Consider the following 57,215-nt stretch of genomic DNA (forward strand, 5'->3'; position numbering starts at 1 on the left):
CGCTGTTTCCCCGCTTACAGCAGGCTCTCCGCACGCTTCGCAAGCAGTCTGATAATATTTCCCCAATAACGGGTCCAAGCCATAATTTGCGATAATTTTCCTGTCATCTTGTCCCTTTAATGCAAGAGCAAATTCAGTAAAATCAGCTGACTGCACATATAGTTCATTATATTCTCTGCCGATTTTCCCCAACGAATGCGCATCAGAATTTGTTAAAAAAGGATACGGATTCAATTCAGATACCTGTGATGCCATGTCTGTATCACAGCTTAATCCAAGCTCCACCGCGTCTATCATAGATGGATCAAAAACCTCAGTTAAGCTTGATTTAACCCCTTTTCCATATAAGCTTTTATGCGGCGTAAAGATATGGGCGGGGATAAACAAGCCGCCCATATTCTGCACTTTTTTTTGCAGGTTTAAGCCCGTTTCATAAATCCGCTGCGAGCTTAAATGAATATTTTTCAGCCGGGCTGACAGCCAGTTTGAAAACTGTTTCATATCAGCCAGCGTCGGCATAAATACGAGCACATGGATCGGTCCGCTACAGGCTTCATCATAAATCTCCAGCTCGCTCCCCAATAAAAGAGTCGTGCTGCGATAACGGATTCCTCCCCCGTCAAGCTCGCGATATTTTCCAGATGAAATGCCTTCCTCAAGCTCTAGAATGACTTCCGGAGAATGACAGTCGATAATGCCGAGGAGTTCAATTCCTTTATGTTCACTGGCTTCAACCAAAATTCTGTCCAGCGTTAGTGTTTTGGCGCCTGTTATTTTGACAGCCCTTCCTGTAAAGGTCCGGCCGATATGAATGTGCAAATCCGCGTAAATCTTTTTCATTTTTGTGCTTGGAGCGCTTCTTTCAGTTGAAGATACTGAATCGCGTAGGCTGTTTTAGCATCATATACTTCACGCGATTCAACCAGCTTTAGCGCATCTTCAAGCGTCACCTCCATCACTTCAACAAACTCGTCCTCATCAAGCTCCCGTTTTTCTTCAAGCACAGAAAGCTCCTCAGCAAGAAAAACGTGAACGATCTCATCTGCAAATCCGGGTGATGTATAAAACGCAGTTATTTTTGTCAGTTTTTTTGCTGTATAACCGGTTTCCTCTTCAAGTTCCCGAAGTGCCGTATACTCCGGCTCCTCACCTTTTTCAAGCTTACCGGCCGGAATTTCAACGATCGTCCGCTCAAGCGGCTTACGGAATTGTTTGACCATGATGATTTTCCCTTCATCTGTGACGGCTAGTACCGCTACAGCTCCAGGGTGTTTCACAATTTCACGTTTACTGGCTTTGCCGTTTGGCAGCTCTACATCCTCGACATAAAGATCAATGACTTTACCCGAAAAGATCTGTTCTTTGGCAATTGTTTTTTCTTCTAATGATTTCATTTCTTCATCTCCCGTTCTGTCTCTATATGATGCCCCATACATTTTATCATACTAGAGCAAAAGGGGGCTTCTCCGTGAAAGTGCACCGCATGCCAAAAGGTGTTGTCTTAGTCGGAAAAGCATGGGAAATTCGGGCGAAGTTAAAAGAGTATGGACGCACATTTCAATATGTGAAAGATTGGATCTCAAAGCCATAAAAGTTGAAACTTTAGCTCCTTTATATTACGGTCAATACAAAGCCTAAAAAAGGAGTGTGCACATGAAAAAGCGCAAATTGGGTACATCTGATTTAGACATTAGTGAAGTCGGACTCGGCTGTATGTCTCTTGGAACTGAAAAAAACAAAGCATTGTCCATTCTGGATGAAGCGATCGAGCTTGGCATCAACTATTTGGACACAGCGGATTTGTATGACCGAGGCCGCAATGAAGAAATTGTCGGTGATGCGATCCAAAACAGACGCCAGGATATTATACTGGCAACAAAAGCGGGAAACCGTTGGGATGACGGAAGCGAGGGCTGGTATTGGGACCCTTCAAAAGCTTACATAAAAGAGGCAGTAAAAAAGAGCCTTACACGTCTGAAAACAGATTATATCGACCTTTATCAGCTTCACGGCGGCACGATAGAGGACAACATTGATGAAACGATCGAAGCGTTTGAGGAATTAAAACAAGAAGGTGTCATCCGCTACTACGGCATTTCTTCCATCCGCCCGAATGTGATTAAAGAATATGTAAAAAAATCAAACATCGTCAGCATTATGATGCAATTCAGCCTGTTTGACAGACGCCCTGAGGAATGGCTCCCGCTTTTAGAGGAACATCAAATCAGCGTAGTCGCCAGAGGTCCTGTTGCCAAAGGGCTCTTAACTGAAAAACCGCTTGATCAAGCTTCAGACAGCATGAAACAAAACGGGTACTTGTCCTATTCATTCGAGGAACTGACAAACGCCCGCAAGGCAATGGAGGAAGTGGCTCCCGATCTTTCCATGACAGAAAAGTCGCTGCAGTATCTGCTAGCACAGCCGGCTGTCGCTTCAGTGATTACAGGCGCCAGTAAGATTGAGCAGTTACGGGAAAATATTCAGGCAGCAAATGCACGGCGTTTAACCGAAGAAGAAATCAAAGCGCTCCAATCTCATGCGAAACAAGACATTTACAAAGCTCATCGCTCATAGCAGAAAAACCAGCACCCGTACGGGTGCTGGTTTATTTATATTGATGCCAATCCATTTGGCTTTCATTTAGGAGTTCTTCAAAGCTCTTATTTTTTTCGATCTCTTTTTTCTTTCTGATCTGTTCTGCTTTTTCTCTTTCCTGCCTCTTTTCATCCTCTTCCTTCAATTGGCTCTTCATCTCCATAAGCTTTGCTTTGATATCGGATTGAAGGCCGTCTTTTAGCTGGTGCTTATCAGCGGATTTTTGTTTTTTCATTCAGACTTCCCCCAAGTTTTGTTTTGAAGACAGTTTATCACGGAGCATATACACTGAACAAGCAGACTCTCTTCTGATTACTTTCTCAGCGAAGCAGTGTTTAGGTATAATGATTTTAAACACGAATTACCTATATTTAGTTGAAAGGTGCTGTGACTTGTTGAAGAAAATCTTTTTGGCCATTGGCGCTCTCGTAACAGCTGTCATCGCAATCGGAATTGTTTTTTCGAATATGATTCTATACATCAAGAAAAAAACGGATGAAGACATTATCAAAAGAGAGACAGACGACGGACATGATGTGTTTGAATCATTTGAACAAATGGAGAAAACCGCTTTTGTGATACCATCCGCTTACGGGTACGACATAAAAGGATACCATGTCGCACCGCATGACACACCAAATACCATCATCATCTGCCACGGGGTAACCATGAATGTGCTGAATTCTCTTAAGTATATGCATTTATTTCTTGGTCTCGGCTGGAATGTGCTCATTTATGACCATCGCCGGCATGGCCAAAGCGGCGGAAAGACGACCAGCTACGGGTTTTACGAAAAGGATGATCTCAATAAGGTTGTCAGCTGGCTCAAAAACAAAACAAATCATCGCGGATTGATCGGAATTCACGGTGAGTCGATGGGAGCTGTGACCGCCCTGCTTTATGCTGGTGCACACTGCAGCGATGGCGCTGATTTTTATATTGCCGATTGTCCGTTCGCATGTTTTGATGAACAGCTTGCCTACCGGCTGAGAGCGGAATACAGGCTCCCGTCTTGGCCCCTGCTTCCTATCGCCGACTTCTTTTTGAAGCTGAGAGGCGGCTATCGCGCACGTGAAGTATCTCCGCTTGCTGTCATTGATAAAATCGAAAAGCCGGTCCTCTTTATTCACAGTAAGGATGATGACTACATTCCTGTTTCTTCAACCAAGCGGCTTTATGAAAAGAAACGCGGGCCGAAAGCGCTGTACATTGCCGAGAACGGTGAACACGCCATGTCATATACCAAAAATCGGGATACGTACCGAAAAACAGTGCAGGAGTTTTTAGACAACATGAATGATTCAACAGAATAAAAAAGCGAAAGGCCTCTTCGGCTCTTTCGCTTTTTTATGTTACAGAACGTCGGTAATGCCATCCATATTTTCTCTGATCCATTCAATCGCAAGATCTATCGTTGTAAACTCCTGCGTCTCGAAGGTCATTTCATCCTGCAATAGCCAGACATCTTTCTTGATGGACTCTGCTCCTCCAATTGACCAGTGAAGCAAGGTATAGGGATGGTTTTGAGTCAGGAAGGATACCCACGTTTTATTTTGTGCTGTGTTCTTCATTGCCTTCAGCTTTTGTTCCACGTTTCGCGTCTCCTACTTTACTAATATGCTCATTCTGGGGCTGAGCATTTCAGCCGGGCTTTTCAGCGCCAATGTTTTGGCTTTTTCATTGTAATCGATCGTCATTTGATCGTCAAAAAACACTTTTTGTGACGATTGGATATACAGCGGAATGCCGTTCGTTTCCAGCTGCTCGCACTGTCCCGTTAATTCTTCTGCCAGCCAGATTGTCGGGACACCGCTTACCGCGCAGCCGCATCCTTCTGCATCGTAACGAAGCTGGGCTTTTTTCCCCGGGTTGGCGTCAAACGCCTGCTGCAGTGCCTGTTTTGCTGCATCTGTCACATGTATGTTCATAAGGTGAAACCCCCGTTTTCATCATTTTCGCTATTGTAGCATACAACACTGCCATTCGCATTGTTTCTGCCTTTTTTCCACCGCTTCGCATTTTCTTCTGCAGTCTTGATCCACTCATCTTTCCCTTGTATGTACTGATTGATGCTGTCAGGATGCTGGGCCGCCAGCCGTTTTTTGAGAATGGCGTATTCTTTCGCTATGCTTGGATGAGCTCTGAGATAATCTCTGAATAACAGATGCCTTTCAATAGCAGGGTTTCCCTGTTCGTACATATGGACATGATGAGTGCGTTTATTTCCGCCCTTTTGGAAATAACGCCTGCCCGCTATGCCGTTCTCACCTTTTGGTGTATAGCCGTTAGCCTTCATTTGTTCATCAAATTGGCTCACGGCTTCAATGCTTCTGACTTCAATTAACATATCAATGATTGGCTTCGCTGCCATGTTCGGTATTGATGTGCTTCCGATGTGATGAACAGCGATAATCTCCGGCCCGAACACAAGTTTCAGCCGTTCTTTTTCTTCATCGAAACATTCTGCCCATTTTTCGTTGTAGAGAACGACCTCAACTTTTCTTTTCGGATACAAATGAAAGACCGACAGCAATAGACCCTGCGCTGCTTTGACGGTTTCTGCCTTTTGGAATCCAGCCTGTGTATAGAGTGACACGGCCGGGGTATTGTTCTCGGCTGTGACTACTTCGATTTTCTCAGCGTCTTCATTATGATCAATGACAAATTGCAGAAGTGCTCGTCCAATTCCTTTTCTGAAACCGTCAGGATGCACAACAAGCCTGCAAATGGTGAGATGATGCATGTTTTTCTCATATGAAATGACACCGATCAGCTTGCCGTTTTTCCGATATCCCGCAAACCGTTCATGGGATGCTTGAATATCCTTCACCTTCTCTTGTAAAGCGGGAATACCGTCAAAACCGATAATCTCTGTTTCCTTTATGTAGGCGGGGATCTGTACGGCTAAAATCTCACGCGCTATCGTGGCTTCCTTATGCTGGAGAAATTCAATCATTCGTGTTCTCCTGAAACAGCCGCTGTCTCTCGACTTTTGCGACGCGGACTGCATACGACTCGTACCAAACGCTTTTTCCTTTTTCTTTTGCTGCTTGATGTTCAGTGTGATGCCTCCAATGGTTAATTGCGTCCATACTGTCCCAATAGGAAACTGTGATGCCCCTTCCATCCGCTTCACGTACGCTTTCCACGCCTAAAAATCCAGGCTGATCCGCCGCAAGCGATACCATCCGCTCCGCTGTTTCTCCATATCCTGTGTCATTTTCGCTTTTGACAGAAGAAAAAATGACTGCATAGTAAGGAGGCTCAGGTGTTTTTGATAAAAAATTCATCATATTTCCCCCTCATATGTTTTTGACAAACAGTACCCTGTCTTGGCCTGGGCCATCATAGTTTGCAAACACTGAGATGCCATTTACCGTCTTGGTGCCCTTTTCAATATCAAACCCCAATTTTGTGTGATATGCGATTGATACCTTATTCACAGGTGAAGTGACGCACTTTACCCGGGTGCAGCCTCTTTGTTTTACTGTTTCGATAAATACATCATACAATTGTTTCCCAATTTGCATTTTTCTGAAATCCGGATGCACACCGGAAAAATGAATGTACGCCGTTTCAGGATCCGATTGCGATTGAAATCCGATTAAAAATCCCGTCATGCTGTTATGTTCGGATGTAATAAAGCTTGTGTCCTGAAAATGCTCAAAAAATAGTCTCGGCAATTTTTCTTTCAGCTGTCTGCCGCCCCACCATTCATTCAGTACAGACGTTACCATTTCATAATCTGAAGACATGATTGTTCGAATATCCATTACGATTTGATCTCCCTCCGTCTGGCAAAACGAATGTCAGCTCTTTTTCTCACAATATAAAAATTATATTTTGCCTGGCTGGAATTGTAAATGCCTTCTTTCCTGTATTATACGTTTCCAGACTGCCTAGGGAACAATGTTTGATCATTTTAAACCTATTTCTCCCCCAAGCAGGAGGAGAGACTTTACAGCACAATATCAAGCACTTGATCAAGTTTCAGCTTATAAAGCTGATCCTCGTCTCCTTTTATCCATACTGCTTTTTCAAACTCTTCATACCGGCAGATCTTCCCGGTGCAGCGGACAATCTCACCGTCCTGAAAGCAGCTCACAGTGATATCCTGAGCGAACTCCATCGCGGCACAAAGCGTTTGATTCATCTCTTCCAGCTTATCGGGGTCAAGGATCGGCTTCTGCAGCTTCTGTTTAAGCCGCTTTCTCTCCAGCAGGCTTTGCTTATGTTCCGGCAGAAACATCCTGCTCCCTTCCCACAGCAGGTTGCCCCTTTTTAAATGATCGTTCATTTATAATGCCCCCCTATTTTAGCCGCACGTTCAAATGCCTGGCCTGCCGCTGTCAGTGACGCCGCCCTGATGATTGCTGTGTCGCCGAATCGATTTTTAATGCCGTCCATCACATAGCCTAGGCTCATTTTCTTTGCATAATCCTGAAATAAATTGAGCTGCCATATGTCATCAGATGAGAGCTGAGACAGATTGACACCGAGACGGCGGACAGGTTTCCCGTCCCAAAATGTAAGAAACAGCCGGCGTACAGCCTCATATACATCCTGCGTAGAATTAGTCGGCTCTGCCAGCTTCACTTGCCGGTTGAAGCCCGTCGGCCAATCAAAATCAGCACCCCGGCAGCTCACTGACACCGTCTGCCCCATGACCCCGGCGTTTCGGCTTCGCCTGCACACTTCTTCACTCAGCTCAAGCAATACGACCTTGATTTCTTTGTCAAAGTGTTCGTAGTCTCTCGGGAGAGTCATTCCATGGCCTATCGCCTTTTGCCCGTCCAGAGACGAAGTTGACACAGGGGAATAGTCGATTCCGTTTGCCGTCATCCACAGCACGTGGCCGTTAATGCCCCATTTCTTTTTTAAAAGATCGAGCGGAAAAGCCGCGAGCCCGCCGATCGTGCTGATGCCCATTCGATTTAAATGATGCTTCATGCGGCTCCCGACGCCAAACATGCTGCCCACCGGGAGCGGCCACATTTCGGTTTTCATATTTTCTTTCGTTAAGGTAAAAATGCCGTTCGTATTCTTTTTGGCAAAATTGTCACACGCAATTTTGGCCAGCGCTTTGTTAGGGCCGATTCCGACCCGTGCATAAACGCCGATCTCCCGCATGATTCTGCCCTGAATGCTTTTCGCGATCTCCATCGGCGTCCCAAACAGCTTCTGGCTGCCTGTAATGTCCATGAACTGTTCATCGATAGAATAAGGCTCCACAAGGTCTGTATACTCCTCGAGAATGGCCGTAATTTGCAGTGATACATCAATATACCGCTGCATACGCGGCCGGAGCACAACAGCCTCAGGACACTTTTCCTGCGCCTCCCACAGCCGTGAAGCATTCACCACACCCTTTTGTTTCGCCAGCGGGCAGGCAGCCAGTACGACTCCGCCCCTTTTTTCAGGGTCACCCGAAACAATGACGGGCTTATTTTTCAAATATGGATTTTCCGCTTTCTCTACAGATGCATAAAACGATTGCATGTCAACGAGAAAAATCACTTTTTCTTTCATCATACACACCTCTAAAAAGAACTTATGTTCGTTTTTCATTATATGCGAAAGTATGTTCGTTTTATACTGGTAAATGATTCTTGTCTGACAGAAAATATGATCCAAGGGTTTGAGAGAAGAAAAACATTTAGTAGAATAAAAGCGAAGCATAAGGATAGGAGAGTCATGATGGAGAAATTTGTCGAAAAAATGATGGAACAGGCATTGCGGCAATACGGCAGAAACGTTGCTATAGATCCGTTAAGCCCGTATGAAAAACAAAGCCTGAAAGCGGCTCTACAAGAGAGACGGATTGAAGAACCAGATGAGGATTTGCATGCGCATATAGAAGATATCATTTATGACTATGTCACAAACCAAGGCCTGTTCTCTTAAACGCATGACTGTCAGTTCTTTCAGCCGCTGATGCGGCTTCCCTTTGAAAACACCGCCTGAAACAAATAAACAGTCTCAGGCTTACAGAAAAAGCAGGATTTTCTCACGCTCCATAGATTCATATGGCCTGGCGTAAAATTCCCCCTCAGAACTCGCGCAAAACGGAATAAGCTGTCCATGATCACGCGTATACACTTTTTCGAAGAGATGTGCTCTCTTGTTCTGTCATGCGGCCCATGCCGGTTTTCAGCGTACATCTTGATCTCATATCCGGTTTCACTGCCGATATGATCCACGTTCTGGCGGCTTAAACTAACACACTCTCACTGACCAATCGCTTTGCTTTTCATCGGACATCCCGTCATTTTCCTTCTTCAATTTCAAGATGTCAACCCCGTCAGCCACACGCATCCTCAACGCATAGTATATTGCCATCCATACAATCAGGCATACTACATGTCAAAAACGAAATATTTTGAACGATCTATTGGAGAAGGAAATTTTTTCATATATGATAGAGAAAGATCATACATACAGGAGAGAATATAATTCATGAAGAAATGGAAAGACATCCACCCGATCAGCTGGACAATTATAATCGGAACCATTTTCGGCAGAATGGCAACATCGATGAGCATTCCTTTTTTAGCGATTTATTTGACAGCCGTCCAAGGCGCATCAGCTTCCTATGCAGGGCTGGTCATCGCCGCGAGCTCATCAGTCGGCATCCTCGCAAGCTTTTACGGCGGATATATCTCAGATAAATTCGGCAGAAAAAACATGATGCTTGTATCGATTTTCGGATGGATGCTGGTATTTGCAGGCTTTGCGGCAGCATCTCATCTCTGGGTGTTTTTTGTAGTAAACGCATTAAACGGTCTTTGCAAATCACTGTTTGAGCCCGCTTCAAAGGCCTTGCTTTCTGATATGACAGAAGAAAAAACGAGACTGCTAGTTTTTAATTTACGCTATGCGGCTATTAATATCGGCGTTGTCTTCGGACCTGTGCTTGGCCTATATTTCGGCTCATCGCAATCGACTACGCCCTTTTTGGTGCCTGCAGTCATTTACGGACTATACGGAATTGTGCTTGCCCTCCAATTTAAAAAACATCCATCCTTATCAGCACCAGCCCAGTCCCGAAATATGAGCGTGCGGGAAGCGTTTATGGTCACGCAAAAGGATTATCTTTTTACCATTGCTTTGGTCGGCATTACGCTATGCACCTTCGGCTACTCACAATTCAGTTCCACATTCCCTCAGTATATGGCGCAGAACCCCTTGATCGGCAATGGAACGAAGCTGTATGGGCTGATGCTGACATTAAACGCAATCGTTGTGTTGGCGACGCAATTTCCCATTGTCCATTTTGCAAAACGGTTTTCGCCGCTTTGTTCTCTGATGCTCGGTAATGTGATGGTTAGCATCAGCATGGCCATTTTCACCGTATCACACGGTGTTCCATCAATTGTGATGATTGTCATCACATTTACAATCGGCGAAGTGCTTTTATTCTCTATGATGGATTTGTATGTAGACCAGATTGCAAAACCAGGATTAAAAGGCACTTATTTCGGGGCAATCGGTTTTTCACAGCTCGGAAACGTCATCGGCCCTTGGGTCGGGGGGATATGTATAGACCTGTTTGGCGCTGGCCGGCCGATTTATATTTTTTCTGTCCTGAGCGGCATTACCCTGCTCGGCCTGCCATTTTTAGCGTTCGCCTATCGGCAAATGAAAATGGAGACCACAAAACACCGTTCCCGTCTGGAAAAGCCGCTTTAAATAAAAAACGGAAGAGAATGAATCTCTCCCGCAAACATGAGGTGAAGAACATGAATATAGGTGATGTGATGTTTCAGCTGTTTGTATTTATTATATTTGCCGCTGTCGTCTTTGCGGCTGTTACAGGCTTCAAGTATGCGAAAAACCGAAAAGCGCAGCTGGATCGCATTGAGAAAAAGCTGAACAGCCTGTCCGAAGATCACGATTAACAGCTTGGGGCAACGAGCTCTACCTTAATCCGGTCTGGATCCTCACAAAAGACTGCATAATGCCCGTCTCCTCCGGCAAAAGGATGCCTGTCTCGGTACAACACACGATAGCCTTTTGCCGTCAATTTTTCAGTCATCTGATCGACTTGAAGCTTGGATTCAGCATGAAATGCGATATGGTTCAGACCGACTCGGCATCTATGGTATTCCGGCTCTAGAAATGGCTCTTTCGCCTGCACAATCACTAGGTAAAAACGATCTTTCTTCCAGCTGATGCCTGAGCTCCATTTTTGATACTCTTTATAGCAAAGTTCTTTTAAGAACCAGCCCCAAAACCGCCTAGACGCCTCCAAATCAGAGACATACAGTTCAATATGATGCACAATTTCATACCCTCCTTACCAGCACTTCCTCGACCTTATGCCCGTCTCCCTTACGCAAAATGAGATCTGACCTGAATTTAGTCGGCAAAATATTTTCATATAAATTCGGCCGGTTGACACTCTCCCAAATCGAGGCTGCCATCTCGTCAGCCTCCTGATCGGACAAGTCTTTAAATTTATGAAAATATGAATCAGGATTTTGAAAAGCAGTTTCCCGAAGAAGGCGAAAACGCTCTAAATACCAAGTGAAAATCCAGCTTTCCTCCGCATCCACATAAATCGAAAAATCAAAGAAATCGGAAACAAAAATACGCGGGTTTTCCCGGTCATCCTCCAAGGTGGGCGACTGAAGAACATTAATGCCTTCAATAATCACAATATCCGCCTGTTCTACAACCTCAAACACACCTTCCTCGCGGTCATAGGTTAGATGGGAATACACCGGGGCCTTTACGCTGTCCTTTCCTGATTTTAAGTCATTCAAAAACTCAAGCAGCGCCTTTACATCATAGCTTTCAGGAAACCCTTTTCTAGACATCATATTTTTCTTTTTCAGCTCGGCAGTAGGAAATAAAAAACCATCTGTCGTGATAAGGCTCACTTTTGGACGGTCAGGCAAACGCGAAAGCAGCTTCTGCAAGATCCGCGCCGTCGTGCTTTTTCCGACTGCGACACTGCCGGCAATGCCGATAATAAACGGAATTTTGGCTGAATGTGGGTGCTTCAAAAAAACATTGACATGCTTATTGCGTTCAGCCGCAGACTTGACATGCAAATGAAGCAAGCGAACAAGCGGAATATAGATCGTTTCCACTTCTTCAACAGATAGATAATCATTCAATCCTTCCACAGCTTTTGCCTCTTCTTCAGATACAGCAATCGACAAATGCCCCCCAAAACCAGACCAAGACTCCCGATTGTGCTGTGTATATAAAGTATGTAAGTTAAGTTCTTTATTTTTCACTGTTTACACCTGACTCTCTGTAGGTTAAAACCCTTACAAAGATTGTAACGGAAAACCTTTTTACTGTCTGCTTATTTTTCATTTCGTTTTTTTAGCAAATCAGCACCGATTCGGTTATACGCAGCCATTTCATCTTTTGGAACCATGCTTCCTCCCGTTCCCCAGACGACATGTACGGCATGTTCCATCTTATATTTCTGAGCATAGTGCCTTCCCTCTTCTGTCGTAAAAAGCTGAACCGGCCCGAACATGCCGGCAAGAGCAGAGGGCTCTAAATATTTATCTTCAGATACAGCCAACATATGAAGCAAAGTATAAAGCGTATTGTCCTCTACCGTATAACAGCCGCTCAGAAGCGGTTCAATCAGCTTGCCGACAAATCCTGACGGCCTCCCTACGGCAAGTCCGTCAGCAGCCGTCTGATTATCCAGGCCGATATCCTGGACGGAGATCTTCTCGTGAAGTCCTGAATAAAGCCCTAACAGCATACAAGGTGAATGAGTTGGTTCTGCGAAAAACACATGAACATGATCTCCGTATAAAAGCTTCAGCCCAAATGCTACACCGCCCGGTCCTCCGCCGACTCCGCACGGCAGATACACAAACAAGGGCGTCTCAAGACTTGGCTTTATATTCATACAGTCAAGCTGTGTTTTTAATCGGCTTGCGGCAACAGCATATCCTAAAAACAGCTGTCGAGAATATTCATCATCAATAAAATAACAGAATGGATCTTGTTCCGCCTGCCGTCTCCCTTCGTTCACTGCTTCGCTGTAATCTGTTTCGTACTCCATAACAGTGACTCCCTTTTGGCGGAGGAGATCCTTTTTCCACTGCTTAGCATCGGCGGACATATGCACTGTCACACGAAACCCGAGTGCCGCGCCGATGATGCCGATGCTTAAACCTAGATTTCCTGTCGAACCGACAGCAATCGAATAGCGGGAGAAAAACCCGGCAAACCGCTCTTCCTGTAAGATGCGGTAATCATCGGTTTCCTGAAGCATCCCTTCTTGAAGCGCGAGATTTTCAGCATGCTTTAACACTTCATAAATCCCGCCCCTCGCTTTAATCGATCCTGAAATCGGAAGCTCATGGTCGCACTTTAAAAGCCATCTTCCCGGAAATGGCTGCTGATATGTTGCTTCCAGCTTTTCCTTCATATGCTGCACCTCAAAAAGCGGAGACTCGATGATTCCTTTAGCGCCTTTCGTCTCAGGAAACACCTCGGCAATGTAAGGTGCAAACCGCCGCATTCTTTTTTCCGCTTCCGCTATCTCGGTTGCCCACTCATCTGCACGGGGTATTGGCCCCTCTTTCTTGCCCGAATTTTCCCAGAATACAGGCTCTGCATCAATCAGTTTCTGAATAAACAGATCTTTAAGCAGAGCATGAAGGACTTCTGAATGAAATGACATTCAACAATCTCTCCCTTCCACTATCAAAAACTGCCTCGTGAGAAACAAGCCACTCCACCACAGGCAGTTCTATCATTATTTTTTCATGAGCGCGCGTCCTGCCAGCTTTTCTACAAGAGCTGGAAACAGCTGATACAGCTTAGTGCCGGCATTCATTAAACGCGGAAGATTGATCTCCCGCTTTTTCGTAAAAATTGCAGCTGTAATTTGAGCTGCCACGTCATCAGGATCAAGCATCCAGCGGCCGACATTTTTGGCGTAGTCCCCGCCTTTATCAGCAATGGAAAAAAAGTCCGTCTGAATCGGTCCCGGGTTGACTGTTGTCACATAAATGCCGGTTCCCGAAAGCTCCATCCGCAAAGCGTTTGAGTAACCTAACACGGCATGTTTGGTCGCGGAATACAGGCTCGACTTCGGTGTTGCGATTTTCCCCGCTTGAGAGGCGATATTGATGATATGGCCCTTTTTTTGCTCAAGCATTTGCGGAAGCACCGCTTTTGTACAGGCGATCAGGCCGAAGACATTCACATCAAACATCGCTTTCATGTCATCCAATGTAGAGTCTAAAACCGTTTCAAATATACCGAAGCCTGCATTGTTAATCAGTACATCAACCGAGCCGATCTGATCGCGGACCCGGATGATATCCTCTAGGCGGCCGACATCCAGAGGAAAAATCTCACACTGTCCGCTCCATTCCTCGGTTATTTTCCTTTTGATTTCTATCAAACGATCCTCGCGTCTAGCCGACAGCAGGACATGGGCTCCTTCAGCCGCGCATAAGTATGCGATTCTTTCACCAAGCCCTCCTGAAGCGCCGGTTATCCAAATCCTTTTTCCCGCTATATGTTTCACCCATTTCACCTCTTCATTGTTTTAAAGTATGCGGTATTTCCTTCCCAATATGACGTGATGGCTTCTTCAGCCTCTAACACATCAAGATGACCTGCCGTTTCTGACATCGTTAAAAACAATTCTTTTTCATATACAGCAGGAAAAAGCTGCTGACAGACCTGAAAAGCGGTCATCGGCTTTTCATCCAGCATGCGACGGACATCCTCCGTCCTGTTCCTCTGCTTGTCAAAACGCTTCTCAATCAGCGCTTGTACACCGGTGATAGGCTCGCCATGACCAGGAAATACGATTGTTGGATCAAGTTGAGACAGCCTTCGCAATGACCGCTGATAATCCACTAAAGGCTTTGACCTGACGTCTCCCGCTTTCGGCGCTTCCAAAATCGGATTAGATGAGCTGTTTGCCAGCAGTAGATCGCCGCCAAGCATCCTTCCGCTTTTTTCATGGAACAGAACGATATGCGATTCAGCATGTCCAGGCATCTCCAACACAGACCAGCCCTCAAGCCCATCTATGCCCATACCTTCTCTGATTGATTTTGTCAGAGATCTCGTACAGGAAAATGCGTACGCTGACCGAATCAGCTTTTCCGCCTTCCCCGTATCAAACGGAACGCCTAATTCAGGCAGCAGCTTTTGAAAAAAACGTTTTTGCCAATCCATAAAGGCTTGATTTCGGCTGATATAAGGTTCGTTGAATGTATGCCCAATCACTTCGATTTCATCTGAAAAGACATCAAGCAAGCCTGCATGGTCAGCATGATGGTGAGTCAGTACAACCTGCTCGATATCTGATATTTTCACATTTACAGCGGCAAGCTGCTCTTGTAGGGCTCTGGCAGCCTCTTTTGTATTCGGCCCGGCATCGATAAGTGTCAGCGCATCACCTTTTACGAGGTAAACGATAACATCGCCGACAGCAAACGGCGTCGGGACGCGGATCGCAATTACATCTTCAGTTGTCATCCTTTCGCTCCTTGTCTTCATTCATTATTCATATTTTAGCTTTTTCTCGGTCTTGTGTCATTATTGCTGAATGAGAACAAACCTTTTTGAAAAAGCTATTGACATCAGCTTGTCTGCCATTGCATAATGAACAACAAACTAAAACGAGAACCATTGGAACGCTATGACGAGGAATAGTATACAAGGCAATGGCCTAAGAGAGCGATACCCCCGGCTGAAAGGTGTTGCGGCCCGCTTGTTTGTAGAACCTGCCCTCAAGTCGCGGTTAGGAAAACCTAAACGTTTCCCGCGTTACGGGATTTGAGCTGAGCACAATTTGTGCTAATGAGGGTGGTACCGCGAACCTTTTCGTCCTTTACGTGATGAAAAGGTTTTTTTGTTGTTCTGATAGAAGGAGGATATCAATGAAAAAGATAGGATTTGTCGGCGCCGGGTCAATGGCAGAAGCAATGATCAACGGCATTTTGCAAAGCGGCATCACAAAACCAGAACATATCTATATTACAAATCGCTCAAATGACGAGCGTCTGATTGAATTAAAGGAAACGTACGGCGTGCGTCCATGCAGAGATAAAAATGAGTTTTTCACTCACACCGATATCATTATCCTCGCTTTCAAACCGAAAGACGCGGCGGAAAGCATCGACAGCATCCGGCCGTATATCAAGGACCAGCTTGTCATTTCAGTACTTGCAGGCCTTACCATCGAAACCATTCAGCATTATTTTGGCAGAAAGCTCGCGGTCATTCGCGTCATGCCTAATACATCAGCGGCAATCAGAAAATCAGCAACCGGATTTTCCGTAAGCGCGGAAGCAAGCAAGAATGATATAATTGTCGCAAAAGCTCTATTGGAAACAATCGGTGATGCAACACTGGTTGAGGAGCGGCATCTTGACGCTGTCACTGCAATTGCAGGCAGCGGCCCGGCCTACGTGTATCGTTATATTGAGGCGATGGAAAAAGCAGCACAAAAAGTAGGATTAGATAAAGAAACGGCAAAAGCACTCATTTTGCAGACAATGGCAGGGGCAACAGATATGCTCCTCCAAAGCGGCAAACAGCCGGAAAAGCTGCGTAAAGAAATCACCAGTCCTGGGGGCACTACAGAGGCAGGTCTTCGCGCTTTACAGGACTCCCGCTTTGAAGAAGCAATTATTCACTGTATTGAAGAAACAGCTAAACGGAGCGCAGAAATCAAAGAACAGTTTGCCGGTGCCGCCTTAGAGAGACATTCTTAGATGTAAGGACAAAAACAGAAGGCACAGTGCCTTCTGTTTTTTATTTTTCCCGCAGCAGCTGGCCGGCAGATTCTGATTGCTTTAATAGCGCGGAGATCGTAAATGAAAGCAAATCGGGAAGCACTTCAAAGGAATAAGGCATATACAATCTTTCCGTCCATTTATGCGGGTCTTTACCAGCCGGACCGACATTTAAAACTGGGACATATAAAGCCTGATTTTTACCGCTTGGCAATGAATACCCTCTGTTGAAGAGCGGCATATTGCTTGAGTATGCATCAACCTCCTGCTTTTCCAGCTGAAGATAACTCAAGTCCGAAAGTCCGGGGAAGTACTGAACCTCCCTTAATGCAATGCCGTATCGCTCAGCCGCATAATGCTTTAACTGATCTGCTGTATTTCTGATCAATTGATCATCCTTTGAAGAAACAGCTGGATAAAGCGGCGGACTATAAAACAGAACGATGAGCGGCGCATCCTCCTTACAAAGCGAAGCAAGCTCAGAAACAATTTTCGTCGAAAAATCCCTGTCTCCAAGCTCGCCCCTGTTAGCAAAGGCATAATTTAGAGCCCGCTCTGTTTCCGAGATCCCCGCACGCTTTTTTGCACGCGAGACCAGCTCATCAAATGTCAAAACAGTGACATCCCGCTCAATCGGCTGAAATGGCTCAAATTGTTGAAAATCCTGTGTTTTCTTCCGAACGTTCGACATGATTTCCTCCGCCGCCTGTTCTGCTGTTTTAAGCAGCATCTGATGCAGCTCACTAGCTGAGCGTTTCATTGACAGCACATTAAATAATGTGACAGCTGTATGCGGTGTCTGGACTGAATATGCCTCTTTCAAGTCCTTTTGCATTAAGTTTACCGGCGGCGGAGTGACCTCGCCATCAACCTTTTCGCAATAATCAGCATTCAGTTCAAGCAAACTGTTAATCTCAGATACCATTAAATTTGCGTTTAGGCCTGAAAACGGCTCTCCAACATGTGTCTCAATCCCCTTGCAGAAAAAACCCGCAAGCACCTTTCCAATGCTTCCTGTATAAAAATATTGCTGTTGATCGCCGGGAAATTTTTCAAACATCGGTTCGGCATTCAGGCAAGCGGTTAATGTGATATCATGCTTTTTCTCCATTTCCTTCAAGGCAGGAACCGCTTCAATCATGCCTCTTGAATTCACTTCCTCGTCCGGAACCGTTATCAACAGCAGATTGCCCTCAAAATGTCCGTTCATTGCCCTCTCCAGCATCGACAGTTGAACACAAAGCCCCGCTTTCATATCCATCGTCCCTCTTCCGAACAGCCAGTCTCCGCTTTCGGCATCTCTTCTCACACGTTCCGGGAGCAGCTCTTTTTTCTCTAAAAAGGAGCTCAAAAGCTCAGCAGGCTTGCAAGCCATATGTTTAAATTCGCCGTAATCTTCTATGTCAACGACATCAAAATGACTCAGCAGAAGCACTGTCTTTTTGACATTCTTCTTTTTGACTAGAGCCGTAAGAAAAGATCTGCCATCGTCCATCGGATGAAGTGTTACATCATCAGGGTGCTTTTGAAAATAGGGCTTGTCCTTCAAAATAAAATAAAGATACTCTGCAAGCGCTGCCTCGCCCTTTGAACCGGTGATGCTTTCGTATTGCACAAGAGAAGTTAAAAGTGCCAGCAATTCGTCCTTCGTCTGCCAATTCATTGATTCCGCCCCTCCTATGAATAAAAATGCTTCAATACTGAAAAATAAACTGATTTCTCGTCTATTATACAGAAATGTTTGACAAAAGCGGTTCTTTTGAGCAGTTTATATGACGGGAAAGAAATGACTTGATATAATCAATCTCTAAAAACCTTACGGGAGGCGAAAGAAATGGCCAGAAAATTATTTACACCTATTACAATTAAAGATATGACGTTAAAAAACCGCATTGTCATGTCGCCAATGTGCATGTATTCTTCTCATGAAAAGGACGGAAAATTAACACCGTTCCACATGGCACATTACATATCGCGCGCAATCGGCCAGGTCGGACTGATTATTGTAGAGGCGTCAGCGGTTAACCCTCAAGGACGAATCACTGACCAAGACTTAGGCATTTGGAGCGACGAGCATATTGAAGGCTTTGCCAAACTGACTGAGCAGGTCAAAGAACAAGGTTCAAAAATCGGCATTCAGCTTGCCCATGCCGGACGTAAAGCTGAGCTTGAAGGAGATATCTTCGCTCCATCGGCGATTGCGTTTGATGAACAATCAGCAACACCTGTAGAAATGTCAGCAGAAAAAGTAAAAGAAACAGTTCAGGAGTTCAAGCAAGCGGCTGCCCGCGCAAAAGAAGCCGGCTTTGATGTGATTGAAATTCATGCGGCGCACGGATATTTAATTCATGAATTTTTGTCTCCGCTTTCCAACCATCGCACAGATGAATACGGCGGCTCACCTGAAAACCGCTATCGTTTCTTGAGAGAGATCATTGATGAAGTCAAACAAGTATGGGACGGTCCTTTATTTGTCCGTGTATCTGCTTCTGACTACACTGACAAAGGCTTAGACATTGCCGATCACATCGGTTTTGCAAAATGGATGAAGGAGCAGGGAGTTGACTTAATTGACTGCAGCTCAGGCGCCCTTGTTCACGCAGACATTAACGTATTCCCTGGCTATCAGGTCAGCTTCGCTGAGAAAATCCGTGAACAGGCGGACATGGCTACTGGTGCCGTCGGCATGATTACAGACGGTTCAATGGCTGAAGAAATTCTGCAAAACGGACGTGCCGACCTCATCTTTATCGGCAGAGAGCTTTTGCGGGATCCATTCTTTGCAAGAACTGCTGCGAAACAGCTCAATACAGAGATTCCGGCCCCTGTTCAATACGAAAGAGGCTGGTAATGCCCATAAGAGATATCCTGTAGAGGATATCTCTTTTTTTATTTTTAGAGAAACGATCGGCTAAGGTTCTCCGTCTCCCTAGTAGAACCAATTAGAGGAGATGACTCCAATGAAATCAGCTTGGATGGAAAAGACATATACAATTGACGGATGTGCGTTTCATACACAACACCGGAAAGGATCAAGCGGTGTAACGATTGTCTTTGAGGCCGGCTATGGTACTTCTTCTGAGACGTGGAAACCATTAATGGCGGACATTGATGATGAATTTGGCATTTTCACATATGATCGGGCAGGCATAGGAAAAAGCGGGCAAAGCAGAGCTAAACGAACAGCTGATCAACAAGTGAAAGAATTGGAGAGTTTGCTTAAAGCAGCTGATGTAAAACCTCCTTATTTGGCTGTTTCACACTCATACGGAGCTGTCATCACCGGTTTATGGGCCTGCAAAAACAAGTATGATATTATCGGCATGGTCCTTCTTGACCCAGCTTTAGGCGATTGCGCCAGCTTTACCTTTATACCCGAAGAAATGCACAAATCACATACGAGAAAGATGATGCTTGAGGGCACACATGCAGAGTTTTCAAAAAGTCTGCAGGAGCTCAAAAAGCGGCAAGTCCACTTAGGAAACATGCCTCTTCTTGTGTTGTCATCAGGAGAACGGACTGAGAAATTCGCTGCTGAACAGGAGTGGCAAAACTTGCACAGCAGCATATTGTCTCTATCTAACCAAAGCGGCTGGATTCAAGCTAAAAACAGCTCCCACAACATCCATCATGATGAACCTCATATCGTTCACTTGGCTATTTATGACGTATGGTGCGCAGCGTGCCAGCAGGCCGCTCCTCTTTACCAGGCAGTCAATTAACGTAAAAAAAGACCGGGCCGTAAGGGATTCCCGGTCTTTTATATTATTTTGTTTCACGGTGAAGGGTATATTTCTTTAAACGCGGTGAATATTTTTTCAGCTCCAAACGGTCTGGATTGGTGCGTTTATTTTTTGTTGTGATGTAATTTCGGTCTCCCGTTTCAGTGCAGGCTAAAGTAACATTTACTCTCATAATTAACATCTCCTTATAAAGCGTAATGATTACGTTTTATTATACAACGTCATCACAAATTGTCAAATAAGAGCTCCGCCTTCAGCCTCGCGGGACGTTTACCTCTAAGAAATCATATGCCGCCACGCTATTGGGGAAAACGTCAACCGCTTCTTTTTGAAGCTCCAAAGAAGCATCTCCCTGATATCTTGCGCTGATATGGGTTAAAATGAGCTGCTTCGCTCTTGCTTCTTTCGCTGTTACAGCCGCTTGTTCCGTTGTACTGTGATAATAATCATAAGCAAGTTTACGGTCTTCCTTAGCAAAGGTTGCTTCATGAACAAGCACATCACAATCCCTCGCAAGCTCTTTTAGTTTGTCACTTACTCTCGTATCACCGGAGAACACAACAGATCTTCCCTTTTTAGGAGGCTCCAGAAAATCATTCCCATTGATGATTCGTCCGTCTTCAAGCGTTACCGTTTCGCCTTTTTTGATTTTCTGATATACAGGTCCGGGCGGGATGTTCATTTCTTTTAATACATCAGCCTTCAAGGAACCCGGTACGTCTTTTTCCTGCACACGGTACCCGAAGGCTTCCACTCCATGAATAACAGATACCGCTGTGACAATAAACTGATCGTCCTCAAACACGATTCCTTCTTCAATTTCCTGGACCGCAAGCGGATATGTCAAATGGGTCTTCGTGACGGCAAGGCTTGTTTCAATAAACGCCTTGATCCCTTTAGGTCCGTACACTGTCAGCTCGTCCTCTCCGCCTTGAAAGGAACGGCTCCCCAGAAGCCCCGGAAGTCCGTATACATGATCGCCGTGCATGTGTGTAATAAAGATTTTCTCTATTTTACGAGGTTTAATCGTTGTATGTAAAATTTGATGCTGTGTGGCTTCCCCGCAGTCAAAAAGCCATACCGAACGCCTTTCTTCAAGCAATTTTAATGCCACCGACGTTACATTTCTCGCCTTGGCGGGAATGCCGGCTCCCGTCCCTAAAAAAAGTAATTCCACGTTTCCTTCCTCCTACTAGAACCAGATACCTACAAGAATACAGGATCAAGCTCAAAATGTGAATCTTGCCTCTGAAAAGAACAATCCTTTCGTGCTAGAAACATTTTTTCAGCATTCTGCTTAAAAAAGGGCTTAAATGTTTGCTTTCGTTGAATTTTAGATTTAAAATGAAGGAAATATACGGGGTGTACTAAAATAAAGCTTCGAATAAAGTGAGGTACTTTTAGTGAAAACAAACCAACAACCAAAAGCAGTAATTGTCATATTCGGTGCAACTGGAGATTTAGCAAAACGAAAATTGTATCCGTCTATTCACCGTTTATATCAAAACGGACAAATCGGAGAAGAGTTTGCAGTGGTAGGAGTTGGAAGAAGACCTTGGTCTAATGAGGATCTTCGCCAAACTGTTAAAACATCCATTTCCTCATCTGCAGATAAGCATATAGATGATTTCACGTCTCATTTTTACTATCACCCGTTTGACGTGACAAACCCTGGTTCTTATCAAGAGCTAAACGTATTGCTTAACCAGCTGGAAGATACATATCAAATTCCTAACAACAGAATGTTCTACTTGGCAATGGCTCCTGAATTCTTCGGAACGATTGCAAAAACATTAAAATCAGAGGGTGTAACAGCTACAACCGGCTGGTCCCGCCTTGTCATCGAAAAACCGTTCGGCCATGATCTGCCAAGCGCACAGGCATTGAATAAAGAAATCCGCGAAGCATTTACGGAAGATCAAATTTACAGAATCGACCATTATCTAGGCAAACAAATGGTTCAGAACATTGAAGTGATTCGATTTGCCAATGCGATTTTCGAACCGCTTTGGACAAACCGCTACATTTCAAACATTCAAATCACATCTAGCGAATCACTAGGCGTTGAAGACCGCGCAAGATATTACGAAAAATCAGGCGCCCTTCGCGACATGGTGCAAAACCATATTATGCAGATGGTTGCCCTTCTTGCAATGGAGCCGCCTATCAAATTGAACACAGAAGAAATCCGCAGCGAAAAAGTGAAGGTGCTGAGAGCACTGCGTCCTATTGCAAAAGACGAAGTGGATGAATACTTTGTGCGCGGACAATATCAAGCTGGTGAAATTGACGGTGTACCGGTTCCTGCTTATACAGATGAAGATAATGTCGCTCCTGACTCCAATACAGAAACCTTTGTTGCAGGCAAGCTCTTGATCGACAACTTCAGATGGGCTGGTGTTCCATTCTACATCAGAACCGGAAAACGAATGAAAGAAAAGTCCACAAAAATTGTCGTTCAATTTAAGGACATTCCGATGAATCTGTACTACGGTAATGAAAACAACATGAATCCGAACTTGCTTGTCATTCATATCCAGCCTGACGAAGGCATTACGCTTTACTTAAATGCTAAAAAGCTTGGCGGAGCAGCACACGCACAGCCAATCAAACTCGATTATTGCAGCAATTGCAATGACGAGTTGAACACCCCTGAAGCATATGAAAAACTAATTCACGACTGTCTTCTTGGCGATGCAACAAACTTTGCACACTGGGATGAAGTTGCCCTTTCTTGGAGCTTTGTCGACTCTATTTCTGAAACATGGGCAGCAAACAAAACCTTATCTCCTAACTATGAATCAGGCTCAATGGGACCGAAAGAATCTGATGATCTTTTGGCGAAAGACAGCTTACACTGGTGGAATATATAATAAGAAGAAAAAAGCCGAAAATGTTTACAAGCATTTTCGGCTTTTTTACGCTGAACAAAGGTATAACAATCTCTTTAATAACAAAACCCCCAAAGCTTAAGAGCTTCGGGGGTTTCTATTGATTACTTCATCCATTCAGTATGGAAGATGCCTTCTTTGTCAGTACGCTCATACGTATGAGCGCCAAAGTAGTCGCGCTGTGCTTGGATTAAGTTTGCAGGCAGTACGGCTGTGCGGTAGCTGTCATAGTAGGCTAATGCGCTTGAGAATGATGGCACCGGCACACCTTGGGCAACTGCAAGTGAAATCACTTGGCGAAGCGCTCCTTGGTAGCTTTCTACAATATTCTTGAAATAGCTGTCAAGAAGCAGGTTGTCAAGCTCAGGCTCGCGATCGTAAGCTTCTTTGATCTTCTGAAGGAATGCCGCGCGAATGATGCAGCCACCGCGGAAGATCATAGCGATTTCACCATATTTCAGATCCCAGTTGTATTCTTCAGAAGCAGCTTTCATTTGGGCAAATCCTTGCGCGTACGAGCAGATTTTACTCATGAACAACGCTTTTCTGACCGCTTCAATCAGCTCTTCTTTATTTTCTGTAACAGGCTTCACTTCTGGTCCTGAAAGAAGGCCGCTCGCTTTCACACGCTCTTCCTTCATAGCTGAGATAAAGCGCGCGAATACAGATTCAGTAATAATCGGAAGCGGAACACCTAAGTCAAGTGCGCTTTGGCTTGTCCATTTTCCTGTTCCTTTTTGGCCTGCTTTATCAAGAATCACATCAACAAGCGGTTTGCCTGTTTCTTCGTCTTTTTTCGTAAAGATGTCAGCTGTAATCTCAATCAAGTAGCTGTCAAGCTCACCTTTATTCCATTCAGCGAAAACTTCGTGAAGCTCATCAGCAGAAAGGCCCAGCACCTGTTTCAGAATGAAATATGATTCAGAGATCAGCTGCATATCTCCGTATTCAATTCCGTTGTGCACCATTTTTACGTAATGGCCGGCGCCGTCCGGACCGATATATGTCGTACAAGGTTCTCCGTCAACTTTTGCAGAAATGGCTTCAAGAATCGGTTTTACAAGCTCATGTGCTTCTTTTTGTCCGCCAGGCATGATAGAAGGTCCTTTAAGCGCCCCTTCTTCTCCGCCGGAAACGCCTGTTCCGATAAAATGAATGCCGCTTTCAGCGAGTTCTTTGTTACGGCGCTGTGTATCTTTATAGTATGTATTACCGCCGTCAATTAAAATATCATCCTTCTCTAGATGAGGAAGAAGAGATTGAATTGTCGCATCTGTTGCAGTTCCCGCTTTAACCATTAATAAGATTTTGCGCGGTGTTTCCAAGGATTGGACAAATTCTTCAATGCTGTAAGTGCCAACAACATTTTTTCCTTTTGCCTCCTGTAAAAACTCCTCAGTTTTACTGCTTGATCTGTTGTAAACAGAAACAGAAAATCCCCGGCTTTCGATATTTAAAGCCAGATTTTTACCCATGACCGCAAGTCCGATAACGCCGATTTGTTGTTTTGACATATTCTAACGTCCCTTCTGCAAACGTTTAATCATTTTAAAATTTAAATTAAAATAAAATGATATTTATAATAAAGAAATTACCATACATTCACCCTTTTTTTCAAGCGATTCAGCTTTTCTTTTCATCTTGAAAAAAATCTTTATTAAAGCTTGTTCCCTGTGTTTTGCTCTCCTCTTTTTTTAATGTTGCCCCTTTTCTGATCAGTTTGGTACCGTACTTTTTATTCAGCTTTTCCATCATCTGCTGAATGGGCTCATCCTTCGCATCCTCATTAAAGCTGAACAAATCGAGCTGCTTATAGGCCTGCTCTTTTTCTACTAAATCCGTTCCGGTAATGCCAAGCAGCCTGACAGGATTTTTACTCCAATGTTTAAAAAAGAGGTGCTCCGCTTCTTTCAAAATGTCGTTTTTTTGATCAATCGGGTTTCTCAGCGTGGTGCTTCTTGTGATGGTTTTCCAATCCGCATATCTAATCATAATAAAAAGCTTCGAAGCCATGACTTCCTTGCGCTGTAAACGGGCACTCACAGAAGCGGCAAGCTTTCTAAAAACGCCTAACAGCTCTTCTTCATCACTGGAATCATGGGAAAGTGTCGATGAGTTGCCGACGCTTTTAAATTCGTAAATGCGCTCCGGGTCAACCGGCGCATGGTGAATGCCATTTGCTTTATTTTTAAGGCGCGGACCGTTGATGCCAAGCAGGCGCTTCAGCGAGTGTTCATCAGCTGCAGCTAGCTCTCCGATTGTATGGATGCCGAGTCCCTTCAGTTTTTCCGCTGTCTTTTTGCCGACTCCGTGCATCTCTCCAACAGGAAGCGGCCACAGGATATCAGGCACTTGCCTCTTTCTTAAGATCGTAATTCCAAGCGGTTTTTTCATATCAGACGCCATCTTAGCGAGAAATTTATTCGGCGCGATTCCTATGCTTGACGGAAGCAGCAGCTCTTTTTGCAATCTGCTTTGGATTTCTTTTGCCGTCTCCAGAGCCCGGCTGCTGTATGGTGTATCGGTCATGTCCATATAGCCCTCATCGATGGAGACAGGCTCCACCAGGTCAGTATATTCACGGAGAATGGTAAACATCGCTCGTGAAGAGTTTCTATAGCGGTCAAAGTTCGGCGGAAGAACGATGAGCTCTGGACAATGGCGCTTCGCTTGCCAAACCGGCATCGTTGTTTTGACGCCGCGCGCCCTTGCTTCGTAGCTGCATGTCACCACAATGCCCTTTCGCTCCTTTACGTTTCCGGCAACTGCGACCGGCTTTCCCCGGAGAGCCGGATCATATGCCATTTCAACCGATGCATAAAAGCTATTCATATCAATATGGAAAATAATTCGGCTCTTTCCCGGCATAAACAAATCTCCTTTTCGTTCATTAGACAACGGCTTGTACATATAGTAAAATGAAGGGACTGAATGGATGTGATTAAAATGTTTGTGGAATCGATAAATGACGTTTTATTCTTAGTCGATTTTTTCACAATTATTCTTCCTGCTCTGACGGCAATCGGGATTGCATTCCTCTTACGGGAGTGCCGTGCCGGCGAGCAATGGAAATCCAAACGAACAGATGAACATCAGACAGTCTTTCACATTAACCGAACAGACTTTCTTATTATTATATATCATCGCATTACAACTTGGATACGTAAAGTCTTCCGCATGAATTCGCCTGTGAATGATGAGGAAGACGCCAGTTCTCTTCTTTTATAAACCGCATTTATAAAAAGGAGGAGAACAAAATTGTTAAAAACATATCAAAAACTTTTGGCTATGGGTATCTTTTTGATCGTATTATGCTCGGGCAATGCTGCATTTGCAGCGACGAATCAGGTGGGAGGCCTCAGCAACGTAGGGTTTTTCCACGATTATTTAATCGAACCGTTTTCCGCTCTGCTTAAGGGTGTTGCCGGGCTGTTTCACGGAGAATACGGACTCTCTATTATCCTCGTAACCATTATTGTGCGTATGGTTGTACTGCCTTTGTTTGTTAATCAGTTCAAAAAACAGCGCGTGTTCCAAGAGAAAATGGCCGTTATTAAACCTCAGGTTGACAGCATTCAGGCCAAATTGAAAAAAACGAAGGACCCTGAAAAACAAAAAGAACTGCAAATGGAAATGATGAAGCTGTATCAAGAGAACAACATCAATCCGCTTGCTATGGGATGCCTCCCAATGCTGATTCAGTTTCCTATTGTGATTGGGTTTTATTACGCGATTCGCTCTACACCTGAAATTGCGTCACACTCGTTTTTATGGTTCAGTTTAGGACAATCAGATATTCTCGTGTCTCTTAGTGCGGGAGCAATGTACTTTATCCAGGCCTATATCGCTCAAAAACTGAGCGCGAAATATTCCGCTGTCCCGCAAAACCCAGCGGCACAGCAATCCGCAAAATTGATGGTGTTCATCTTCCCTGTGATGATGACGATTTTCTCGCTTAATGTTCCGGCAGCCCTTCCGCTGTACTGGTTTACAAGCGGACTGTTTTTGACAGTGCAAAACATCGTCCTTCAGATGACGCATCATAAAAGTAAAAAAACAGCTGCTCTTACTGAGTCGGTGAAATAAAAAAACAACCCCGTGCGAAAAGCCGGGGTTGTTTTTTGTTACTTGCAAAGCATACCGCGCCAAACAGTCTTGTTTATCATGGCTGAAGCAGAAATGGCCATCCAAAAAATAGCCGTATCGTTTAAAAAGAAGGAAATAGGGAATACCTTTACTCATCTCCAAACGAAAGGAGCATATACGTTGACGGAACACTTTCAGCAAAAAAACATTTCTGTACCTGAAGGAATCTGGATCATGAGACAAACCTGGAATGATGTCTTATTTGCTCACTGGCCTGTTGATGTTTCTATCCTTCGCGCTTTGGTACCGTCCGTTTTAGAATTAGATACATATAACGGGCAAGCTTGGATCAGCATGCTTCCCTTTATGCTCACGAACCTGAGGGCGCGTTATCTTCCTGCCATTCCCGGTGCGCGTGCATTTCCTGAGCTTAACCTCCGCACCTATGTCACGTATAAAGGTAAGCCCGGCATTTATTTTTTTAGCTTAGATGCCGATCATCGTCTGGCGGTCCTTGGCGCACGCACATTCTTTCATCTGCCTTATTTTTACGCGGATATGAAAGCCGAAAAAAACGGTGATGCCATTGACTATGTCAGCAAGCGGAAAGATGACAAAGAAGCAGCATTCCACGCCGCATATCGGCCCATTTCAGCGCCTTTTACAGCAGAAAAGGATTCGCTCGATTACTGGCTGACAGAACGGTATAGACTCTATACTACCAATCAAAGCAAACTCTATTACGAAGACATCCATCATCATCCATGGCTGCTGCAAAACGCCGAAGCGGAAATTTCAGTCAATACGGTGACTGATGCTCACGGCATTACATTGCCAGAGTCAGACCCCTTGCTTCATTACGCTAAAAAACAGGATGTGTTATTTTGGCCGCTTAGGAAATGGAGCTAAAAAACCCGATGCGGGAAATCGCACTCGGGTTTTCTTTTTTTATTTTGCCGCCTCTTCAATAATGGCAACAACCATTTCTGCCGTTTTAACGAGCTCTTCGATCGGCATTTTTTCATTTTTTGTATGGATTTGCTCATAACCGACAGCAAGATTGACCGTCGGGATGCCATGACCAGCGATTACGTTCGCGTCGCTTCCGCCGCCGCTCGTTTGCAGCTCGCTTGGACGTCCGATTTTAGCAGCCGCTTTTTTCGCGATTTCAACAACTTGGTCGCCGTCTTGATATTTAAAGCCCGGATACATAACCTCAATTTCGACTTCTGCGCGTCCGCCCATATCAGCAGCTGCCTCTTCAAAAGCAGCTTTCATTTTTTGAACCTGAGCTTCCATTTTCTCAGGAACTAAAGAGCGCGCTTCAGCAAGAATATGAACTTCGTCGCACACAATGTTTGTTTGTGTGCCGCCTTCAAACCGGCCGATATTAGCTGTTGTTTCTTCATCGATACGGCCCAATGGCATTTTTGAAATGGCTTTGCTAGCGATTGTAATCGCTGAAATGCCTTTTTCAGGTTCAACCCCGGCGTGAGCGGTTTTCCCGAAAATTGCCGCTCTTACCTTCGCCTGTGTCGGCGCGGCCACAATGATATTTCCGACTTTTCCGTCTGAATCAAGAGCATAGCCGTAGGATGCAGTGATCATAGAACGGTCAAGAGCCTTCGCTCCGATCAGACCCGATTCTTCCCCTACTGTGATGATGAATTCAATCGTGCCGTGTTCAATGTTTTCTTCTTTCAGCACCTTAATCGCCTCAAACATTGCAGCCAATCCCGCTTTATCATCAGCGCCTAAAATCGTCGTGCCGTCAGTTTTGACGTAACCGTTCTCTACAACTGGTTTTACGCCGTTTCCGGGTACAACTGTGTCCATATGAGATGTAAAATAGATCGTATCTGTTTGTTTTGTCCCTTTTAGCGTGCAAATCAGGTTACCGGCTCCGTGGCCCGTGATATCCATTGTATCGTCTTCTTTAACGTCCACACCTAAATCAGAAAATTTTCGTTTCAGCACTTTGCAGATTTCAGCTTCGTGCTTTGTTTCTGAGTCAATTTGAACAAGTTCTAAAAATTCTTCCAGCAGGCGTTTTTCATTCACCATTTGTAAGTCCCTCCATATTAAAGCGGTATGTTACCGTGCTTTTTTTTCGGTCTCTCTTCTGTCTTATGTGCAAGCATATGAAAAGCTTGAATCAGTTTTCCCCTTGATTCTTCCGGCAAAATGATGTCATCGACCATTCCACAAGCGGCCGCTTTGTATGGGCCGGCGTTTTGCTTTTTGTATTCAGCTGTTTTTTCGCGTTTCGTCTTTTGCGGGTCAGCTGAAGCTTTGATTTCCTTTTCATACAAAATCGATGCCGCACCTTCTGGACCCATCACTGCGATTTCAGCATTCGGCCATGCAAACACAAGGTCCGCTCCGATCGCTTTGCTGTTCATGGCCACATAGGCGCCGCCGTACGCTTTTCTAATGATGAGTGTGACTTTTGGGACAGTAGCTTCAGCATAAGCAAACAATAATTTTGCTCCATGCCTGATGATTCCATTGTGCTCTTGCTGAATACCCGGCAGAAACCCCGGGACATCTTCGACAGTCAATAGCGGGATATCAAATGCGTCACAAAAACGGATGAACCTTGCTGCTTTATCAGCAGCGTCAATCGTCAGGCTTCCCGCCAGATGCTTCGGCTGGCTCGCCACAATGCCGATTGCTTTTTCACCCAGCCTTGCAAACCCAATGACAATGTTCTTCGCAAAAAATGGCTGAATCTCAAAAAAAGACTGCGGGTCAGCCAGCTCCCTGATCACCTTCCGAACATCATAAGGCTTTGTCGTATCAGCAGGGACAAGATGGTTTAATAATGGTCTGGACGCCTCTTTCGCTGGCTTCGGCTCTGTTGTCCGGCCATTCAGCGGCAAATAAGACAGCAGTTTTCTCACCCCTGTCAGAACCTCCTTCTCCGTATGTCCGGAAAAGTGGGCGTTTCCGCTGACGGCATTATGTATCCCCGCTCCGCCTAAGCTCTCCGCATCAACCTGTTCCCCTGTCACTTTTTCAATCACCTTCGGGCCGGTAATAAACATCCGGCCGGTCTGTTCAGCCATAAATATAAAATCTGTGAGTGCCGGAGAATATACAGCGCCTCCAGCGCACGGCCCTAAAATAACCGATATTTGCGGAATGACTCCGGAATATAAGACGTTTCGGTAAAATATGTGACCGTATCCATCTAATGATAACACACCCTCTTGAATTCTCGCACCACCTGAGTCATTCAGCCCGATAATCGGCGCCTTATTTTTTGCTGCCAGATCCATCAAAGCGCAGATTTTCCTGGCATGGGTTTCGCCAAGCGCCCCTCCGAACACTGTGAAGTCTTGCGCAAATACATAAACTGAGCGGCCGTCAATTGTGCCGTACCCTGTCACGACCCCATCCCCTAACATGCGCTGTTCTCTTGTTAACACTTGACTTTCCATGAAGGGGTTTAATTCGATAAAGCTGTCCTGATCTAGAAGAAATATGATCCTTTCCCGAGCAGTGAGCTTGCCCTTTTGCCGCTGCTGAGCCAGCTTTTCCTGTCCTCCGCCTTCTTCTGCCTGCTTGCGTTTCGTGTATAAATGATCCATGTGCTCATTCATGCTCATTGTGTTGGTCTCCTTTCGGTTCACAAAGCTCTATAAGAACACCGTTTGTTTCCCGAGGGGAAATAAACGCGATCTTTTTCCCATTTGCCCCCTGTCTTGGATACCTGTCAATCAATCGAACATGCCGGTCAGACAATGCTTGAAGCTGTTCAGATAGGCCGTTGCACAAAAACGCAATATGATGCAGTCCCTGCCCTTTCTTCTCCAAAAATAAACGGACGGGGCTGTCAGCTGTCAACGGCTCTATCAGCTCAAGTTTGACGCTACCAGCTTGAAAAAAAGCAACATTCACCTTTTGTTCTTCAACCGTTTCTTGATGAAGAAATGCAAGCCCCAATACATTTTCATAAAAGCTTCTAGCATCTTTTATCGAAAAAACGGCTATCCCGATATGGTCAAGCCTGTTCATTTGCATCCCTGCTTTCGCTAATAGATATCGCTTGTCCACCCATTCAAAACACGCTAAAATATAGACAGATTGTTTAAGGAGTGAAAATCATGTCTCAAAAACTGATGAAAAGCGTTTTGATCGTGATTTTGGGAGTTTTTATTCTTTCAACTGTACTCTCAGGAATCGTCATGTTTTTATAACGATAAAAAAGCAGGCGCCTTATTCAATGGGAATATCCTGCTTTTTTATCAGAGCTTTATGCTCGATGGCAATCTCCTCAAAAGAGCGGTTGTCGTCCGTGATCAGCACTCTCGTTCCTACTGGTATCGTTTGAAACAAATGAACGACCTCATCGTTATGCATACGTATACAGCCGTTAGACACAAATTTCCCTACTGATTCCTCTCGGTTTGTCCCATGAATTCCATAAATCCGCCCGTCCGTTCCTTTCGCGTCAAATCCGATCCATCTGGCCCCAAGCGGGTTGTCAGGAGATCCCCCTTCAATATTTTTCTTTCTGTAGTAAGGATTTTCCGCTTTTACCGTTACCGAAAACTCTCCTTCAGGCGTCAAATCATCTGTTTTTCCAGTCGCCACACTATACACGCCTTCTACTTTGTTGTCGAGGATAACAGCAAGTTCATTTGTTCGCTTGTTGACAATAATATACGGATCACCCGGCAGCGGATTTTCGCCGAGCGGCCAAATCGGTGAAATCATCATAAAAATCGAACATAAGAAAAAACGCATAAGCTCCTCCTTTTTCATTAGGTTGACCAATGAAGGAAGAGCTCATGCGAATCATCCGAGTGATTTTTGCGCTTTTATTCCTTTAAAATAACTTTTAATCACTAAATATTGTTCCATTTCGCCGAGAAGATGGAAGAGAGCGGCCCTCGCTTCAAATTCCTCTCTAGTCGCCGGAAGCGGCATCTCCTCAAATTCTTTTCTCATGTCAGCAAGTCTTTTCAGAAATTTGTACGCTGTATTCCCAGGGTGTATCGCCTCCCGCAAATCATGAATAAATTCAGCGATCATTTTTCCCTGATCTACCGTAATGGAGATCGATGTCACTTTAGGGAGAAGGCGTTCGATAATTTCAAATTGCTTTTCTCTCATTTTAAAATAATGATAATGCAGATTTTCATAACGCAAAATGTGGTTTTGCACATCTCGATATGCCAGGTTTTTAGCCTCCGTAATGAGCTGGTGCGTTTCCGGAATTTCTTTTCCTGACCAATCTTGCTCACCAGTTAACAAATACCGTTCGATTTCTGCAAAAATGACAGCAAAGTTATCCTCTATCTTTTTGCGGTAGGCAATCAGTTTCCGGTCAAGACTAGGCATATACAAGTTCATCAATAGAGCGACGCCGATGCCAACCGTAATCAGCTGAACTTCATTCCAGATGAAAGCAAGCGTAATGCCGCCGGACATGTATAAATGAAGGATAATAACGGAACTGGTGACGATACCCTCGTTAATTTTTAACAGAACCGTTATCGGAATGAATATCAAAAGAAGCGCTCCGATCACAAACGGGTGGTAGCCAATAAGCTCGAAAAAGAGATAAGAAAAAACAATTGCCAGACAACATGCCGCAAAGCGGGCCCATGAGGCCTGAAGCGACCGTTTTTGTGTGATTTGTATGCACAAAATGGTGATGATTCCTGCTGATGCGAAGTTTTGCAAATGCAATAACTGGCTTATATAAATAGCCAAAGCTGTTCCTAGCGCGGTCTTTATTGTGCGATAACCAATTTTAAACATGTCGGACTCCATTTCTATTTGTTTCTTCAATAAAAAAGAAGAGGCGGCCAGCCTTCTTCTTTTTTATATTCTATAATATTTTCTCTAAAAAGTCCTGCGCTCTTTTGGATTTTGGCGACATAAAAAATTCCTTCGGATTGCCGTCTTCGACAATCATTCCTTGGTCCATAAACAGCACGCGGTCTGCCACTTCTTTTGCGAAGCCCATTTCATGTGTGACAATCACCATGGTCATGCCGGTTTCGACCAGCTCTTTCATCACCTGTAGCACTTCTTTAACCATCTCTGGATCAAGGGCGGAGGTCGGCTCGTCAAACAGCATGATGTCCGGATTCATCGCAAGAGCCCTGGCAATCGCGACACGCTGTTTTTGTCCGCCAGACAAACGGTTTGGATAGTCATTTCGCTTTTCAAACAAACCGACTTTGCGGAGCAGGTCCTCAGCTTTCTCCTTTGCAGCCTGTTTTGATTCTTTTTTTACATTGACAGGCGCGTACATAATGTTTTCGAAAACCGTTTTGTGCGGAAAGAGATGAAAATGCTGAAAAACCATCCCGATGTTTTCCCGGACCTTTAATGTGTTGGTTTTTGGCTTCGTAATCTCTGTGTCTTTTATTGTAATGGTTCCGCCGTTAGGCTTTTCCAACAGGTTTAAACAGCGTAAGAACGTTGATTTGCCTGAGCCTGAAGGACCGATCACGGCAACAACCTCACCCTCAGCGATTGTTGTTGAAATGTTTTTTAATACTTCGTGTTTCCCAAATGATTTTGACAGCTTTTCAACCTTAATCATTGGATTTCAGCTTCCTTTCTACAGCCTTGCCGATAAACGTTAAAATCAGGACAAGCACATAATAAATCAATCCCGCGATAATAAGCGGCTCAAGGTAATTGTAAGTGGCGGCGCCAGCTTGATATGCGCGTCTCATGACATCACCAAGCCCGATGACGGTAACGATCGCCGATTCTTTTGTTAACGTAATTAATTCATTCACAATTGCAGGTGATATATTTTTGAAGGCCTGCGGCAGCAGCAGATCCTTCATCATTTTTCCATACGGGACACCGAGTGCAACAGCAGCTTCTTTTTGCCCTTTATCAATGGCATTGATTCCGGCTCTAATAATTTCCGATACATAAGCGGCGGAATTCAAAGACAATGCGACAACCGCAGCCCAAAACTGGTCAATTTGAAATCCGAGCAGCTGAGGAAGGCCAAAATAGACAATCATAAGCTGCAGCACTAAAGGCGTGCCTCGGAACACTGATGTATAAAAATCAGCGATCCAGATAAACGGGCGGAATGTGCTGATCTTGCATAAGCTTAGCACAATACCGAGTATAAGTCCGATAATAGCAGATACAACAACAATTTTTAATGTAATTGCCAAGCCTTCTAATATAAAAGGAATTTGGGGGATCGTTGCTGAAAAATCCAAATTCATAGCCTTTGTCTCCTTTTCTTACAGGAAAAAAGTTTCCTATTCAATAAAAAGGCTCAACGAAAAAGTTGAGCCGCTTTTTTTACTTCTCGCCAGTGAACCATTTTTTCTTCAATTTCTCAAGCTCTCCGTTATCTTCCATTTCCTTGAGCGCTTTATTGAATTTGTCTGTCAGTTCACTGTCCTTTCTGAAAGCAATTGCTGAACCGGCTTCTTCCGCTTTCGCATCAGGAATCACAAAGCCTTGCAGGTCATCATTTGATTTGAAATACCCTTCTGCAACAATGTCTTCAATAATCGCGGCATCGAAGCGGTCAGATTTGATTTCCTGCACCAAATCAGAAATTCTGTTGCGGTCTTCTGTTTTAAAACCATATTCCGGAGAAAGCTCTTTCCCCTTCTCTTCCTGAATAGAGCCAAGCTGAACGCCAACTGTTTTTCCTTTCAGGTCTTTCAAAGATTGAATGCCGCTGTCTTTTTTGCTGACAATCATATGGTTCGCTGTGTAATACACATCTGAAAAATCAACTTGTTTTTTACGCTCAGGCGTTGGTGTCATTCCTGACAGAACGAGATCCACCTGTTTTGATTTAAGCGCTGTAATTAAGCTGTTGAAGTCCATATCCTGCACTTCAATTTCATAGCCTGCCTTCTTCGCCAGAGCTTTTGCCAACTCTACATCAAAGCCGACAATATTATCGCCTTCTTTATATTCAAACGGTTTGTAATCCGCCGAAGTACCCATAATTAATTTTTTCTTGCCGCCTTCTGAACCTGAATTGCTTGAGCCGCAAGCAGATAATGCAAAGGTAATGCAGGCAGCTACAAGTAATAAGAGCCATTTTTTCATGATCCATTTCCCCCATATTCATTACTTTTGGTGTATTTGAATATTTATTCGTTAATTTGTATTTTAAACAGTTTCTTATTTTTATGCAATACTATTTTTAAAAATTATCTTCAAGCTTATCTTTCCAGTGATCTCTTTTTGATATTACTAGATAAAAATAAAATCACTGTACAATCCGATTGAATAATCCCTTAATATTTATTCATATACTCTTGGAAATTTATGCACAAAAAAACCCGGGCCGCTTTGAGCATCCGGGTTGTTCGTCTTATACTTCTTCACAATATTCTTCAAAGGCTTCCTGCAGCTTTGCCACTACGGCCATCGGCTCATGGCCTTCAATTTCATGACGCTCTACCATTTTCATGATCTTTCCGTCTTTCAAAATCGCAAAGGACGGAGAAGATGGCGGATAACCTTCAAAATAGTCACGCGCACGCGCTGTCGCTTCTTTATCCTGTCCGGCAAAAACGGTGACGAGCTGATCAGGTCTTTTATCATAGTGAACGGAATGGTAGGCTGCCGGTCTTGCAATTCCTCCGGCGCATCCGCAAACAGAGTTTACCATGACAAGCGTCGTTCCTTTTTTCGTAAGTGCCTCATCCACCTCTTCGGCTGTTTTCAGCTCGGTGTATCCGGCAGCTGTTATTTCTTGTCTCGCTTGGCGGACAATATCATTCATAAATAAATTAAAGTCCATGTTCAATGAAGACCTCTCCTTTTTCATCATCTGTTCTTATGATAGCAAGGAAACGTCCATATCGGCAAATGACTTTGCTTCGCCGTGCACTTTTTTTGCTCTTCGTTTACTGCTTACAGAAAAAGGGGATTATATAACCAGAAGTAAAATAAAGGAGCAGTTGTATATGAGCCACCGGAAAGCGTTACTGATTCATAACGGAAATGCCGGCAACAAAAATATAGAAAAAGCACTTGGTGCTGTCGTGCCGGTTTTATCTCACCATTTAGATGAGGTGATTATTAAACAGACAAAGAAAAAGGATGATGCGTATCATTTTTGCCGATCCATTGATGATTCTGTCGACACTGTCTTCATTCTAGGCGGCGACGGCACGATCCATCAATGCATAAATGCTCTCAGCGCTCTAGAAAGAAAACCCACGGTCGGGATTTTGCCCGGCGGCACATGCAATGACTTTTCAAGAGTGCTTGGCATCCCTCAAAATCTTGCAAAGGCCGCTGAAGCACTTATGTCAGGAAAAAAAACCAGCGTAGACGTATGTCAGATGAATGACCGTTATTTTTTGAATTTCTGGGGGATCGGCTTAATTGCAGAAACGTCGAATCAAATCAACGAAACGGAAAAAGCATTATTGGGAAAAATCAGCTATTTTACAAGTGCCTTGCGAACCGTCTCATCCGCTGCATCGTTTCCGATGACATTAAAAATTGATGGAGAAGAAATTAAAGAAGAAGCCGTTATGCTGCTTGTGATGAATGGCCAATACATTGGAACGAATCGAATTCCTCTGCCCGATGCCAGTATTGAAGACGGCTTACTTGATGTTCTCATATGCCGCAACACCAACCTCACCGCGTTGCGGGAGCTGATGAGCATGGAACAGGGCTCAATTGATCGTTTTACCGGAGAGCTGTCCTATGTCCAGGCCTCCCGTATCGAAATTGAAACAGACACTGCCAAAAAGGCGGATATGGATGGAGAAGTTTATACACATACACCCGCAGTCATTCAGGTCCTGCCGCAGCATATCGACATGCTTGTTCCCGCAAATGAATAACTGTCATAAGGCTTTAGAAAGATTTTGCAAATCCGTTGACTCTCCCCTAGGAGGAGGTCTTACAGTATAAGGGATACACACTTGAAAAAGGGGAAGTCATATGGAGAAGAAAAATATTACCTTAACGATATTATTAACCAATTTATTTATTGCTTTTTTGGGGATCGGGCTTGTGATTCCAGTAACGCCGACCATTATGAATGAATTGCATTTATCGGGGACCGCGGTCGGCTATATGGTTGCCTGCTTCGCTATTACACAGCTCATTGTCTCACCAATAGCCGGACGATGGGTTGATCGCTTCGGGCGCAAGATCATGATCGTGATCGGCCTGTTGTTCTTTAGTGTGTCGGAGTTTTTATTCGGCATTGGAAAAACAGTTGAGATGTTATTTATCTCCCGTATGCTGGGCGGTATCAGCGCTGCCTTCATTATGCCCGGGGTCACGGCTTTTATCGCAGATATCACGACCATTAAAACACGGCCGAAAGCGCTCGGTTATATGTCAGCCGCTATTTCAACAGGATTTATTATCGGCCCCGGCATCGGGGGATTTTTAGCAGAAGTCCATTCCCGGCTGCCTTTTTTCTTTGCGGCAGCTTTTGCACTGTTAGCAGCCATTTTATCAATCCTCACGCTGCGCGAGCCGGAACGAAACCCTGAAAATCAGGAAATAAAAGGACAGAAGACAGGCTTTAAACGGATTTTTGCCCCCATGTATTTCATAGCTTTTCTCATTATCTTGATTTCGTCTTTTGGTTTAGCATCATTTGAATCTTTATTTGCATTATTCGTGGATCATAAATTCGGATTTACGGCCAGCGACATTGCCATTATGATTACAGGAGGAGCGATTGTTGGCGCCATTACGCAAGTCGTCTTATTCGACCGCTTCACAAGATGGTTTGGCGAAATCCATTTAATTCGGTACAGCTTAATTCTCTCGACGAGTCTGGTATTCTTGCTGACAACGGTACATTCATATGTTGCGATTCTGCTGGTTACAGTCACCGTATTTGTCGGATTTGATCTCATGCGGCCTGCGGTAACGACTTACCTGTCAAAGATTGCGGGAAATGAACAGGGGTTTGCCGGCGGTATGAATTCAATGTTTACAAGTATCGGCAATGTATTCGGGCCTATTATCGGCGGAATGCTGTTCGATATTGATGTAAACTATCCTTTCTACTTTGCAACGGTCACTTTAGCCATAGGGATTGCACTGACCATTGCTTGGAAAGCGCCTGCACATCTTAAAGCCAGCACGTGATAAGAAGCGCATTCTTTGTGTACTGCAAAGAATGCGCTTCTTCTTTATACTGATGATAGAAGGAGTGATGGCATGAAGGAATCGTATTACTCAATTGGGGAAGTTTCAAAACTGGCAAACGTGTCGATTAAAGCGCTCCGTTATTACGATAAAATTGATTTATTTAAACCCGCCTACGTCGACCCGGATACCAGCTACCGCTATTATACAGATTCTCAGCTCATTCATCTGGATTTGATCAAATCATTGAAATATATCGGCACACCTTTAGAAGAGATGAAAAAAGCACAGGACTTAGAGATGGAAGAACTGTTTGCTTTTTATACAGAGCAGGAGAGGCAAATCAGGGAGAAATTAGACTTTTTATCAGCCCTGAAGCAAACCATTTCATTGGTGAAAAAGCGGATGAAACGGCAGATGGAATATCCCGCGCTCGGTGAGGTGTTTGTGTTAGATGAAGAAGAAATACGGATCATTCAGACAGAGGCAGAAGGAATCGGGCCTGAAAACGTGCTCAATGCCTCCTACAGCAAATTAAAAAAATTTATCGAGTCAGCAGATGGATTTACGAACAATAGCTACGGCGCTACTTTCTCTTTTCAGCCCTACACCAGCATTGATGAAATGACTTACCGTCATATTTTCACGCCTGTATTGACGAATAAACAGATTTCATCAATTACGCCGGATATGGAAATCACAACGATCCCTAAAGGGAGGTATGCGTGTATCGCGTATAATTTTTCGCCTGAACATTATTTTCTCAACTTACAGAAGCTTATTAAATATATCGCAGACCGCCAATTAACAGTTGTCAGTGATGTTTACGAGTTAATCATACCGATTCATTACTCCCCGAAAAAACAAGAAGAATATCGTGTCGAAATGAAAATACGAATCGCTGAATAATAGAAAAAGAGCATTTTTTGAAACAAAACTTCAAAAAATGCTCTTTTTTCTTATTTAGTAAACAGATGTCTTCTCGTCAATCGATTCTAAAATTTGTTTCACTCGTCCGAGGAATCGTCCGCACACGAGACCGTCAAGCACTCTGTGATCTAAGGACAGACACAGATTAACCATGTCTCTGACAGCAATCATGCCATTGTCCATGACAACCGGGCGTTTGACGATGGATTCTACTTGAAGAATCGCAGCCTGAGGGTAGTTGATAATGCCCATTGACTGAACAGAGCCGAACGAACCTGTGTTGTTGACGGTAAACGTGCCTCCCTGCATGTCATCTGCAGTGAGTTTTCCGTCTCTTACTTTTTTGGCAAGACCGGTAATTTCTTTCGCAATGCCTTTAATTGTTTTTTCATCAGCGTTTTTAATCACCGGAACAAATAAAGAATCCTCTGTGGCAACTGCAATTGAAATATTGATATCCTTTTTCTGAATAATTTTGTCGCCCGCCCACATGCTATTCATTTGCGGGAATTCTTTTAACGCCTGAGCGACCGCTTTTACAAAAAAGGCGAAGAACGTTAAATTAAAGCCTTCTGTCTTCTTAAAGGAATCTTTTATACTGTTGCGATATGCAACCATATTTGTGACGTCGACTTCCATCATCGTCCAAGCATGCGGAATTTCTGTTTTGCTGCGTTTCATATTGGAAGCAATTGCTTTTCTTACACCTGTGACAGGAATTTCTTTATCACCGGCTGCAGACGCAGGATATGACGTCTCTTCTTTTGGCTCAGGTTTTGATGCAGACTTCGGTGCAGGAGCTGCTGTTTTCGGCTCCTCAGCCTTCTGTTCTTGCGCGCCGCCTGTTTCAATTAAGCGCTGAATATCTTTTCGTGTGATGCGCCCGCCGGCACCTGTTCCTGTTACTTGTTCTAGATCAATGCCGTGCTCTCCGGCCAAACGGAGTACAGCTGGCGAGTAGCGCTTTTTATTGGGCTGATCAGCGGCTTCGGCACTTTTTGCAGCAGGCGTCTCAGCGGCTTTTGATGCAGCTGGCTGTTCTTGTTTTTGTTCAGCCGGATTCGCGCCTTCTGTTTCAATTTTGCAAATCACTTCTCCGACTTGCAGGGTTTGGCCTTCTTCTCCCACAAGCTCTGTTATTGTACCAGTAAAAGAAGACGGAACCTCTGCATTTACCTTATCTGTCATGACTTCCGCGATCGGATCGTATTTGTTCACTTTATCACCGGGGGCGACAAGCCATTTGCTGATCGTCCCCTCTGTTACGCTTTCTCCAAGCTGCGGCATCGTCATTTGTTCAATTGCCATGATTGTATCCTCCCTTACGTCTTTAAAACTCCGCTAATTCTCTCATCGCCGCTTCCACTTTATCAGGGTTGACCATAAAGTATTTTTCCATTGTCGGCGCATAAGGCATAGCCGGAATATCAGGACCTGCAAGCCGTTTGATCGGCGCGTCTAAGTCGAACAGACAATGCTCGGATATAATTGCGGCTACTTCGCTCATGATGCTGCCTTCTTTTGTATCTTCTGTGACCAAAAGAACCTTTCCAGTTTTGGACGCAGCTTCGATGATGGCTTCTTTATCAAGCGGGTAAACTGTTCTTAAATCCACCACATGCGCTGAAATGCCATCTTTTTCGAGACGTTCTGCAGCTTGTAAGGCGAAGTGGACACACAGACCGTATGTGATCACTGTGATGTCGTCGCCTTCCCGTTTTACGTCAGCCTTGCCAATTGGCAGGACATAATCATCAGCCGGAACCTCTCCCTTTATCAGACGGTATGCCCGCTTGTGCTCAAAAAACAGCACTGGGTCTTCATCACGAACTGCGGCTTTTAAGAGCCCTTTCGCGTCATATGGTGTTGACGGCATGACAATTTTCAGTCCGGGCTGGTTGGCGAAAATTGCTTCGACTGATTGAGAATGATACAGGGCCCCGTGCACGCCTCCGCCGTATGGCGCTCTGACGACAATCGGACAGCTCCAGTCATTGTTGCTGCGGTAGCGGATTTTAGCCGCTTCAGAAATAATTTGGTTGACTGCCGGCATAATGAAATCAGCAAACTGCATCTCAGCAATCGGTCTCATTCCGTACATTGCCGCTCCGATACCGACTCCTGCGATCGCAGATTCAGCAAGCGGCGTATCCATAACGCGCTCTTCCCCAAATTGTTCATAGAGTCCGGCTGTCGCTTTAAACACACCGCCTTTTCTTCCTACATCTTCCCCAAGGACGAAAACGCGAGAATCTCGTTCCATTTCTTCTTTCATCGCCAAATTGATTGCATCAATATATGACATTACTGACATTTGTTCTTCCTCCCTACTTCGCATACACATAATCAAGCGCTGACTCAGGAGCTGCATATGGGGCGTTCTCCGCTTCATCCGTCGCTTCATTTACGATTGCCATAATTTCATCCAGCATGGTTTGTTCTATCTCATGGGACAGCAGGCCTGTTTCCTTTAAGTAAGCTTGATAAGTAAGCAGGGGATCACTTTTTTTCGCTTCCTCTACTTCTTCACGGCCTCTGTAGCTGCTGTCATCGTCATCACTGGAATGTGGTGTAAGGCGGTAAGAAATCGTTTCAATTAATGTCGGGCCTTCTCCTCTGCGTGCCCTTTCGCGTGCTTCTTTGACCGCTTGATAAACTTCCAGCGGATCATTTCCATTCACAGTTACGCCAGGCATCCCATAGCCTACGGCACGGTCGGAAATGTTCTCACATGCGACTTGCTTATCGTAAGGCACTGAGATTGCGTATTTGTTGTTTTCACACATCAAAATAACCGGCAGCTTATGGACAGCGGCAAAGTTTGCCCCTTCGTGGAAATCGCCTTGGTTTGAAGACCCTTCCCCAAATGTAACAAAGGCTGCGATATCCTTTTTCTCCATACGTCCCGCAAGCGCAATACCGACTGCGTGCGGCACTTGCGTTGTAACCGGAGATGATCCCGTCACAATGCGGTTTTTCTTTTGTCCGAAATGTCCCGGCATCTGGCGGCCTCCTGAGTTCGGATCTGCTGCTTTTGCAAACCCGGACATCATTAAGTCCTTTGCTGTCATGCCAAACGCGAGCACGACACCCATGTCTCTGTAGTACGGCAATACATAATCCATTTCACGGTCAAGTGCGAAAGCCGCTCCTACCTGTGCTGCTTCCTGTCCTTGACAAGAGATTACAAATGGAATTTTGCCAGAACGGTTTAACAGCCACATTCTTTCATCGATTTTTCTTGCTAACAGCATGGTTCTATACATATCAACGGCTTCCTGATCAGTCAGCCCTAGTGCTTGATGTCGGTTTGTACTCATTCAAGCCCCTCCTTTATGCTTTTAAAAATGAATGGCTTTGCCATCTGCGGCAAGCGCTGCTTCCCCAATTGCTTCAGAAAGCGTTGGATGCGGGTGAATCGTTTGCCCGATCTCCCACGGCGTTGCGTCCAGCACTTTGGCAAGACCCGCTTCAGAAATCATGTCGGTGACATGCGGGCCGATCATATGAACGCCGAGAATATCATCTGTATCTCGGTCCGCTACGATTTTGACAAAACCGTCGCTTTCACCGTATACAAGCGCTTTTCCAATCGCCATAAATGGGAACTTGCCGATTTTGACATTATGCCCGTTCGCCTTTGCTTCGTCTTCGGTTAAGCCGACACTGGCAGCTTCAGGGCTTGAGTAAATGCACTTCGGCACAAGCGTCGGATCAAGCGGATGCGGATTGAGACCTGCAAAATGCTCAACAGCAATAATTCCCTCATGTGAAGCAACGTGAGCTAACTGCAGGCCACCGATTACGTCTCCAATTGCATAAATATGAGATTCCTTCGTTTGGCAGCTTTCATTGACTGAAATCATGCCATTTTCAGTAACAATATCGGTGTTCTCTAGGCCAATGCCTTCGATATTTGCCTGTCTGCCGATGGAAACAAGCATTTTCTCAGCAGAGTAGGTAACGGTTTCTCCGTCTTTTTCCGCTTGTATGCTGATATCATCTGATGTTTTTGTCATTGTGTCAGGCAGCACTTTTGCCCCTGTTATGAACTGGATGCCTTTTTTCTTAAGAAGACTTTCCATTTCTTTTGAAATCTCTAGATCTTCAGTCGGCAATATGCGATCCGCGTATTCAATAACCGTTACCTTCACACCAAAATCATGAAGCATAGACGCCCATTCGATACCGATAACCCCTCCGCCGACAATGATGATTGATTGTGGCAGCTCCTCCATTTGGAGCGCCTCATCTGAAGTCAGTACAGACTTACCGTCCGCTTCAAGACCCGGAAGCATTCTCGGTCTTGATCCTGTTGCAATGATCACTTGTTTCGGGATCAGCATGTCATTTTCTTCGCCATTTCCCCGCTCAACAGAAATTGTTCCCGGCAGCGGAGAGAAGATTGACGGTCCAAGGATACGTCCATATCCGGTGTACACGTCAATTTTTCCTTTTTTCATTAAATGATTTACACCCGCTGCAAGCTTATCAACAACGGCTTGCTTACGCTGCTGCACTTTTTCAAAGTTGAGGGACACGCCAGCCGTTTCCACCCCAAATTGATCGGCTTCACGAGCTGTCCGGTATACCTCTGCGCTTCTAAGCAGCGCTTTACTCGGGATACAGCCTTTATGCAGACATGTTCCTCCGAGTTTTTCCTTTTCCACAACGGCTGTTTTTAAGCCGAGCTGAGCGGCTCTGATGGCCGCAACATAACCGCCGGTACCGCCGCCCAGAATGACTACGTCATACTCAGTTGCCATGGTGACTCACTCCTGTCTGTCTATTCAATACGATATTGTTTGGATTGCTCTTCGCCCTGCAATACTCTGAGCGCCCCTTGGGCAAGAGACTGCAGTTCATTTTCACCCGGATAGACTAAAACGTCTGAAATCCAATCTATGTATGATCTGATAGCAGAAACAAAGCTTTTGCCGTACGCAAGGCCTCCCGTCAGCACAATCGCTTCAACTTCGCCTTTTAACGCCGCGCTGGCTGCCCCGATTTCCTTTGCTACCTGATATGCCATGGCATCATAAATGAAGCGGGCTTTTTCATCGCCCCCTTGAATCATCTGTTCTACTTTTACTGCATCATTTGTACCGAGATAGCCTAAAAGTCCGCCGGTGCCAACAAGCTTTTTCATGATTTCTTCTTTTGTATATTCCCCTGAAAAACATAGATCAACAAGATCTCCCGCAGGCACTGTTCCTGCTCGTTCAGGACTGAATGGTCCCTCGCCGTGCAGGCCGTTATTGACATCTACCACTCGCCCACGGTCATGGACGCCAATTGTAATACCTCCGCCCATATGGGTAATAATCATTTTCATGTTCTCATATCGTTTGCCAAGAGAGGCTGCCGCTTTACGAGCGACAGCTTTTTGGTTTAACGCATGGAAAATGCTTTTCCGTTCAATTTCAGGCATGCCTGAAACTTTCGCAAGCACTGACATTTCGTCTACGACAACAGGGTCGACGATATACGAAGGGATATTCAGGCCATCAGCGATTTCCCGCGCGATAATGCCGCCGAGATTAGAAGCATGCTGACCGGCGTAGCCGCTTTTCAAATCCTCAATCATCTCATCATTCACTACGTAGGTCCCGCCTTCAATTGGCCGGAGAAGGCCGCCTCTTGCGCAGACTGCATCAAACTTTGAAATATTGATTCCCTGTTCATGAAGCGTTTCGAGAATATGGTTTTTACGAAATTCATACTGATCAATAATTCGGTCAAATCGCTGCAGCTCTTCTATGTTGTGTCTCAATGTTTTTTCAAAAATGCTTCTTTCGTTATGAAAAACACCGATTTTCGTTGAAGTTGAGCCTGGATTAATTGTGAGAATGCGTTTTTCGTCATGTAGCACTTTCATAACCTCCAGATCAATTTCTTAACGTCTGCTTAATACACTGTGGCCGTTTTGCAAAAACTGGCTTCTTGAGCGGCGCATGCGTTCAATCCGTTCCTCTGCCAAGCGGTCAGCCGCTAAATATGCAGGAATGCCGTCACGCTGAGAAATCTCAAGTACACGCTCGATATTGCCGTAAATGCCTTCAACTTTTTTCAATGCACGTTCTGCATTATAGCCGTAAAGCTCATCTGCCACGTTGATGACACCGCCCGCGTTAATCACGTAATCCGGTGCATAAACGATGCCCATTTCGTGAATTTGATCACCATGGCGTGTCTCTTTTAATTGGTTGTTAGCCGCACCTGCGATCACTTTCGCCTTCAGCTGTTTAATGGTGTCGTCGTTAATAGTCGCACCAAGGGCACACGGCGCATAAATATCGCAGTCTTGTGAATAAATGTCATCAGGATCTACCGCACGGGCGCCAAAATCTTCAACTGCACGCTGTACAGATTGTTTGTTGATATCCGTAACGATTAAGTTTGCTCCTTCTTCATGCAGGTGGCGGCAAAGGTTATAGGCTACGTTCCCAACACCCTGTACAGCAATGGTTTTTCCTTCAAGAGAGTCGGTTCCGAAAGCAGCTTTAGCTGCTGCCTTCATTCCTCTGTACACCCCGTACGCTGTGACTGGGGACGGATTTCCAGAAGAGCCGAAAGCAGGAGAAATCCCTGTGACATAGTCTGTCTCATCATGAATGATATCCATATCCTCGACCGTTGTGCCCACATCTTCAGCCGTGATGTATCTGCCATTCAGTCCTTGAATATAGCGGCCAAACGCGCGGAACATTTCCTCATTTTTGTCTTTGCGCGGATCGCCGATAATGACTGTTTTTCCGCCGCCAAGGTTTAAGCCTGCCGCCGCGTTCTTATAGGTCATGCCTCTTGCCAATCTGAGCGCATCTTCAATTGCCGCTTCTTCATTTTCATATGTCCACATTCTCGTTCCGCCAAGCGCCGGACCAAGCGTTGTATCATGAATGGCGATAATCGCTTTTAATCCAGATTGTTCATCCTGGCAGAATACCAATTGTTCGTAATCGTATTTCTCCATATATTTAAAAAGTTCCATGTTCGTTCCTCCTAATGTGTGTATTCTTCAGATGCGCATATTGCCAGCGCAATGGAATACAGTTTATTTTCAGCAGAGTCCGCTCTGCTTGTTAAAGCAATCGGTGCTTTTGCTCCTGTAATGACAGCCGCCACGCTGGCCTTGGCAAAATAAATCAGTGATTTATATAAAATATTGCCGGCCTCAATTGTTGGGACGAGAAGGATATCTGCGTTGCCCGCTACGTCTCCCGAAATTTTTTTCTGGGCCGCGGCAATTTGTGAAACTGCGTTATCCAAAGCAAGCGGTCCATCAACAATGCAGCCTTTGATCTGGCCCCTTTTGTACATTTGAGCTAGAGCAGCTGCATTCACGGTCGCTTCCATTTTAGGGTTCACCGTTTCGACCGCTGCAAGGGCAGCTGCTTTTGGCATATTGTTCCCCACTGCATGGGCCACATGAACGGCATTTTGCAAAATCTGCCGGAGCTCTTCCAGCGAAGGAGCAATATTCATTGCCGAATCTGTCACAAACATCAGCCGGTCAAAATCCGGTATATCGAAGACAGCCACGTGAGAAAGGACACTTGCTGACCGAAGCCCCTCCTGTCTGTTCAATACCGCTTTAAGCAAAACAGAAGTCGGCACATTGCCTTTCATTAAAACGTCCGCTGTTTTATGATGCACAGCACGAACCGCTAATTTCGCCGATTCCTCAGGAGTATTGGCATGGACGATTTCCACTTGATGCCCTTGCATGGATAATGTCAGCTCGTTCAGTTTTTTGCTGTCGCCCGTTAACAAGAAACGGGCGGATAGGTGCTCGGCTGCCAGCTTTACAGCCCGGATCACTTCCTCATCCTCAGCATGAGCAACCGCAATGGTCTTATTTTTGTGTATCGACGCTTTGCCGATTAAATCTTTCAGCTTCATCTGTTACCACCTTTCTTGTTTCGACTCCGCCTTTTATTATGCAAGTTCCATGCCAGCTCTTAAGGGTGCTGTCATACCAGGTATACCGAAACATTCGTGCAGATGTTTGCGTTTATTCTGCAAATTATTGCATGCCTTCATTTGCAAGGCCATATTTATCCATTTTGTAATATAAATTCCGAATGCTGACACCGAGAGCTTTTGCTGTTTTTGTCCGGTTAAAATGATGCTTTTCAAGCGTTTGCTGGATCAAATGCGCTTCAAATTTTTCTACTGCGACAGACAGCTTTTCGCCTTCAATATCCGGAAAATCAAAACCTGTTCCCTGATCTGTGTCATTTTCTTTTTGCTCAAGTTCGAATACAGGCAAGTGATCTTTTTCAATCCATTCCATATGCGGATTCAGAAAAATCATGGCTCGTCCAAGGACATTTTCAAGCTCCCGGACATTCCCAGGCCAATGGTAGGCAGATAAGGCGCGCAAGGCTTGCTGTGAGAGCCCTTTTACATTCCTGCCGTAATCCCGGTTGATCTTTTGGATAAGTCTGACGCTCAATGCTTCAATGTCCTCCAACCGCTGCCGCAAAGGCGGGATGGAGATCGGATAGCGATTGATCCGGTAATACAGGTCTTCCCGGAATGTTCCGTCCGCCATCGCCTTTTCAATATTTACATTTGTCGCCGCGATCACTCTGACGTTGACAGGGATCGCTTTCGTGCCGCCCACTCTGACGATTTCCTTTTCTTGAAGGACGCGTAGCAATTTGGCCTGCATATTTTGTGTCAGCTCACCGATTTCATCTAAGAAAATACTGCCGTTATTTGCTTCCTCAAATAAACCCTTTTTACCGCCGCGCTTCGCTCCTGAAAACGCACCATCCTCATAGCCGAACAATTCTGATTCGAGCAGGTTTTCAGAAAGGGCTGCACAATTCACGCGAATAAATTTATTGTATTTCCGGTCACTTTCGTTATGGATGGCATGGGCGAACAGTTCTTTTCCTGTTCCTGATTCCCCGCGCAGCAAGATGGTTGCCGGTGTTTTCGCACCGAGCTTCGCCTGCTCAAGCGCAACCAGCATTTGCTCGCTTTTGCCGATAATGTCGTCAAACGTGTATTTCGCTTCAAGCGTGCGAATAATTTGTCTGGCGCGATTAAGCTCCGCTGTCAGCATTTTAATTTCGGAAACATCGTGAATCACGCCGACGCTGCCTTTCAAAATCCCGTCCACAATCACCGGTGCTACATTAACGATCACTTCTTTTTCATTCGGGCCGACCTTCATTCTGACACCGCGGACAGGACGTCTTGTTTCAAGCACCTTTAAATGCATGCTTTCGCCTTCGGAAATATCAGTGTTTGCAGGCTTGCCGATGACTTCTTTTTCAGAAAGCCCCGTCATTTTCGTATACGCTTTATTGATTAGCAGGCCGATGCCGTTTTCATCAACGACAGAAATCGCCTCATCGGAGGATTGAATAATTGCCTCCAGCATCGTACGGACCTGCTTTAAGTTGGTCACTTCCTCTGCCAGCTCGACCGCATCAGTGATATCTTTAAACACACAAAGAGCCCCGAGCAGACGTCCGCCTTCATCAATAATCGGCAGTCTTGTGGTCACAATTTGCAAATGATCGCCTAACAGCTGCTTCTGGTTGTATTCAGGCACTCTTGTTTTTAAAATCCGCGGCATCTTAGTGCTCGGAATCACTTCTTTTATTGGGCGCCCAATGACTTCCTCACGTTTTTTTCCGACCATTTTTTCGGCCATATGGTTAAAGAGAATGATTTCTTCATTGATATCAATAAAAATCATTCCATCATGGGTGGAATTAAAAATTCTGTCATATTTATAGGTTTGCTCTTTTAGCATTTGAATCAGGTGCTGCTTTTCTTCCATCAGCTGAAAAACGATGTATGCCATTTTTCCCGGCATGACAATGGTATCTTCATGCTTTCTTTGAAGGAGCTCGTCAAACACGGCTTGATCGCCGGTAGTATGAATGACGATATCCGGTTTTTGTTGTATGTAAGGTTTCCAATCAGATGATACGGCAATCCCATACTGTTCTGCTTCTTTCAATCCCGGCGCCTCGGGGTCTTTGTCAACTACGGCAATGATATCTATGATGGCTGTTTTAATCAGAATATGTAATAACGCCGTTCCCCTTTTGCCGGCACCTACTATCAGTACCTTTTGCATCCCGATACCCCTTTGTATGAAAAAATTTGCACACCTATTTATTCCGTTGCAATAATTTGCACAACCCTATGTTACCACGTTTTCTTCTCTTGACAAAATATTTTTTCCGCTGGACAATAAAGGAAATGAAAAGATAAAGGGGTTTTCTGAAGATGAGCCGACTTCTTGCGCTTTTAATATTAGTCATCCCCGGGGCTATTTCTGCTTTAGGCATTAAACTGATGAGAGATACACTTTTCGGCCATACAATCAAGCCATTTTCAGCTCTTTGGCTCCAAGGGTTGTCAGGATTCATCTTTTTTGCGATCGGCCTCTATGTGCTGGCCGGGTTCATTTTATACAGAGACAGAAAACGCAATCAAGTCAGCCCGCGATTCAGAAAACGATAGCTGAAAAAAAGCCGGAGAATGCTCCGGCTTTTTTTGTTGCATTATTCGTCAGGCAAAACGGTCTTGGCAATCGTTTTGTCTAACGCTTCATAGTCATAATAAGAAATCGTATCGTACAGTTCTTTTCGTGTCTGCATATCATGAAGTCCTTCTTTTTGTGAGCCGTGCTCCTTCATCAAACCAAACATCCGCTCACAAGCTTTTGCCGCCGCTCGAAGCGAGGTGACAGGATATATCACCATGTGAAACCCCATATCTTCGAATTCATCGGCACGATAATATGGCGTTTTCCCAAATTCAGTCATATTCGCAAGGAGCGGAACGGGGATACGCTCAGCAAACTGGCGGAATTCATTCTCCGCCTGTAGCGCTTCCGGGAAAATTGCGTCCGCTCCCGCCTCAATGTAAGCCTCTGAACGTTTTATTGCGGCATCAAGCCCTTCCTGCGCCCTGGCATCAGTACGGGCAACAACAATAAGGGAGGGTGCCGCTTGTTTAATGGCTTTTATTTTTTGCGCCATTTCCTTTATCGGAACTAGCTGTTTGCCATTTAAATGTCCGCATTTTTTTGGGAGCTGCTGGTCTTCCATTTGAACGGCTGCTACCCTGGCTTCAAGCATCTCCCGGGCTGTTCGGGCGGCATTTAAGACACCGCCAAATCCCGTATCGATATCCACAAGCAAAGGCAGATCAGCTGCACGCACAAGATCTTTGGCCCGTTCAGCTATCTCTGCCGATGTGATGATCCCTAAATCAGGCAGCCCCCTGCTGGCTGTATAGGCAGCACCGGACAAATAAATAGCAGAAAAACCGGCTTCTTTCGCAAGCAAAGCGGCCATCCCGTCATGGGCGCCGGGAATTTGAAGAATGTCCGGTGCTGACATCAGCTTGCGGAAACGCCCGGCAAGCTCCTCTTGTGACGATTGCTTATTGACGATCCACGACATGAAACAAAATCCCCCTTTTACATGCAGAACATGTCTACGAATTCATTTACGCGCATCGTTTGTAATGTCTCATAGCTGGTACAGCGCTCATAAATGTGTTTGTGCTGTTTATCAGGAAAATGGGTTTTGAGATTGTCAGAAAACTTTTCCAGCAGTTTCGGCACTGCTTCCTCTCTTCGAAAACGATGGCCGAGGGGAAACTCACATTCCACCATTTCCGTGCTCGTTCCATCTTTAAAATGAACCTGAACGGCATTTGAGATGGAGCGTTTATCAGGCTTCAAATAATCCTCGGTATATGTTTTATTTTCAGTCACTTCCATTTTATCACGAAGTTTATCTATTCTCGGATCATTCGCTGTTTCAGCTTCATAATGCTGTGCGGTGATATCACCAAAAAGCAAACCGATTGCTGTAATGTATTGGAGACAGTGATCACGGTCTGCCGGATTGTGGAGCGGGCCTTTTTTATCAATGATACGGATAGCGGATTCATGCGTTCTGATGACAACTCGGTCTATCTCGTCAATCCGGTTCTTTACCTGCGGGTGAAGAATGACGGCGCACTCCGCCGCTGTCTGGGCGTGAAATTCCGCAGGATAAGACACTTTAAATAACACATTTTCCATGACATAAGCGTCGAGCGGACGGGCAAGCTTGATCTCTTTCTTATTGAATAAAACGTCTTGGAACCCCCAACCCGGTGCACTCAGGGCTGTCGGATAACCCATTTCCCCTTTTAACGACATCAGCGCCAAATGAACACCTCTGCTCGTTGCATCTCCTGCCGCCCATGATTTACGCGAGCCTGTATTCGGTGAATGGCGGTATGTCCTCAATGCTGCATTGTCAATCCATGCATTCGAAAGCGCATTTTTGATTTCTTCTCTTCCGCCGCCCAAAAGCTTTGCCGCAACAGCGGTTGTCGCAACTTTGACAAACAGCACATGGTCAAGGCCAACTCGATTTAAGCTGTTTTCTAACGCCAGCACACCTTGAATCTCGTGTGCTTTGATCATCATCTCAAGTACGTCGCGTACTGTTAACGGCTCTTTTCCTTCAGACAGCCTCACTCTTGATACATAATCAGCAGCGGCAAGGATTCCTCCCAAGTTATCGGATGGATGCCCCCACTCCGCCGCCAGCCACGTATCGTTGTAATCGAGCCAGCGAATCATGCAGCCGATATTAAACGCTGCCCTCACAGGATCGAGAACATATGACGTTCCCGGCACTTTGCTTCCATTCGGCACAGTCGTTCCTGGAACAATCGGGCCAAGCAGCTTTGTGCATTCCGGATACCGTAGCGCCAAGATCCCGCAGCCCAGGGTATCCAGCAATACATGCCCCGCTGTAGTATACGCTTCGGTACTAGTAATCTCTTTTTCAAGCACATAGTCTGTGATTTCTACGATTACACGATCCGTTTTCGGCATTCTACCAGCTCCTTTCATGATTTTGTTTGATATCGCGGGCCCATGTAACTGACACGGGGACGGAAGAGCCGATTATTGGCATGCTGTTCGATCACATGGGCGCATAAACCGGACGTTCTCGCGCTGAAAAAGACCGGCGTATATAAAGGAATCGGTATGCCGAGCATCCAATACACCGGGGCAGCATAGTAATCCAAATTCGGGTAAAGCCCTTTTTCCTTCTCCATCAGCCGCTCACCCGCTTCACACATCTCATATAAACGATGGTCACAGGCTTTATCGCATAATTGCTGCAGCGCCTCTTTCATCATGAGTGCTCTTGGGTCCATTTTTTTCATATACACCCGGTGGCCGAAGCCCATGATTTTTTCTTTTCTTTTCAGTTTTGTTTGCAGAAGCTGCTCAAAATCAGATGTCGTTTTTGCCTCCAAAAGCAAATACATCACAGCTTCGTTTGCTCCTCCGTGAAGATTCCCTTTCAGGGAAGCGACAGCCCCAGTCAAAGCCCCATAAAGATCTGAATGTGTAGATGCAATGACCCTGGCCGCAAAGGTTGAATTCGGCATCTCATGCTCACTATACAGGACGAGCGACCGGTCAAAAATCTGTTCTTCCAATGAAGACGGCAATTTCCCTGTCATCATGTATAGAAAATTCGCACTGTAGGATAAGGTATGAAGCGGAAGAATCGGTTCTTTCTTATTAATGATCCTGTAGCTGGCAGCAGTGAGGGCAGGCATTTTCCCAAGAAGCTGATAGGCGCGTTCTTTGTTTGCGGAAGGAGACCGATCATCAATTTGCCGATCATAGCCAGCAAGTGCCGACAGGCCGGTACGCAGACTATCCATTGGATGAGTGTCCTCAGGGAGCAGCTCAAGCAGACGGAGATGATCAGCAGGCAGGCTTGCGGCACTGTTTATTTTACGTTCCAGCGTCTCCATTTCACTTTCTTCTGGCAGCCTGCCCTCCAGCAATAAATGGACAAGCTCCAGATAGCTTTTTGTTTCAGAAAGTTCTATTAAATCATAGCCTCTTATCAAAATCTGGCTGGACTGCGTGTCAAGATAAGAAATATGAGTTTCTGCCGCAATCACACCGTCCAACCCTGGAGAATATTGCTGTTTCTCCTCCATATCCTCAACCTCCGTTTATGCGTTTTTTGTCTATCAGGTTCCGCCAAGCAAATACTTAGAAATAATCAGTCTTTGAATCTCGTTCGTCCCTTCATAGATTTGCGTCACCTTTGCATCGCGAAGCAAGCGCTCAACCGGATAATCCTTCATATAGCCATATCCTCCATAAATTTGAACGGCGTCTAACGCTGCCTTCACGGCTGCATCGGAAGCAAATTGTTTAGCCATAGACGCTTCTTTTCCACAATTTAGGCCGCGGTTATGAAGGTCTGCGGCGTGGTAGACAAGATGTCTTGCCGCCTCTGCCCTAGTCGCCATGTCAGCCAGCTTAAATGATATGCCTTGATTGGCTGCGATCGGCCTTCCAAATTGCACTCGCTGCTTCGCATAATCAACGGCATGCTCAAGAGCCGCCTCTGCAATTCCGAGGGCCTGTGCCGCAATGCCGATCCGGCCGACATTTAAATTCGCCATGGCAATGTGAAAGCCATCCCCCTCTTTGCCAAGCAAATTGGCTTCAGGCACTTCTGCATTATCAAAAATCAGTTCCGTAGTATTGGAGCCATAAAGCCCCAGCTTTCTTTCTTTTTTTCCAACGGTAAAACCGGGTGTGTTTTTTTCAACAATAAAAGCCGAAATTCCGTGCCTGCCTTGATCTGGAGCTGTTAAAGCAAATGTGATATAGATATCAGCTGCTCCGCCATTCGTTATGAATATTTTCGATCCGTTTAATAGATATTTGCCGTTCTTTTTGATTGCTGTTGTGCGGAGGCTCCCGGCATCCGACCCCGAGTGAGGCTCCGTTAGTGCAAATGCGCCCAAATGGTCTCCTGACGCGAGCTTTGGTATATATTTCATCTTTTGTTCTTCGTTGCCGAAATACAGAATTGGATTTGTGCCGACTGAGGTATGAACGGAGAGTATCACGCCGACAGCCGCACTGATTCTAGAAATCTCATGAATCGCCAAAATATAAGAAACAACGTCCGCCCCGGCACCGCCGTATTGTTCCGGCACCGGTATTCCCATCAGTCCGTGTTCACCCATTTTTTTGATCAGCTGAAAGGGAAATTCGTCCGTTTTCTCCATGATTTCCGCAGCGGGAGCAATTTCTTTTCGTGCAAAATCACGCACCATTTTTCGCATCATGACTTGCTCTTGCGTTACATGCAACTCGGCCACCCCCGGATGGAATAGACTTCAGGAAGTCCTCTCCTCATAGTCATAAAAACCGCGTCCGCTCTTTTTGCCAAGCCAGCCTGCTTTGACATACTTGCGGAGCAGCGGGCATGGACGGTATTTGGAATCGCCAAGGCCTGAGTGAAGGACTTCCATAATTGATAAACACGTATCCAGTCCGATAAAATCCGCTAATGCAAGCGGACCCATCGGATGATTCATGCCCAGCTTCATCACTTCGTCTATTGCCTCCGGCTTCGCCACTCCCTCATACACGCAATAGATGGCTTCATTAATCATTGGAAGAAGCACACGGTTGGAAACAAACCCAGGAAAATCATTGACTTCTACCGCTGTTTTCCCCATCTTTTCCGCTAATGCCATAACATCTAAGGCCGTTTCTTCTGATGTAGCCAAGCCGCGAATCACTTCAACCAGCTTCATTACAGGGACGGGATTCATAAAATGCATGCCAATAACCCGTTGAGGCCGGCTTGTTACAGCAGCGATTTCTGTAATAGGCAAGGAAGATGTATTGCTGGCCAAAATCGTATGAGGCGGGCACATGCGATCAAGTGTTTTAAACATCTCAGTTTTTGCCGCCATGTTTTCTGCGATAGCCTCAATCACAATGTCCGCATGCTCTGCCTCCTCAAGCGTTTGAGAAATCGAAATGCGGCTGATTACGCTCTTCACTTCCGTCACGGTCCTTTTTCCTTTCTCAGCATCACGGTCCAGCTGTTTCTTCAGCCGTTTCAATCCTGCCTCAGCGGCCTCTGGATTCACATCATACATCCGCACATAAAAGCCCGCGTCGGCAGCTGTTTGAGCAATTCCGCTTCCCATCTGACCTGCGCCAGCTACCATGATTTGTTTGATTTCCATTCAAATCCCCTTTTTCATCATGTTTTAATGAACCTGCACTAAGACGGCGTCTCCCTGTGCTGCCCCGCTGCAAATAGCGGCAACGCCCAGCCCCCCTCCCCGCCGCTTTAATTCATAAACAAGCGTCATGAGAATTCTCGCCCCGCTCGCGCCGATCGGATGGCCGAGCGCGATCGCACCGCCATTTACATTTACTTTTTCAAGATCGAAACCTACGATTTTTTCACATGTCAAAACAACTGAAGCAAAAGCTTCATTTACTTCAAACAAGTCAATATCTTGGACAGTTAAACCGTTCTTTTTCAGGAGCTTGTTAATGGCAAATCCCGGCGCTGCCGCCAGCTCGTGCGCTGGCATTCCCGTAGTTGAAAAACCAAGAATTGTAGCCAGAGGCCGTTTGCCAAGCTCAGCAGCTTTTTCCTCAGACATCAGCACGAACGCGCCGGCTCCGTCATTGACTCCAGGAGCATTGCCGGCTGTGATAGAACCGTCACTTGCATAAATAGGAGCAAGTTTCGCGAGCTGATCCAGACTTGTGTCACGGCGAATCGCTTCATCTTTATCAACAACGTTTGGTTTTCCTTTTCGACCGATCCAGTTGACAGGAACAATTTCATCCTGAAACTTCCCTTCATCGGCGGCCTTAGCTGCCCTTGCATGACTTCTCAACGCCCATTCGTCCTGCTCTCTTCGTGAGATTGCATATTCCATGGCAGCTATATTTCCGTGAACAGCCATGTGCACCTCGTCAAATGCGCACGTTAATCCGTCATACACCATTAAGTCCCTAAGCTCGCCGTCCCCCATCCGTGCTCCCCAGCGCCCGGCGGGAACGGCATACGGAATATTGCTCATGCTTTCCATTCCCCCCGCAACAAGTATGTTCGCATCCTGCGCCCGAATCATTTGATCACATAAAGTGACAGCACGAAGGCCGGAAGCACAGACTTTATTCAGTGTTTCTGACGGCACACTCCAAGGCATTCCCGCCAGACGGGCAGCTTGACGGGAAGGTATCTGCCCTGAGCCGGCCTGGACAACCATGCCCATGACGTTTCCTTCTACATCATCTCCAGAGACTCCAGCCCGTTGCAGCGCCTCCTTCATCACAATGCCCCCAAGCTCAGCAGCTTTCACCTCTTTCAAAACTCCGCCGAATTTGCCAAATGGAGTTCTTGCAGCACTTACAATGACTGTTTTCCTCATGGTTTCACCTCATTCAGAAGATAGACAGCGCTTACAATTTCTAGTTGTCTTCTATGAATGTATGCTTTGAAAAGGGCATGAATGAATGAAAAAAGAAGGCTGCATCAAACAGCCTCCTTCTAACAACTATTCATTTTTCAGCAATGCCGAAGCCTTTTCTGGAAAGTCGGTAAACATGCCGTCTGCTCCCGCTTCAATGAGACACTTCATATCTTCCGGACGATTGACTGTATACGGCCTTACCTTAATCGAACTGTTCCTCATTTTCTTCAGCACTTCATCTGTGACCCCTGGGCTGTTTAACTTCGGGTGATAGCCGGAAGCCGGAATAGACGCGATATATCGATCTGCCTGATAAAGCACATCTGAAGTTAATACTGCCCGTTCGATATGCGGCGCAAGCCGGGCGCATAGCGCCAAGCTGTCATGATTAAACGTGGATAGGATGACTCTGTCCTCTACATTGAATCGCTTCACTGCCTCCAGCACTTTTTCTTCCATTCCCTCATAGCGGATCACGCTGTTTTTTAATTCAATGTTGATGAGAAAATCCTTTTTTACCGCCCACGAGAGCACATCTTCTAGCAGCGGCACTTTTATATCGCTGTACGCTTGATCGTGACCAGCGGCCGCATTCGCAGTCTTTACCTCATCATAGGCTGTATCCTTCACGAATCCTTTAAGTGATGTCGTGCGATTAAGTCTTTCATCATGAATCACAACAATGCGTCCTTCTTTCGTCAGCTGTACATCAAGCTCTATCCCATCCGCTCCGGCTTCAATTCCTTTTTCAAATGCAAGCATTGTATTTTCGGGAAATTGACCTGATGCCCCCCGGTGGGCAAAAATCT

62 protein-coding genes (2 of these 62 running past the window's edge) are annotated in these 57,215 nt (G+C 45.3%); 18 read left to right on the forward strand and 44 right to left on the reverse strand.

Annotated elements, in window-relative coordinates; all coding sequences use genetic code 11:
- Positions 1-840 carry the 5' portion of a TIGR00375 family protein gene (locus QF06_RS09985; protein WP_041849985.1) on the reverse strand. The gene continues 324 nt to the left of window position 1, outside the view, so 840 of the gene's 1,164 nt are visible here — the first part of the coding sequence; the start codon lies at positions 838-840; its stop codon lies off the left edge, out of view.
- A complete protein-coding gene (gene nudF / locus QF06_RS09990; RefSeq protein WP_004398600.1) occupies positions 837-1,394 on the reverse strand; it encodes an ADP-ribose pyrophosphatase in 558 nt (185 codons plus the stop codon). The genes QF06_RS09985 and nudF overlap by 4 nt, the downstream gene beginning before the upstream one ends.
- Before the next feature lie 74 nt (positions 1,395-1,468).
- Here nudF and mciZ point away from each other — a divergent pair, with 74 nt between their 5' ends.
- The gene (gene mciZ, locus QF06_RS09995; protein WP_003230420.1) at positions 1,469-1,591 is read left to right on the forward strand and encodes a Z-ring formation inhibitor MciZ; all 123 of its coding nucleotides are present in this window, start codon (positions 1,469-1,471) and stop codon (positions 1,589-1,591) included.
- Between the two features lie 62 nt (positions 1,592-1,653).
- The gene (locus QF06_RS10000; protein WP_021479963.1) at positions 1,654-2,574 is read left to right on the forward strand and encodes an aldo/keto reductase; all 921 of its coding nucleotides are present in this window, start codon (positions 1,654-1,656) and stop codon (positions 2,572-2,574) included.
- Between the two features lie 31 nt (positions 2,575-2,605).
- Here QF06_RS10000 and QF06_RS10005 read toward each other — a convergent pair whose 3' ends face one another.
- Positions 2,606-2,830, reverse strand: coding sequence for a YqkE family protein (locus tag QF06_RS10005; protein ID WP_003230416.1), 225 nt, complete (start codon positions 2,828-2,830; stop codon positions 2,606-2,608).
- A 160-nt stretch (positions 2,831-2,990) separates the two neighbouring features.
- Here QF06_RS10005 and QF06_RS10010 point away from each other — a divergent pair, with 160 nt between their 5' ends.
- The gene (locus QF06_RS10010; RefSeq protein ID WP_015483406.1) at positions 2,991-3,908 is read left to right on the forward strand and encodes an alpha/beta hydrolase; all 918 of its coding nucleotides are present in this window, start codon (positions 2,991-2,993) and stop codon (positions 3,906-3,908) included.
- Positions 3,909-3,947: 39 nt separating this feature from the next.
- Here the strand turns inward: QF06_RS10010 and QF06_RS10015 are convergent, their stop codons facing one another.
- The 7 genes from QF06_RS10015 to QF06_RS10045 form a co-directional block, all read right to left on the reverse strand.
- Positions 3,948-4,187 carry a DUF2552 family protein gene (locus QF06_RS10015; protein WP_041849986.1) on the reverse strand — a complete coding sequence of 80 codons (240 nt, stop codon included), beginning with the start codon at positions 4,185-4,187 and terminating at the stop codon, positions 3,948-3,950.
- 12 nt (positions 4,188-4,199) lie between these two features.
- Positions 4,200-4,523, reverse strand: a complete 324-nt coding sequence (locus tag QF06_RS10020) for an iron-sulfur cluster biosynthesis family protein (RefSeq protein ID WP_003226552.1) — start codon at positions 4,521-4,523, stop codon at positions 4,200-4,202.
- Entirely contained in the window at positions 4,520-5,551 is a 1,032-nt protein-coding gene (locus tag QF06_RS10025; RefSeq protein WP_043940151.1) for a bifunctional GNAT family N-acetyltransferase/GrpB family protein, read from the reverse strand. Before QF06_RS10025 ends, QF06_RS10020 begins: the two co-directional genes overlap by 4 nt.
- Positions 5,544-5,888 carry an antibiotic biosynthesis monooxygenase family protein gene (locus QF06_RS10030; protein ID WP_043940152.1) on the reverse strand — a complete coding sequence of 115 codons (345 nt, stop codon included), beginning with the start codon at positions 5,886-5,888 and terminating at the stop codon, positions 5,544-5,546. The genes QF06_RS10025 and QF06_RS10030 overlap by 8 nt, the downstream gene beginning before the upstream one ends.
- A gap of 9 nt (positions 5,889-5,897) precedes the next feature.
- Positions 5,898-6,368: a GNAT family N-acetyltransferase gene (locus QF06_RS10035; RefSeq protein WP_015251768.1), complete on the reverse strand. Its 471-nt coding sequence runs from the start codon at positions 6,366-6,368 to the stop codon at positions 5,898-5,900.
- Between the two features lie 185 nt (positions 6,369-6,553).
- Positions 6,554-6,892 (reverse strand): YolD-like family protein, encoded by a 339-nt coding sequence (locus QF06_RS10040; RefSeq protein ID WP_014477255.1) that lies wholly within the window; start codon positions 6,890-6,892, stop codon positions 6,554-6,556.
- Positions 6,889-8,127, reverse strand: coding sequence for a DNA polymerase IV (locus QF06_RS10045; RefSeq protein WP_072175567.1), 1,239 nt, complete (start codon positions 8,125-8,127; stop codon positions 6,889-6,891). The genes QF06_RS10040 and QF06_RS10045 overlap by 4 nt, the downstream gene beginning before the upstream one ends.
- 165 nt (positions 8,128-8,292) lie before the next feature.
- Here QF06_RS10045 and QF06_RS10050 point away from each other — a divergent pair, with 165 nt between their 5' ends.
- The 3 genes from QF06_RS10050 (at position 8,293) to QF06_RS22020 (ending at position 10,493) form a co-directional block, all read left to right on the forward strand.
- Positions 8,293-8,499: a YqzH family protein gene (locus QF06_RS10050; RefSeq protein WP_043940154.1), complete on the forward strand. Its 207-nt coding sequence runs from the start codon at positions 8,293-8,295 to the stop codon at positions 8,497-8,499.
- A 552-nt stretch (positions 8,500-9,051) separates the two neighbouring features.
- Positions 9,052-10,284 carry an MDR family MFS transporter gene (locus QF06_RS10055; protein ID WP_029317950.1) on the forward strand — a complete coding sequence of 411 codons (1,233 nt, stop codon included), beginning with the start codon at positions 9,052-9,054 and terminating at the stop codon, positions 10,282-10,284.
- 50 nt (positions 10,285-10,334) lie between these two features.
- Positions 10,335-10,493 carry a hypothetical protein gene (locus QF06_RS22020; RefSeq protein ID WP_004398585.1) on the forward strand — a complete coding sequence of 53 codons (159 nt, stop codon included), beginning with the start codon at positions 10,335-10,337 and terminating at the stop codon, positions 10,491-10,493.
- Here the strand turns inward: QF06_RS22020 and QF06_RS10060 are convergent.
- From QF06_RS10060 to QF06_RS10080, 5 genes are all read right to left on the reverse strand, one after another.
- Positions 10,490-10,876 carry a VOC family protein gene (locus QF06_RS10060; protein ID WP_082044607.1) on the reverse strand — a complete coding sequence of 129 codons (387 nt, stop codon included), beginning with the start codon at positions 10,874-10,876 and terminating at the stop codon, positions 10,490-10,492. The two genes, QF06_RS22020 and QF06_RS10060, sit on opposite strands and share 4 nt — an antisense overlap.
- A 4-nt stretch (positions 10,877-10,880) precedes the next feature.
- Entirely contained in the window at positions 10,881-11,840 is a 960-nt protein-coding gene (gene coaA / locus QF06_RS10065; RefSeq protein ID WP_043940156.1) for a type I pantothenate kinase, read from the reverse strand.
- A gap of 71 nt (positions 11,841-11,911) precedes the next feature.
- Positions 11,912-13,258 carry a D-serine ammonia-lyase gene (gene dsdA, locus QF06_RS10070; protein WP_043940157.1) on the reverse strand — a complete coding sequence of 449 codons (1,347 nt, stop codon included), beginning with the start codon at positions 13,256-13,258 and terminating at the stop codon, positions 11,912-11,914.
- A gap of 75 nt (positions 13,259-13,333) precedes the next feature.
- Positions 13,334-14,113 carry an SDR family oxidoreductase gene (locus QF06_RS10075; RefSeq protein ID WP_043940158.1) on the reverse strand — a complete coding sequence of 260 codons (780 nt, stop codon included), beginning with the start codon at positions 14,111-14,113 and terminating at the stop codon, positions 13,334-13,336.
- Between the two features lie 5 nt (positions 14,114-14,118).
- Complete coding sequence (locus tag QF06_RS10080; RefSeq protein ID WP_043940159.1) at positions 14,119-15,078, reverse strand: MBL fold metallo-hydrolase; 960 nt, start codon at positions 15,076-15,078, stop codon at positions 14,119-14,121.
- Positions 15,079-15,482: 404 nt separating this feature from the next.
- On the opposite strand from QF06_RS10080, the gene proC reads away from it, so the two are divergent.
- On the forward strand, positions 15,483-16,319 hold the full coding sequence (gene proC, locus QF06_RS10085; protein WP_043940160.1) for a pyrroline-5-carboxylate reductase: 837 nt from the start codon (positions 15,483-15,485) through the stop codon (positions 16,317-16,319).
- Positions 16,320-16,359: 40 nt separating this feature from the next.
- Here the strand turns inward: proC and QF06_RS10090 are convergent, their stop codons facing one another.
- A complete protein-coding gene (locus QF06_RS10090; protein ID WP_043940161.1) occupies positions 16,360-18,003 on the reverse strand; it encodes a M20/M25/M40 family metallo-hydrolase in 1,644 nt (547 codons plus the stop codon).
- 171 nt (positions 18,004-18,174) lie between these two features.
- Between QF06_RS10090 and namA the strand changes: the two genes are divergently transcribed.
- Positions 18,175-19,191, forward strand: coding sequence for an NADPH dehydrogenase NamA (gene namA, locus QF06_RS10095; RefSeq protein WP_003230377.1), 1,017 nt, complete (start codon positions 18,175-18,177; stop codon positions 19,189-19,191).
- Between the two features lie 109 nt (positions 19,192-19,300).
- Positions 19,301-20,062: an alpha/beta fold hydrolase gene (locus QF06_RS10100; protein ID WP_014477266.1), complete on the forward strand. Its 762-nt coding sequence runs from the start codon at positions 19,301-19,303 to the stop codon at positions 20,060-20,062.
- 43 nt (positions 20,063-20,105) lie between these two features.
- On the opposite strand, the gene rpmG is transcribed toward QF06_RS10100, so the two are convergent.
- Positions 20,106-20,255 (reverse strand): 50S ribosomal protein L33, encoded by a 150-nt coding sequence (rpmG, locus tag QF06_RS10105; RefSeq protein WP_003226511.1) that lies wholly within the window; start codon positions 20,253-20,255, stop codon positions 20,106-20,108.
- A gap of 81 nt (positions 20,256-20,336) precedes the next feature.
- Positions 20,337-21,260 (reverse strand): ribonuclease Z, encoded by a 924-nt coding sequence (gene rnz, locus QF06_RS10110; RefSeq protein WP_014477267.1) that lies wholly within the window; start codon positions 21,258-21,260, stop codon positions 20,337-20,339.
- 226 nt (positions 21,261-21,486) lie between these two features.
- On the opposite strand from rnz, the gene zwf reads away from it, so the two are divergent.
- Complete coding sequence (gene zwf, locus QF06_RS10115; protein ID WP_021479978.1) at positions 21,487-22,956, forward strand: glucose-6-phosphate dehydrogenase; 1,470 nt, start codon at positions 21,487-21,489, stop codon at positions 22,954-22,956.
- Between the two features lie 122 nt (positions 22,957-23,078).
- Here the strand turns inward: zwf and gndA are convergent, their stop codons facing one another.
- Positions 23,079-24,488: an NADP-dependent phosphogluconate dehydrogenase gene (gene gndA, locus QF06_RS10120; RefSeq protein ID WP_003230365.1), complete on the reverse strand. Its 1,410-nt coding sequence runs from the start codon at positions 24,486-24,488 to the stop codon at positions 23,079-23,081.
- A 109-nt stretch (positions 24,489-24,597) separates the two neighbouring features.
- Positions 24,598-25,842, reverse strand: coding sequence for a DNA polymerase IV (locus tag QF06_RS10125; RefSeq protein WP_043940162.1), 1,245 nt, complete (start codon positions 25,840-25,842; stop codon positions 24,598-24,600).
- Positions 25,843-25,914: 72 nt separating this feature from the next.
- On the opposite strand from QF06_RS10125, the gene mifM reads away from it, so the two are divergent.
- From mifM to QF06_RS10140, 3 genes are all read left to right on the forward strand, one after another.
- On the forward strand, positions 25,915-26,202 hold the full coding sequence (gene mifM / locus QF06_RS10130; protein ID WP_080351490.1) for a membrane protein insertion/folding monitor MifM: 288 nt from the start codon (positions 25,915-25,917) through the stop codon (positions 26,200-26,202).
- Between the two features lie 30 nt (positions 26,203-26,232).
- Positions 26,233-27,060, forward strand: coding sequence for a membrane protein insertase YidC (locus tag QF06_RS10135; protein WP_021479981.1), 828 nt, complete (start codon positions 26,233-26,235; stop codon positions 27,058-27,060).
- Positions 27,061-27,240: 180 nt separating this feature from the next.
- Complete coding sequence (locus QF06_RS10140) at positions 27,241-27,969, forward strand: YqjF family protein (protein WP_038829761.1); 729 nt, start codon at positions 27,241-27,243, stop codon at positions 27,967-27,969.
- A 39-nt stretch (positions 27,970-28,008) separates the two neighbouring features.
- On the opposite strand, the gene QF06_RS10145 is transcribed toward QF06_RS10140, so the two are convergent.
- From QF06_RS10145 to mce, 3 genes are read right to left on the reverse strand one after another with little or no spacing between them, the layout of a single operon-like run.
- Positions 28,009-29,124, reverse strand: coding sequence for a tripeptidase T (locus QF06_RS10145; protein WP_003230352.1), 1,116 nt, complete (start codon positions 29,122-29,124; stop codon positions 28,009-28,011).
- A gap of 17 nt (positions 29,125-29,141) precedes the next feature.
- Positions 29,142-30,665 carry an acyl-CoA carboxylase subunit beta gene (locus tag QF06_RS10150; protein WP_082044617.1) on the reverse strand — a complete coding sequence of 508 codons (1,524 nt, stop codon included), beginning with the start codon at positions 30,663-30,665 and terminating at the stop codon, positions 29,142-29,144.
- Positions 30,658-31,080, reverse strand: coding sequence for a methylmalonyl-CoA epimerase (mce, locus tag QF06_RS10155; RefSeq protein WP_021479984.1), 423 nt, complete (start codon positions 31,078-31,080; stop codon positions 30,658-30,660). Before mce ends, QF06_RS10150 begins: the two co-directional genes overlap by 8 nt.
- An 89-nt stretch (positions 31,081-31,169) precedes the next feature.
- On the opposite strand from mce, the gene prli42 reads away from it, so the two are divergent.
- Positions 31,170-31,262 (forward strand): stressosome-associated protein Prli42, encoded by a 93-nt coding sequence (gene prli42, locus QF06_RS21795; protein WP_003226489.1) that lies wholly within the window; start codon positions 31,170-31,172, stop codon positions 31,260-31,262.
- A 19-nt stretch (positions 31,263-31,281) separates the two neighbouring features.
- On the opposite strand, the gene QF06_RS10160 is transcribed toward prli42, so the two are convergent.
- From QF06_RS10160 to brxB, 6 genes are all read right to left on the reverse strand, one after another.
- Positions 31,282-31,812 carry a L,D-transpeptidase gene (locus QF06_RS10160; protein ID WP_043940164.1) on the reverse strand — a complete coding sequence of 177 codons (531 nt, stop codon included), beginning with the start codon at positions 31,810-31,812 and terminating at the stop codon, positions 31,282-31,284.
- 51 nt (positions 31,813-31,863) lie between these two features.
- Positions 31,864-32,832 carry an aromatic acid exporter family protein gene (locus tag QF06_RS10165; protein ID WP_014480207.1) on the reverse strand — a complete coding sequence of 323 codons (969 nt, stop codon included), beginning with the start codon at positions 32,830-32,832 and terminating at the stop codon, positions 31,864-31,866.
- 70 nt (positions 32,833-32,902) lie between these two features.
- The gene (artR, locus tag QF06_RS10170) at positions 32,903-33,625 is read right to left on the reverse strand and encodes an arginine ABC transporter ATP-binding protein ArtM (RefSeq protein WP_041850000.1); all 723 of its coding nucleotides are present in this window, start codon (positions 33,623-33,625) and stop codon (positions 32,903-32,905) included.
- The gene (gene artQ, locus QF06_RS10175; RefSeq protein WP_003230340.1) at positions 33,618-34,277 is read right to left on the reverse strand and encodes an arginine ABC transporter permease ArtQ; all 660 of its coding nucleotides are present in this window, start codon (positions 34,275-34,277) and stop codon (positions 33,618-33,620) included. The genes artR and artQ overlap by 8 nt, the downstream gene beginning before the upstream one ends.
- 79 nt (positions 34,278-34,356) lie before the next feature.
- The gene (artP, locus tag QF06_RS10180; RefSeq protein ID WP_003230337.1) at positions 34,357-35,124 is read right to left on the reverse strand and encodes an arginine ABC transporter substrate-binding protein ArtP; all 768 of its coding nucleotides are present in this window, start codon (positions 35,122-35,124) and stop codon (positions 34,357-34,359) included.
- A 268-nt stretch (positions 35,125-35,392) separates the two neighbouring features.
- Positions 35,393-35,830 (reverse strand): bacilliredoxin BrxB, encoded by a 438-nt coding sequence (brxB, locus tag QF06_RS10185; RefSeq protein ID WP_003226477.1) that lies wholly within the window; start codon positions 35,828-35,830, stop codon positions 35,393-35,395.
- 160 nt (positions 35,831-35,990) lie between these two features.
- Between brxB and QF06_RS10190 the strand changes: the two genes are divergently transcribed.
- The 3 genes from QF06_RS10190 to bmrR all read left to right on the forward strand — a co-directional run bounded on the left by QF06_RS10190 (position 35,991) and on the right by bmrR (position 39,063).
- Positions 35,991-36,884, forward strand: coding sequence for a diacylglycerol kinase family lipid kinase (locus QF06_RS10190; RefSeq protein WP_041850001.1), 894 nt, complete (start codon positions 35,991-35,993; stop codon positions 36,882-36,884).
- A gap of 100 nt (positions 36,885-36,984) precedes the next feature.
- The gene (gene bmr, locus QF06_RS10195; protein WP_003230328.1) at positions 36,985-38,154 is read left to right on the forward strand and encodes a multidrug efflux MFS transporter Bmr; all 1,170 of its coding nucleotides are present in this window, start codon (positions 36,985-36,987) and stop codon (positions 38,152-38,154) included.
- A 72-nt stretch (positions 38,155-38,226) separates the two neighbouring features.
- Complete coding sequence (gene bmrR / locus QF06_RS10200) at positions 38,227-39,063, forward strand: multidrug efflux transcriptional regulator BmrR (protein WP_041850002.1); 837 nt, start codon at positions 38,227-38,229, stop codon at positions 39,061-39,063.
- A 54-nt stretch (positions 39,064-39,117) separates the two neighbouring features.
- Here bmrR and bfmBB read toward each other — a convergent pair whose 3' ends face one another.
- The 8 genes from bfmBB to QF06_RS10240 all read right to left on the reverse strand — a co-directional run bounded on the left by bfmBB (position 39,118) and on the right by QF06_RS10240 (position 49,189).
- Positions 39,118-40,392: a branched-chain alpha-keto dehydrogenase complex dihydrolipoyllysine-residue (2-methylpropanoyl)transferase gene (gene bfmBB, locus QF06_RS10205; protein WP_038829752.1), complete on the reverse strand. Its 1,275-nt coding sequence runs from the start codon at positions 40,390-40,392 to the stop codon at positions 39,118-39,120.
- Positions 40,393-40,414: 22 nt separating this feature from the next.
- A complete protein-coding gene (gene bfmBAB, locus QF06_RS10210) occupies positions 40,415-41,398 on the reverse strand; it encodes a 3-methyl-2-oxobutanoate dehydrogenase subunit beta (RefSeq protein WP_004398638.1) in 984 nt (327 codons plus the stop codon).
- A 13-nt stretch (positions 41,399-41,411) separates the two neighbouring features.
- Positions 41,412-42,404, reverse strand: a complete 993-nt coding sequence (gene bfmBAA, locus QF06_RS21800; protein ID WP_038829751.1) for a 3-methyl-2-oxobutanoate dehydrogenase subunit alpha — start codon at positions 42,402-42,404, stop codon at positions 41,412-41,414.
- A 21-nt stretch (positions 42,405-42,425) separates the two neighbouring features.
- Positions 42,426-43,850, reverse strand: coding sequence for a dihydrolipoyl dehydrogenase (lpdA, locus tag QF06_RS21805; protein ID WP_014480214.1), 1,425 nt, complete (start codon positions 43,848-43,850; stop codon positions 42,426-42,428).
- A 20-nt stretch (positions 43,851-43,870) separates the two neighbouring features.
- Positions 43,871-44,962 (reverse strand): butyrate kinase, encoded by a 1,092-nt coding sequence (gene buk, locus QF06_RS10225; protein WP_003230311.1) that lies wholly within the window; start codon positions 44,960-44,962, stop codon positions 43,871-43,873.
- 18 nt (positions 44,963-44,980) lie between these two features.
- Positions 44,981-46,075, reverse strand: a complete 1,095-nt coding sequence (gene bcd / locus QF06_RS10230) for a branched-chain amino acid dehydrogenase (protein WP_003230309.1) — start codon at positions 46,073-46,075, stop codon at positions 44,981-44,983.
- Between the two features lie 11 nt (positions 46,076-46,086).
- A complete protein-coding gene (gene yqiS / locus QF06_RS10235) occupies positions 46,087-46,986 on the reverse strand; it encodes a phosphate butyryltransferase (protein WP_041850003.1) in 900 nt (299 codons plus the stop codon).
- 124 nt (positions 46,987-47,110) lie between these two features.
- Positions 47,111-49,189 (reverse strand): sigma-54 interaction domain-containing protein, encoded by a 2,079-nt coding sequence (locus tag QF06_RS10240; RefSeq protein WP_004398669.1) that lies wholly within the window; start codon positions 49,187-49,189, stop codon positions 47,111-47,113.
- A 152-nt stretch (positions 49,190-49,341) separates the two neighbouring features.
- On the opposite strand from QF06_RS10240, the gene QF06_RS10245 reads away from it, so the two are divergent.
- Positions 49,342-49,578 carry a DUF2627 domain-containing protein gene (locus tag QF06_RS10245; RefSeq protein WP_003230304.1) on the forward strand — a complete coding sequence of 79 codons (237 nt, stop codon included), beginning with the start codon at positions 49,342-49,344 and terminating at the stop codon, positions 49,576-49,578.
- Positions 49,579-49,619: 41 nt separating this feature from the next.
- On the opposite strand, the gene prpB is transcribed toward QF06_RS10245, so the two are convergent.
- The 7 genes from prpB to QF06_RS10280 all read right to left on the reverse strand — a co-directional run.
- Complete coding sequence (prpB, locus tag QF06_RS10250) at positions 49,620-50,525, reverse strand: methylisocitrate lyase (protein WP_004398772.1); 906 nt, start codon at positions 50,523-50,525, stop codon at positions 49,620-49,622.
- A gap of 17 nt (positions 50,526-50,542) precedes the next feature.
- Positions 50,543-51,961 carry a bifunctional 2-methylcitrate dehydratase/aconitate hydratase gene (locus QF06_RS10255; protein ID WP_080332528.1) on the reverse strand — a complete coding sequence of 473 codons (1,419 nt, stop codon included), beginning with the start codon at positions 51,959-51,961 and terminating at the stop codon, positions 50,543-50,545.
- 14 nt (positions 51,962-51,975) lie between these two features.
- Positions 51,976-53,094, reverse strand: a complete 1,119-nt coding sequence (gene mmgD / locus QF06_RS10260; protein WP_041850006.1) for a citrate synthase — start codon at positions 53,092-53,094, stop codon at positions 51,976-51,978.
- 33 nt (positions 53,095-53,127) lie between these two features.
- Entirely contained in the window at positions 53,128-54,267 is a 1,140-nt protein-coding gene (locus QF06_RS10265; protein ID WP_032726112.1) for an acyl-CoA dehydrogenase, read from the reverse strand.
- Positions 54,268-54,294: 27 nt separating this feature from the next.
- Entirely contained in the window at positions 54,295-55,158 is an 864-nt protein-coding gene (locus QF06_RS10270; RefSeq protein ID WP_041850007.1) for a 3-hydroxybutyryl-CoA dehydrogenase, read from the reverse strand.
- A 24-nt stretch (positions 55,159-55,182) separates the two neighbouring features.
- On the reverse strand, positions 55,183-56,364 hold the full coding sequence (locus tag QF06_RS10275) for an acetyl-CoA C-acetyltransferase (RefSeq protein ID WP_041850008.1): 1,182 nt from the start codon (positions 56,362-56,364) through the stop codon (positions 55,183-55,185).
- A gap of 126 nt (positions 56,365-56,490) precedes the next feature.
- A protein-coding gene (locus tag QF06_RS10280) for a glycerophosphodiester phosphodiesterase (RefSeq protein WP_041850009.1) crosses the window boundary here: on the reverse strand, positions 56,491-57,215 show its 3' portion. The gene runs 7 nt beyond the window's last position; only the last 725 of its 732 coding nucleotides appear in the window; its start codon lies beyond the right edge, outside the window; its stop codon occupies positions 56,491-56,493.

The sequence above is a fragment of the Bacillus sp. YP1 genome (genome assembly GCF_000877815.1).
In the GTDB taxonomy this organism is placed as follows: Bacteria; Bacillota; Bacilli; order Bacillales; family Bacillaceae; genus Bacillus; species Bacillus subtilis.

Coding starts and splice junctions, on each gene's coding strand:
- prli42 (WP_003226489.1), top strand. CDS start 31,170: ATGTCTCAAAAACTGATGAAAAGCGTTTTGATCGTGATTTTGGGAGTT.
- QF06_RS10055 (WP_029317950.1), top strand. CDS start 9,052: ATGAAGAAATGGAAAGACATCCACCCGATCAGCTGGACAATTATAATC.
- QF06_RS10000 (WP_021479963.1), top strand. CDS start 1,654: ATGAAAAAGCGCAAATTGGGTACATCTGATTTAGACATTAGTGAAGTC.
- QF06_RS10150 (WP_082044617.1), bottom strand. CDS start 30,665: ATGAATGAGCACATGGATCATTTATACACGAAACGCAAGCAGGCAGAA.
- QF06_RS10275 (WP_041850008.1), bottom strand. CDS start 56,364: ATGAGGAAAACAGTCATTGTAAGTGCTGCAAGAACTCCATTTGGCAAA.
- artR (WP_041850000.1), bottom strand. CDS start 33,625: ATGATTAAGGTTGAAAAGCTGTCAAAATCATTTGGGAAACACGAAGTA.
- bfmBAA (WP_038829751.1), bottom strand. CDS start 42,404: ATGAGTACAAACCGACATCAAGCACTAGGGCTGACTGATCAGGAAGCC.
- rpmG (WP_003226511.1), bottom strand. CDS start 20,255: ATGAGAGTAAATGTTACTTTAGCCTGCACTGAAACGGGAGACCGAAAT.
- artQ (WP_003230340.1), bottom strand. CDS start 34,277: ATGAATTTGGATTTTTCAGCAACGATCCCCCAAATTCCTTTTATATTA.
- QF06_RS10100 (WP_014477266.1), top strand. CDS start 19,301: ATGAAATCAGCTTGGATGGAAAAGACATATACAATTGACGGATGTGCG.
- QF06_RS10025 (WP_043940151.1), bottom strand. CDS start 5,551: ATGATTGAATTTCTCCAGCATAAGGAAGCCACGATAGCGCGTGAGATT.
- QF06_RS10245 (WP_003230304.1), top strand. CDS start 49,342: ATGAGCCGACTTCTTGCGCTTTTAATATTAGTCATCCCCGGGGCTATT.
- QF06_RS10005 (WP_003230416.1), bottom strand. CDS start 2,830: ATGAAAAAACAAAAATCCGCTGATAAGCACCAGCTAAAAGACGGCCTT.
- QF06_RS10035 (WP_015251768.1), bottom strand. CDS start 6,368: ATGGATATTCGAACAATCATGTCTTCAGATTATGAAATGGTAACGTCT.
- mce (WP_021479984.1), bottom strand. CDS start 31,080: ATGAACAGGCTTGACCATATCGGGATAGCCGTTTTTTCGATAAAAGAT.
- QF06_RS10050 (WP_043940154.1), top strand. CDS start 8,293: ATGGAGAAATTTGTCGAAAAAATGATGGAACAGGCATTGCGGCAATAC.
- bmrR (WP_041850002.1), top strand. CDS start 38,227: ATGAAGGAATCGTATTACTCAATTGGGGAAGTTTCAAAACTGGCAAAC.
- QF06_RS10080 (WP_043940159.1), bottom strand. CDS start 15,078: ATGACAACTGAAGATGTAATTGCGATCCGCGTCCCGACGCCGTTTGCT.
- QF06_RS10030 (WP_043940152.1), bottom strand. CDS start 5,888: ATGATGAATTTTTTATCAAAAACACCTGAGCCTCCTTACTATGCAGTC.
- bfmBAB (WP_004398638.1), bottom strand. CDS start 41,398: ATGTCAGTAATGTCATATATTGATGCAATCAATTTGGCGATGAAAGAA.
- QF06_RS10125 (WP_043940162.1), bottom strand. CDS start 25,842: ATGCCGGGAAAGAGCCGAATTATTTTCCATATTGATATGAATAGCTTT.
- QF06_RS10020 (WP_003226552.1), bottom strand. CDS start 4,523: ATGAACATACATGTGACAGATGCAGCAAAACAGGCACTGCAGCAGGCG.
- QF06_RS10160 (WP_043940164.1), bottom strand. CDS start 31,812: ATGCGTTTTTTCTTATGTTCGATTTTTATGATGATTTCACCGATTTGG.
- nudF (WP_004398600.1), bottom strand. CDS start 1,394: ATGAAATCATTAGAAGAAAAAACAATTGCCAAAGAACAGATCTTTTCG.
- QF06_RS22020 (WP_004398585.1), top strand. CDS start 10,335: ATGAATATAGGTGATGTGATGTTTCAGCTGTTTGTATTTATTATATTT.
- QF06_RS10045 (WP_072175567.1), bottom strand. CDS start 8,127: ATGATGAAAGAAAAAGTGATTTTTCTCGTTGACATGCAATCGTTTTAT.
- QF06_RS10165 (WP_014480207.1), bottom strand. CDS start 32,832: ATGTTTAAAATTGGTTATCGCACAATAAAGACCGCGCTAGGAACAGCT.
- bfmBB (WP_038829752.1), bottom strand. CDS start 40,392: ATGGCAATTGAACAAATGACGATGCCGCAGCTTGGAGAAAGCGTAACA.
- QF06_RS10145 (WP_003230352.1), bottom strand. CDS start 29,124: ATGGTGAATGAAAAACGCCTGCTGGAAGAATTTTTAGAACTTGTTCAA.
- namA (WP_003230377.1), top strand. CDS start 18,175: ATGGCCAGAAAATTATTTACACCTATTACAATTAAAGATATGACGTTA.
- QF06_RS10240 (WP_004398669.1), bottom strand. CDS start 49,189: ATGCAAAAGGTACTGATAGTAGGTGCCGGCAAAAGGGGAACGGCGTTA.
- QF06_RS10190 (WP_041850001.1), top strand. CDS start 35,991: ATGAGCCACCGGAAAGCGTTACTGATTCATAACGGAAATGCCGGCAAC.
- artP (WP_003230337.1), bottom strand. CDS start 35,124: ATGAAAAAATGGCTCTTATTACTTGTAGCTGCCTGCATTACCTTTGCA.
- QF06_RS10090 (WP_043940161.1), bottom strand. CDS start 18,003: ATGAATTGGCAGACGAAGGACGAATTGCTGGCACTTTTAACTTCTCTT.
- yqiS (WP_041850003.1), bottom strand. CDS start 46,986: ATGAAGCTGAAAGATTTAATCGGCAAAGCGTCGATACACAAAAATAAG.
- bmr (WP_003230328.1), top strand. CDS start 36,985: ATGGAGAAGAAAAATATTACCTTAACGATATTATTAACCAATTTATTT.
- QF06_RS10255 (WP_080332528.1), bottom strand. CDS start 51,961: ATGCCGAAAACGGATCGTGTAATCGTAGAAATCACAGACTATGTGCTT.
- gndA (WP_003230365.1), bottom strand. CDS start 24,488: ATGTCAAAACAACAAATCGGCGTTATCGGACTTGCGGTCATGGGTAAA.
- mmgD (WP_041850006.1), bottom strand. CDS start 53,094: ATGGAGGAGAAACAGCAATATTCTCCAGGGTTGGACGGTGTGATTGCG.
- dsdA (WP_043940157.1), bottom strand. CDS start 13,258: ATGTCATTTCATTCAGAAGTCCTTCATGCTCTGCTTAAAGATCTGTTT.
- prpB (WP_004398772.1), bottom strand. CDS start 50,525: ATGTCGTGGATCGTCAATAAGCAATCGTCACAAGAGGAGCTTGCCGGG.
- proC (WP_043940160.1), top strand. CDS start 15,483: ATGAAAAAGATAGGATTTGTCGGCGCCGGGTCAATGGCAGAAGCAATG.
- QF06_RS10270 (WP_041850007.1), bottom strand. CDS start 55,158: ATGGAAATCAAACAAATCATGGTAGCTGGCGCAGGTCAGATGGGAAGC.
- buk (WP_003230311.1), bottom strand. CDS start 44,962: ATGAAAGTGCTACATGACGAAAAACGCATTCTCACAATTAATCCAGGC.
- QF06_RS10040 (WP_014477255.1), bottom strand. CDS start 6,892: ATGAACGATCATTTAAAAAGGGGCAACCTGCTGTGGGAAGGGAGCAGG.
- lpdA (WP_014480214.1), bottom strand. CDS start 43,850: ATGGCAACTGAGTATGACGTAGTCATTCTGGGCGGCGGTACCGGCGGT.
- bcd (WP_003230309.1), bottom strand. CDS start 46,075: ATGGAACTTTTTAAATATATGGAGAAATACGATTACGAACAATTGGTA.